51 protein-coding genes and 1 tRNA gene (2 of these 52 running past the window's edge) are annotated in these 55418 nt (G+C 68.9%); 17 read left to right on the top strand and 35 right to left on the bottom strand.

Annotated elements, in window-relative coordinates; translation table 11 throughout:
• Together drmD and AC0N04_RS08100 are read right to left on the bottom strand one after the other, a co-directional pair.
• A protein-coding gene (drmD, locus tag AC0N04_RS08105) for a DISARM system SNF2-like helicase DrmD (protein WP_474280333.1) crosses the window boundary here: on the bottom strand, window positions 1-1830 show its 5' portion. It extends 1347 nt beyond the left edge of the window; 1830 of the gene's 3177 nt are visible here — the first part of the coding sequence; its start codon is at window positions 1828-1830; the stop codon falls past the left edge of the window.
• Window positions 1831-1951: 121 nt separating this feature from the next.
• A complete protein-coding gene (locus AC0N04_RS08100) occupies window positions 1952-3838 on the bottom strand; it encodes a hypothetical protein (RefSeq protein ID WP_474280331.1) in 1887 nt (628 codons plus the stop codon).
• Window positions 3839-4144: 306 nt separating this feature from the next.
• Here AC0N04_RS08100 and AC0N04_RS08095 point away from each other — a divergent pair, with 306 nt between their 5' ends.
• Complete coding sequence (locus tag AC0N04_RS08095; protein WP_474280329.1) at window positions 4145-5371, top strand: hypothetical protein; 1227 nt, start codon at window positions 4145-4147, stop codon at window positions 5369-5371.
• 25 nt (window positions 5372-5396) lie between these two features.
• Here the strand turns inward: AC0N04_RS08095 and AC0N04_RS08090 are convergent, their stop codons facing one another.
• Window positions 5397-6245 (bottom strand): hypothetical protein, encoded by an 849-nt coding sequence (locus tag AC0N04_RS08090; protein ID WP_474280327.1) that lies wholly within the window; start codon window positions 6243-6245, stop codon window positions 5397-5399.
• Between the two features lie 132 nt (window positions 6246-6377).
• Between AC0N04_RS08090 and AC0N04_RS08085 the strand changes: the two genes are divergently transcribed.
• Together AC0N04_RS08085 and AC0N04_RS08080 are read left to right on the top strand one after the other, a co-directional pair.
• A complete protein-coding gene (locus tag AC0N04_RS08085; protein ID WP_474280325.1) occupies window positions 6378-7028 on the top strand; it encodes a hypothetical protein in 651 nt (216 codons plus the stop codon).
• Between the two features lie 254 nt (window positions 7029-7282).
• A complete protein-coding gene (locus tag AC0N04_RS08080; protein ID WP_474280323.1) occupies window positions 7283-7432 on the top strand; it encodes a hypothetical protein in 150 nt (49 codons plus the stop codon).
• 28 nt (window positions 7433-7460) lie between these two features.
• Here the strand turns inward: AC0N04_RS08080 and AC0N04_RS08075 are convergent, their stop codons facing one another.
• The 7 genes from AC0N04_RS08075 to rsmB form a co-directional block, all read right to left on the bottom strand.
• Window positions 7461-8354, bottom strand: coding sequence for a hypothetical protein (locus AC0N04_RS08075; RefSeq protein ID WP_474280321.1), 894 nt, complete (start codon window positions 8352-8354; stop codon window positions 7461-7463).
• Window positions 8355-8465: 111 nt separating this feature from the next.
• Window positions 8466-9830 carry a tyrosine-type recombinase/integrase gene (locus AC0N04_RS08070; RefSeq protein WP_474280319.1) on the bottom strand — a complete coding sequence of 455 codons (1365 nt, stop codon included), beginning with the start codon at window positions 9828-9830 and terminating at the stop codon, window positions 8466-8468.
• A 410-nt stretch (window positions 9831-10240) separates the two neighbouring features.
• Window positions 10241-10316, bottom strand: a tRNA-Phe gene (locus AC0N04_RS08065).
• A 27-nt stretch (window positions 10317-10343) separates the two neighbouring features.
• Window positions 10344-11045 carry a response regulator gene (locus tag AC0N04_RS08060; protein ID WP_474280318.1) on the bottom strand — a complete coding sequence of 234 codons (702 nt, stop codon included), beginning with the start codon at window positions 11043-11045 and terminating at the stop codon, window positions 10344-10346.
• A gap of 20 nt (window positions 11046-11065) precedes the next feature.
• Window positions 11066-13336 carry a sensor histidine kinase gene (locus tag AC0N04_RS08055; protein ID WP_474280316.1) on the bottom strand — a complete coding sequence of 757 codons (2271 nt, stop codon included), beginning with the start codon at window positions 13334-13336 and terminating at the stop codon, window positions 11066-11068.
• A gap of 34 nt (window positions 13337-13370) precedes the next feature.
• Window positions 13371-13934 (bottom strand): DUF4390 domain-containing protein, encoded by a 564-nt coding sequence (locus AC0N04_RS08050; protein ID WP_474280314.1) that lies wholly within the window; start codon window positions 13932-13934, stop codon window positions 13371-13373.
• Between the two features lie 32 nt (window positions 13935-13966).
• Window positions 13967-15292 carry a 16S rRNA (cytosine(967)-C(5))-methyltransferase RsmB gene (gene rsmB / locus AC0N04_RS08045; protein WP_474280312.1) on the bottom strand — a complete coding sequence of 442 codons (1326 nt, stop codon included), beginning with the start codon at window positions 15290-15292 and terminating at the stop codon, window positions 13967-13969.
• Window positions 15293-15386: 94 nt separating this feature from the next.
• Between rsmB and folE the strand changes: the two genes are divergently transcribed.
• On the top strand, window positions 15387-16133 hold the full coding sequence (gene folE, locus AC0N04_RS08040) for a GTP cyclohydrolase I (RefSeq protein ID WP_474280310.1): 747 nt from the start codon (window positions 15387-15389) through the stop codon (window positions 16131-16133).
• A gap of 7 nt (window positions 16134-16140) precedes the next feature.
• On the top strand, window positions 16141-16566 hold the full coding sequence (locus AC0N04_RS08035) for a BLUF domain-containing protein (protein WP_474280308.1): 426 nt from the start codon (window positions 16141-16143) through the stop codon (window positions 16564-16566).
• Between the two features lie 12 nt (window positions 16567-16578).
• On the opposite strand, the gene AC0N04_RS08030 is transcribed toward AC0N04_RS08035, so the two are convergent.
• Genes AC0N04_RS08030 through AC0N04_RS08020 form a run of 3 tightly spaced genes read right to left on the bottom strand, consistent with a single transcriptional unit; the run spans window position 16579 to window position 19177 of the window.
• On the bottom strand, window positions 16579-17151 hold the full coding sequence (locus tag AC0N04_RS08030) for a LemA family protein (RefSeq protein ID WP_474280306.1): 573 nt from the start codon (window positions 17149-17151) through the stop codon (window positions 16579-16581).
• On the bottom strand, window positions 17151-17891 hold the full coding sequence (queC, locus tag AC0N04_RS08025; protein WP_474280526.1) for a 7-cyano-7-deazaguanine synthase QueC: 741 nt from the start codon (window positions 17889-17891) through the stop codon (window positions 17151-17153). The genes AC0N04_RS08030 and queC overlap by 1 nt, the downstream gene beginning before the upstream one ends.
• A 5-nt stretch (window positions 17892-17896) precedes the next feature.
• The gene (locus AC0N04_RS08020; protein WP_474280304.1) at window positions 17897-19177 is read right to left on the bottom strand and encodes a glutamate-5-semialdehyde dehydrogenase; all 1281 of its coding nucleotides are present in this window, start codon (window positions 19175-19177) and stop codon (window positions 17897-17899) included.
• Between the two features lie 90 nt (window positions 19178-19267).
• On the opposite strand from AC0N04_RS08020, the gene AC0N04_RS08015 reads away from it, so the two are divergent.
• Complete coding sequence (locus AC0N04_RS08015; RefSeq protein ID WP_474280302.1) at window positions 19268-19774, top strand: outer membrane protein assembly factor BamE; 507 nt, start codon at window positions 19268-19270, stop codon at window positions 19772-19774.
• A gap of 20 nt (window positions 19775-19794) precedes the next feature.
• Here the strand turns inward: AC0N04_RS08015 and AC0N04_RS08010 are convergent, their stop codons facing one another.
• Both AC0N04_RS08010 and AC0N04_RS08005 read right to left on the bottom strand, forming a co-directional pair.
• Window positions 19795-20367, bottom strand: coding sequence for a YbhB/YbcL family Raf kinase inhibitor-like protein (locus tag AC0N04_RS08010; RefSeq protein ID WP_474280300.1), 573 nt, complete (start codon window positions 20365-20367; stop codon window positions 19795-19797).
• Between the two features lie 59 nt (window positions 20368-20426).
• Entirely contained in the window at window positions 20427-23042 is a 2616-nt protein-coding gene (locus AC0N04_RS08005) for a DNA topoisomerase III (RefSeq protein WP_474280298.1), read from the bottom strand.
• Window positions 23043-23155: 113 nt separating this feature from the next.
• Between AC0N04_RS08005 and AC0N04_RS08000 the strand changes: the two genes are divergently transcribed.
• Genes AC0N04_RS08000 through AC0N04_RS07990 form a run of 3 tightly spaced genes read left to right on the top strand, consistent with a single transcriptional unit; the run spans window position 23156 to window position 25370 of the window.
• On the top strand, window positions 23156-23665 hold the full coding sequence (locus AC0N04_RS08000) for an SET domain-containing protein (protein WP_474280296.1): 510 nt from the start codon (window positions 23156-23158) through the stop codon (window positions 23663-23665).
• 1 nt (window position 23666) lies between these two features.
• The gene (locus AC0N04_RS07995) at window positions 23667-24551 is read left to right on the top strand and encodes a biotin--[acetyl-CoA-carboxylase] ligase (RefSeq protein WP_474280294.1); all 885 of its coding nucleotides are present in this window, start codon (window positions 23667-23669) and stop codon (window positions 24549-24551) included.
• A 9-nt stretch (window positions 24552-24560) separates the two neighbouring features.
• Window positions 24561-25370, top strand: a complete 810-nt coding sequence (locus AC0N04_RS07990; RefSeq protein ID WP_474280293.1) for an SPOR domain-containing protein — start codon at window positions 24561-24563, stop codon at window positions 25368-25370.
• Window positions 25371-25373: 3 nt separating this feature from the next.
• On the opposite strand, the gene AC0N04_RS07985 is transcribed toward AC0N04_RS07990, so the two are convergent.
• The 3 genes from AC0N04_RS07985 to tkt all read right to left on the bottom strand — a co-directional run bounded on the left by AC0N04_RS07985 (window position 25374) and on the right by tkt (window position 30779).
• A complete protein-coding gene (locus AC0N04_RS07985; RefSeq protein ID WP_474280291.1) occupies window positions 25374-27452 on the bottom strand; it encodes a S8 family peptidase in 2079 nt (692 codons plus the stop codon).
• A gap of 188 nt (window positions 27453-27640) precedes the next feature.
• Window positions 27641-28648: a type I glyceraldehyde-3-phosphate dehydrogenase gene (gene gap, locus AC0N04_RS07980; protein ID WP_474280289.1), complete on the bottom strand. Its 1008-nt coding sequence runs from the start codon at window positions 28646-28648 to the stop codon at window positions 27641-27643.
• Window positions 28649-28730: 82 nt separating this feature from the next.
• The gene (gene tkt, locus AC0N04_RS07975) at window positions 28731-30779 is read right to left on the bottom strand and encodes a transketolase (protein ID WP_474280287.1); all 2049 of its coding nucleotides are present in this window, start codon (window positions 30777-30779) and stop codon (window positions 28731-28733) included.
• 225 nt (window positions 30780-31004) lie between these two features.
• On the opposite strand from tkt, the gene AC0N04_RS07970 reads away from it, so the two are divergent.
• On the top strand, window positions 31005-31580 hold the full coding sequence (locus AC0N04_RS07970; RefSeq protein ID WP_474280285.1) for a hemerythrin domain-containing protein: 576 nt from the start codon (window positions 31005-31007) through the stop codon (window positions 31578-31580).
• A 253-nt stretch (window positions 31581-31833) separates the two neighbouring features.
• Window positions 31834-32544, top strand: a complete 711-nt coding sequence (gene murU, locus AC0N04_RS07965) for an N-acetylmuramate alpha-1-phosphate uridylyltransferase MurU (RefSeq protein WP_474280283.1) — start codon at window positions 31834-31836, stop codon at window positions 32542-32544.
• 15 nt (window positions 32545-32559) lie between these two features.
• Here the strand turns inward: murU and AC0N04_RS07960 are convergent, their stop codons facing one another.
• Complete coding sequence (locus AC0N04_RS07960; protein ID WP_474280281.1) at window positions 32560-33540, bottom strand: potassium channel beta subunit family protein; 981 nt, start codon at window positions 33538-33540, stop codon at window positions 32560-32562.
• 68 nt (window positions 33541-33608) lie between these two features.
• Here AC0N04_RS07960 and AC0N04_RS07955 point away from each other — a divergent pair, with 68 nt between their 5' ends.
• Both AC0N04_RS07955 and AC0N04_RS07950 read left to right on the top strand, forming a co-directional pair.
• Window positions 33609-34691 (top strand): CE1 family esterase, encoded by a 1083-nt coding sequence (locus tag AC0N04_RS07955; protein ID WP_474280279.1) that lies wholly within the window; start codon window positions 33609-33611, stop codon window positions 34689-34691.
• Window positions 34692-34736: 45 nt separating this feature from the next.
• Entirely contained in the window at window positions 34737-35954 is a 1218-nt protein-coding gene (locus AC0N04_RS07950) for an FAD-dependent monooxygenase (RefSeq protein WP_474280277.1), read from the top strand.
• A gap of 52 nt (window positions 35955-36006) precedes the next feature.
• Here the strand turns inward: AC0N04_RS07950 and AC0N04_RS07945 are convergent, their stop codons facing one another.
• Window positions 36007-37248, bottom strand: a complete 1242-nt coding sequence (locus AC0N04_RS07945; RefSeq protein ID WP_474280275.1) for an ROK family protein — start codon at window positions 37246-37248, stop codon at window positions 36007-36009.
• A 160-nt stretch (window positions 37249-37408) separates the two neighbouring features.
• On the opposite strand from AC0N04_RS07945, the gene AC0N04_RS07940 reads away from it, so the two are divergent.
• Window positions 37409-38335 (top strand): carbohydrate kinase family protein, encoded by a 927-nt coding sequence (locus AC0N04_RS07940; RefSeq protein WP_474280273.1) that lies wholly within the window; start codon window positions 37409-37411, stop codon window positions 38333-38335.
• Between the two features lie 54 nt (window positions 38336-38389).
• On the opposite strand, the gene priA is transcribed toward AC0N04_RS07940, so the two are convergent.
• Both priA and hemE read right to left on the bottom strand, forming a co-directional pair.
• Window positions 38390-40576 carry a replication restart helicase PriA gene (gene priA / locus AC0N04_RS07935; protein WP_474280271.1) on the bottom strand — a complete coding sequence of 729 codons (2187 nt, stop codon included), beginning with the start codon at window positions 40574-40576 and terminating at the stop codon, window positions 38390-38392.
• A 479-nt stretch (window positions 40577-41055) separates the two neighbouring features.
• The gene (hemE, locus tag AC0N04_RS07930; protein ID WP_474280269.1) at window positions 41056-42141 is read right to left on the bottom strand and encodes a uroporphyrinogen decarboxylase; all 1086 of its coding nucleotides are present in this window, start codon (window positions 42139-42141) and stop codon (window positions 41056-41058) included.
• A gap of 114 nt (window positions 42142-42255) precedes the next feature.
• Here hemE and AC0N04_RS07925 point away from each other — a divergent pair, with 114 nt between their 5' ends.
• Genes AC0N04_RS07925 through AC0N04_RS07915 form a run of 3 tightly spaced genes read left to right on the top strand, consistent with a single transcriptional unit; the run spans window position 42256 to window position 44397 of the window.
• Window positions 42256-42888, top strand: a complete 633-nt coding sequence (locus tag AC0N04_RS07925) for a LemA family protein (RefSeq protein WP_474280267.1) — start codon at window positions 42256-42258, stop codon at window positions 42886-42888.
• A 22-nt stretch (window positions 42889-42910) separates the two neighbouring features.
• Window positions 42911-43882, top strand: coding sequence for a TPM domain-containing protein (locus AC0N04_RS07920; protein WP_474280265.1), 972 nt, complete (start codon window positions 42911-42913; stop codon window positions 43880-43882).
• A gap of 5 nt (window positions 43883-43887) precedes the next feature.
• Window positions 43888-44397 (top strand): TPM domain-containing protein, encoded by a 510-nt coding sequence (locus tag AC0N04_RS07915; RefSeq protein WP_474280263.1) that lies wholly within the window; start codon window positions 43888-43890, stop codon window positions 44395-44397.
• Window positions 44398-44445: 48 nt separating this feature from the next.
• Here AC0N04_RS07915 and ppk2 read toward each other — a convergent pair whose 3' ends face one another.
• From ppk2 to AC0N04_RS07850, 13 genes are all read right to left on the bottom strand, one after another.
• A complete protein-coding gene (gene ppk2 / locus AC0N04_RS07910) occupies window positions 44446-45297 on the bottom strand; it encodes a polyphosphate kinase 2 (protein ID WP_474280261.1) in 852 nt (283 codons plus the stop codon).
• 133 nt (window positions 45298-45430) lie between these two features.
• The gene (locus AC0N04_RS07905; RefSeq protein WP_474280259.1) at window positions 45431-45850 is read right to left on the bottom strand and encodes a F0F1 ATP synthase subunit epsilon; all 420 of its coding nucleotides are present in this window, start codon (window positions 45848-45850) and stop codon (window positions 45431-45433) included.
• Window positions 45851-45975: 125 nt separating this feature from the next.
• Complete coding sequence (gene atpD, locus AC0N04_RS07900; protein WP_474280257.1) at window positions 45976-47382, bottom strand: F0F1 ATP synthase subunit beta; 1407 nt, start codon at window positions 47380-47382, stop codon at window positions 45976-45978.
• A gap of 53 nt (window positions 47383-47435) precedes the next feature.
• Window positions 47436-48320 carry a F0F1 ATP synthase subunit gamma gene (gene atpG, locus AC0N04_RS07895; protein WP_474280254.1) on the bottom strand — a complete coding sequence of 295 codons (885 nt, stop codon included), beginning with the start codon at window positions 48318-48320 and terminating at the stop codon, window positions 47436-47438.
• Window positions 48321-48405: 85 nt separating this feature from the next.
• Window positions 48406-49959 carry a F0F1 ATP synthase subunit alpha gene (gene atpA, locus AC0N04_RS07890; protein ID WP_474280252.1) on the bottom strand — a complete coding sequence of 518 codons (1554 nt, stop codon included), beginning with the start codon at window positions 49957-49959 and terminating at the stop codon, window positions 48406-48408.
• A 95-nt stretch (window positions 49960-50054) separates the two neighbouring features.
• The gene (locus AC0N04_RS07885; protein ID WP_474280250.1) at window positions 50055-50588 is read right to left on the bottom strand and encodes a F0F1 ATP synthase subunit delta; all 534 of its coding nucleotides are present in this window, start codon (window positions 50586-50588) and stop codon (window positions 50055-50057) included.
• Between the two features lie 2 nt (window positions 50589-50590).
• Window positions 50591-51061 (bottom strand): F0F1 ATP synthase subunit B, encoded by a 471-nt coding sequence (locus AC0N04_RS07880; RefSeq protein WP_474280248.1) that lies wholly within the window; start codon window positions 51059-51061, stop codon window positions 50591-50593.
• Between the two features lie 84 nt (window positions 51062-51145).
• Window positions 51146-51409, bottom strand: a complete 264-nt coding sequence (atpE, locus tag AC0N04_RS07875) for a F0F1 ATP synthase subunit C (RefSeq protein WP_474280246.1) — start codon at window positions 51407-51409, stop codon at window positions 51146-51148.
• Window positions 51410-51479: 70 nt separating this feature from the next.
• Window positions 51480-52349, bottom strand: a complete 870-nt coding sequence (atpB, locus tag AC0N04_RS07870) for a F0F1 ATP synthase subunit A (RefSeq protein ID WP_474280244.1) — start codon at window positions 52347-52349, stop codon at window positions 51480-51482.
• A 20-nt stretch (window positions 52350-52369) separates the two neighbouring features.
• On the bottom strand, window positions 52370-52861 hold the full coding sequence (locus AC0N04_RS07865) for an ATP synthase subunit I (RefSeq protein ID WP_474280242.1): 492 nt from the start codon (window positions 52859-52861) through the stop codon (window positions 52370-52372).
• A 260-nt stretch (window positions 52862-53121) separates the two neighbouring features.
• Entirely contained in the window at window positions 53122-54030 is a 909-nt protein-coding gene (locus tag AC0N04_RS07860; protein WP_474280240.1) for an SMP-30/gluconolactonase/LRE family protein, read from the bottom strand.
• 14 nt (window positions 54031-54044) lie between these two features.
• A complete protein-coding gene (locus AC0N04_RS07855; RefSeq protein WP_474280238.1) occupies window positions 54045-54806 on the bottom strand; it encodes an aldose epimerase family protein in 762 nt (253 codons plus the stop codon).
• Between the two features lie 211 nt (window positions 54807-55017).
• Window positions 55018-55418, bottom strand: partial view of a LytR/AlgR family response regulator transcription factor gene (locus tag AC0N04_RS07850; protein ID WP_474280236.1) — the final stretch only. Its footprint extends 439 nt past the window's final position; the window shows 401 of its 840 coding nt (coding positions 440-840); the start codon falls outside the window, past its right edge; its stop codon occupies window positions 55018-55020.

The following is a 55418-nucleotide window of genomic DNA, read 5'->3' as shown; positions in this document are numbered from 1 at the left end:
ATTTGGATTCCAAGGCACCTCGATGTGAACCAGCTGGTTGCAGTGGTTCTGCAGGTCCAGGCCCTCGGAGGCGGAGTCCGTAGCCAGAAGGATGCGAACGTGTGACTTCAACGGCGAGGCCTGGAACGCGTTCTTCACGCTCTCACGCTCGTCGGAAGGCATGCCGCCGTACATCATGAGAATCCGGCCCTGACCGCCGAGGCCGGCAGTGACCAGGCGCTCCAGCAGCCACTTCTGCGTCGCGCGGTACTCCGTGAACAGAATGACGCGCTCGCTGTTCCAGTGACCTTCTGGCATGACGGTCTGCTGGAGCCACGCGATGAGAGCGCGCACCTTGGCATCCCCCTGGGCGGACATCTTGGCCGCGTGCGCGCGCAGGCTGTCGACGAGTGCCCGTTCCTCTGGGTCCAGCGGACGCAGCAAGGGAGCAGTAGCTTCGATTGCGTCGTCGGTCGCTGCATCCCACTGGTCATCGCTTTCGACATCGTCCTCCAGGCCCTCTATCTGGCGCCGAAGCAGCCCGGTGACGGGCGCGGCGGCCGCGGCTCGCCGTCCAGCCACGAGCGACTGGAGGTGCCTGTCAAGCGTGAGGCGGAAGGCCTCAGGCGACGAGAACAGCCGCTTCTTCAGGAGCTTCAGGACGAACTCGGTCGCATAGCGTTCGCCGTCCGTGCGAGCGCCCTCGCTCCGCAGCTCCGTGTAGCGCTTGAGGTCACGGTGCGCCTGGCGCTCCGCTTCACTGTAGTCGACCTCGAGCTCTTCGATGACCCGCTCCGGATAGCGCGGGGTGCCGTCCCATCGCGGGGGCAGCTCGCGCTTCATCCGGCGCACCATGACGGCAGCCAGTTGTTCTGGGTTCGGGCGAACGCTGCGGGCGAACCGCTGGTTGTCCAACAACTCGAGCAGCGCAGAGAAGCTCTCGGGGTAGCCGTTGTGGGGCGTTGCCGAAAGGAACAGCTTGTGCTCGAAGTGGGGTGTCAGCAGCCGGATGGCCTGGGTGCGCTGGGAGTCGGTTGCGTAGCGCCCGCTACCCGACGGCGCGACGTTGTGGGCCTCGTCCACGACGAGCAGGTCGAACCGTCGCGGGTATGTGGGTTGTCCCGGAGCGGGCAGGACTTCGCGCATGAGCCGAAGCGGCCGCTCGCGCTTGATGAAGTCCACCGACGTGATGAGCCGCGGGTAGTGGTTCCACGGGTTCACGTGCAGTCCACGGCGACGCCGGAGGTCCTTCATGGCGTCGCTGTCGATGATGCGGAAGTCCAGGCCGAATTTATCCCGCATCTGCTCGCGCCACTGAATCTGCAGGCCTGAAGGGCAGATGATGAGCGCCGTGCGGATGCGATGGCGCAGGGTCAGCTCTTGGATGACAAGACCCGTCTCGATGGTCTTGCCCAAACCGACGTCATCAGCAATGAGCAGGTTGACGCGCGGCATCTGGATAGCGCGGGCGAGCGGGTCGAGCTGGTAGTCCTCAATCTCGATGCCGCTTCGGAACGGCGCCTGCAGCGAACTGGTATCGGTCTGGGAGATGGCGCCCCAGCGGACTGCGTTCAGGAAGGCATCGAGGCGGGCAGGTTCGTCGAAGCTCCCGAACTCTGGCATCGACGCGCGCTCAAGGACGGCGGTGCCCGGCTCCAGCTCCCAGACAACCCGCAGTTCCTCACCGAGTCCGTCGTCCTCGACCGAGGACATTGAAATCAGGTGTTGCGGACGTGCGCCGCCACCGGCGGCGCTGGCCTGGACCGCCGTGACGACGAATCGACGGTTACGCGCCTGGACGAGTTGACCAGGAGCCGGTAGCTGCTGCGGTAGGTGGATGACTTCGGGCATGTCTGCTTTCTTGTTCTTTCGCAGCCAGCCTCCCGGAACCTCCTGCTTGACCGGCGCTGTTCGGCAGTTTCGCACAGCGCCCCACTTTGCCGCGGCACGTTTCAGCGCCGCCGCACGTGCCTCACATGCGCCTGAAAGTCGGGCCCAGCAACTCAGACATGCGGTTCGCCCCTTCAGACGAGCGCAGGTGCGCGTAGTTCTTCTCGACGGTGCTCATGCGGTCGTTCAAGACGAGAGCCGCCGTCTTGAAATCTGAGAGCTTCGATGCCTTGATGATGGCTGTGGCGACAAGGTGTCTGAACGCATGAGTTCCGATGCCAGGGCAACGCCACAAGTACTTCTTGGTCAGCTGAACAACGCGCTCCGACAAATGCGTCCACGGCTTTGTAGTGTCATGGGGGCACGAGCCGTGTCGCGCAGCAGTGAACACAAAGTCCGTATCCCCTGCCAGCAAGCGCGGACGAAAGACTTTGAGGTACCGCTCAAGGTCTCCCCAAGCCATCTCCTGAATCGGCATGTCGTACTCGCTCTCGCCGGCTGCGCCGCGAACATTCTTGAAATGGTCCCGGTCGATGCGAATCCACCAAGACCCGTCAGGCCGTTGGTAGAGTTGCCCATTGTTGTCGGCCCGCCACGTGAGCGTCGCGATATTGCGAAGGCGCAGCGGGTTTGACACCAGCACTTTGATGAGTGCAAGGTCGCGCGCCCATACTGCCTCGCGCCAAGGAGAGCCGCCCAACGGGCGGTCGGCGCGCATCCGCTGAACCATGTCCGCGACCATGTCCAGCGGATTCTCCAAGTCGAGAATGTGGCGCATCGGTTCCTTTGGGTCGCGGGTCTGCTTGCGAGACTTTCTGTGCCGAGTGGAAAGGCCCTTGAGCAGCGCGAATGTGTCCCGGCACATTTCGTCCCAATCTGCTCCGGCGTACTTCTGCGGCAGCGTCTCCAGAAACTCCGGCTGTTGCTGTAGGTAGCCAGTGCCGACGCGCAGCACTGACATTGCCAACGAAAAAAACTCAAACGTGGACCCGTTGAACCTGTTGCCATTGCGTTTGACCATCCATCGTACATAGGCTTCGACATGCTCCCGAACGGCAAACCACGCCATGGTGTTTAGCTCATCCGCGGGTAACCCGGCCCCACCTTGGTCCTTGGGGAGGTTCAACCAACCAAGGTAGGCCGCAGTCTTTGACCAAGCGAACTTGGCCGATGGAATCTCAACACCGTCTAGGTACTGCGCCCACGCGGTCGGGGTCTCGCGACGAAACTCGAAAGGTGCCGTTCGCCAAACGGCACTGTCGCTGCGGTTCAGTACTGGCTCCCAGTCAGTCTTGTAGCGGGCGAAGTCGTGCCACTGCCTCCGCAGAGCAGACCCAGGCTCTGGCTTGAAGAAGTAGTGCTGCGACGTACGCTCCGCCAGACTGTCTCGGTAGCCGACTGTGACGGATTCACCGGTCGTCTTCGGAATGCGGGTAGTGCCCGAGAACCCTGCCAAGACGGCCAGTTCGCCCTCCGGGACGCCAAAGAACTTCTCGATGCGGAAGATGTGTCGGGCGTTGCTAAGACGAGGCTTCTTCCCTTTTAGCCATCCATAGAGCATGTCTCGAGGGATGGTGAGCTGCCGAGCCAGCCTGTCGACGGGGTAGTCCTTCAGCACCGAGCGAAACGCCTGATTGAACGGCGGCAGGTTGTCGCCGGCGATGGCCCGCTCGGTATCCAGGGCGACAACGAACTCGCGCCATGGGCGTAGGGTCGACAGCGAATTGCTGACGTTGCGAGACTGCTTACCTTGCTCCGCCAGATGTTCGGCGAAGGCTTGGCAGTGGGCGTTGAACGACGCGCGAAACTCGTGTCCAACCGGGTCGTCGAGGTCAAGGTTGTTGAGCTTCAGGAATGCCCGAAGCGTCGACGCGCGGTTGGCCGCGGTTTGCGCCTTCAAGGCGCCCTGTTGGACGAGACGCTCCTGAATGCCGAGGAGGTCTTGGTAGGTGGTGGGCTTGGCCGACATGGCTCTTCTCCGAGCCCGCACCTTGGAATCCGCCGCCTGCGAAGCAGGTATAGGCGACGGACGAAAATACCTGCAAATCTCGTAAGACGTTGATTTGTCTACACTTTTTCTCATCGAATTGCCCCACCCTTTTGGTTCACGGGAGGTGCCGATGCAGGTAGTCAAATCGCAGGGTTCGCAACTACAAGGGACGGGCGAAAAATCACTTCGCCCTGCGTGTAGTCAGCGTCTTTATATTTCTCGGTCGACAGACTTCTTTCGGCGGGAGCAGTAGCGGCGCCGCCAAAGCCATGTGAGGGAGCGACGATGGAAGTGAGCGTGCTGACCGAAGGACAGGCGACCCGAGCGGTCGCCCGCCTTGTTCGGGAGTGCATCCGGTTCGACGTCGCGGTGGCTTGGGCGGGAGCCAACCCGGTGGTTGACGCCATGCTGGCGGCCCATCCAAAGCTCGGGAAGGTGGTCATCGGTACACACATGTATCAAACCGACCCGACGGTCTTGCGGGCCTTCATGCCGTACAAGGGCGCACGCTGCATGCCCCCTGACGGTCGCCTGTTCCATCCGAAGGTCTATCTGTTCGAATCGCCGACGGGCTTGAGCGCAGTCGTCGGGAGCCACAACCTGACCGGCGGCGCGTTTGGCGGCAAGAACATCGAGGTCAGCGTGCTGCTGGAGGGCGAGGCCGGCGACGAGGTGCTCTCTGGCCTGGCAAGCTTCGTCAAGGCAAGCTGGCATTCGGCTGAGGCCATCGACGAAGACAACTTCTTGTTCCCCTATGAGGCCCAGTACCGCCTGAACAAGGCAAGGCGCGGCGCCCTGGACAAGTTCCATCGACTGAAGAAGCCTCGTCCCGGCGCGAAGACATCACCGCTGGCGCTGTCGTGGGCCAAGTTTGTCGAGCACGTGAAGGGCGATGGCCATCACAACCTTGATGGGCGCCTGGCCATCCTCGAACGAGCGGCCGCCCTGTTTTCAGAGCACGCTTCTTTTGCCGCCATGTCACTGTTTGAGCGGAGGGCTGTTGCCGGCACGTACGGCAGTAAGGAGCCGCGATTGGATGGCCTGGAGTGGCCCTGGTTCGGGACGATGTTCGGGCAGGGCGACTTCAAGAATCTGGTCATCGAGTCGCCGGCGCGACTTTCGGAGGCTCTGGACCATATTCCAGCTGAAGGTGACGTTTCCGAGGAACAGTTCAACGCCTTCGCAATGGCCTTTAGCAGGGCCTTCCAAGGCAAATCGCACATGGGTGGCGTGCCAACGGCAACCCGCCTCTTGGCAATGAAGCGTCCTGACTTCTTCGTCGGAGTGACCGATGCAAATCGCAACGGCATCTGCGCCGCCTTCGGGACGGCCCCAACCACGCTGAACCTGGGCAACTACTGGAGCCGTGTCGTCGTGCCGATGCAGAGCAGCCCGTGGTGGTTGGCGGCGAGACCGAGAGGTGCACTGACTGGGCGCATCTGGGACAACCGGGCTGCACTCTTGGACAGCATCTACTACGACCCGTCCACCAAGAAGAAGGGGAAGAGCTGATGCGGCGCGAGCTGTGCAGCCCACATCAGGGGCGAGCAACCGTCGGTGTCACCTTCGCCGGCTTGGCATATGCGAGATGCTTGCGCTCCAAGCGGAAGTACTCGTGGGCCAGCGCCTCCATCTTGGCAACTTGGCTGCCGAACTCACTCAGCGTCATGTAGATGGACTTGTCAGGCTGGTCGGGAGTCATGTCCCAGGTCAGCGGCACGAAAGCCAACATCGGCTGACCTTCGACCAGTTTCCCGGGCACCCCCCATCGGCCATGAACGTAGTCGTTGCGCAAGGCCTTCATTGCATCGGCCGCTTCGAACCACTGCCTGAACTCGTCGAGAGCCGCCTCGCCGGCGTTCTCGAACAGCTCGAATACCAGGTCCTTCAGCATGCCCAGGCGCCTAGCAAACATCACCTTCCTGGCGTCCAGGAGGTGATGAACCTTCACTTGGAGATGAGGCCCGAGCCAGCTCAGCTGCAGGCCGACATTGAAGTCAAGTCTGGCGTGGGCATGTGCCAGCCGCCCAAGCAGATGATGGAACTCCCGGCTGAAGTCGTCTGTCGCCGCGAGCTTGGCCGGCCTTGACTTGGCCGGTGTCGGGCTCGCGCGAGTAGCCCGCTTATCACTCGCAACAGTCGAATTCTGGTCCAGCTCGGCTTCCAGCCGCTGGGCCACGAAAGCGCTCGGCCGCTGGCCCTGGTCCGGCGTGTACGACAAGGCGGTCTGGCGTATCCATGCGTTCAGCGGCTTCGCGCCACCCATTGCCGCTTCTGCGCGCGTGAGCAGCTTCGGGTCGAGAGAGACGGTCGTGACGCGACCATCTCCCAGCTTCACCCGGAAGAGCTTGTACATGTAAGTGGACGGCTTCGCCTTGTCATCCATGTGTCGAGTCTCGTCGTCGGTTCAGCGGCGAATTGCGCGAGTCCGACATTGGCAAGTGTGCCGAGAAATTCAGGCGGTCGTTTTAGCTGCCTATACGAAGTCCCGAGGCCATTTTCAAAGGACTTTATGCAGATGCATTTCGATGCCAACGAGGCAACGCAATTTCTTCGCAATGCCCGTTTGGGCGGCATCCTCACACCCGACCAGCTGCGCTCCGAACTCCGGCGCGCGAAGCAACACCCGCCGGTCGCGAGCTACGCGGTCGAGGCATCGGTGCCGAACTGGTTGGTCGAGAAGCTCGACCCCACCCGGCCGCTGGCGCCCCACTACGCGGTCTATCCCACACTGGACCGTCGGGACACACTGCTGCTCGCCACGATGCAGTGCGCCAATGCGCAGCTGCGATGCGTCATGCAACTGAGTGACCCCTTGGTCAAAGCATTCTTGTCTGACGCCGTCAAACAGGGGCTTTTCACCCTGCTCTTCGCCATCGAGAACACAAAGCAATGCGCGGTGATGAGCGTGCCGCTGGAACTGAGTGAGCCGCAGTCGCTGCTGCGGCACATCGAGGGCGCTACGCGCTCGCAGGAGGGTCTCGCGCCCGCGGTGCAGCTGACGGCCTTGACGTGCAATCCGCGCTTTCGGCCCAGTCTCATCGAGGGGCAATCGGTCGATGACGTGGTGGTCATCCTCGCGGGCGCGCCGTCGGAGCGGGAAGTCGATGCGGCGTTTGGCACCGCCAGCGACAACGGGCAAGGCGAAGGCGGGGCGCCGCTTCACTGACCCAGGACCATAACCACCAGCCTTCTTCAATCACCTGAGGGGCGCGGCGTCAGCCGTGCCCCTCTTTTCTTGTCATGCGGCCGCAGCCAGGGCCGCATCCGGGGGCCGCGACGGCTCGGAGCCGCAGAAGGCTAAACATCGGCGCTTAGACGAATGCATCAGCAACTGCATTTTGAGGTCACCGCATGTCGTCCCCCGCGTCCCCTATCTCTCCCACCCTGTTCAAGAAGTCCGAGGTCTGCGAACGACTGTCCATGTCCCTGCGAACCCTCGAAGGAATGGTCAAGGCCGGGACGTTTCCGCCACCGGTGCGCATGGGCAAGTATGTCTACTGGAGCGACGCGGCCATCACGACGTGGATGACCCGGATGTTCGGCACCCAGGAGGCCTGGCGCCCACGCTGACGCGACACGAGCGGCGGCGGGGCACTAGCTACTGCGCCCAGCCGATGTCGCGCAGCAGGAACCCGAGCGCCTCGAGGGCGAAGATGCCGTCGGCTTCGGTCACGCCCCGGACGCCGAGTCGGACCTGCTCGTTGGACTTTCCGCGGGGGTGCAGCAGCCGGATGATGTCGGCCGCACTGCGCTGGAGCCTGGCTTGCTCGGGCAGCGCCGACACCACGGCGCCTAAATCCTTTTCGAGCAGCGTTCGTGGTTGACCCTCGGCCACCAGGTATTCCGACAGCACCACCGTGGTCGCATCGCGGCACAGGTCCACCAAGGCAATCCCGCTTTGCCGGTGCGCGGCGTCGACGACCTTGCCGACTGCCGCCGTGACGCGCTCGCGCGCGGCCTGCGGAACGGCGTCAGGCCGCAAATCCGGCAGGTACCCAAAATTCAAGCGGGCTCGCAGCGTGACCACGTCTTCGTCGCTGCCGGCGCGCTCGACGGACACGACGCTCCAGACCGTCACGGCCGGCCGCGCGCCGAAGACCACGACGAGTTCCACCGAAGAACCGAGGCGCTGACCCACACTGCGCATCGGCGTGAAGGTCAGCAGCTGCTTGCTGAACAGTCCCGCGTGATTGCGCGCGCCGACGTCTTCCGGCAGCACCGGGTGCTTGTGCACCCACCACATGTCGGGTTGCGACCGGATGCCCGCAATGTCGTAGAAACGTCCACGCCGAACACGCGTTACCGGGTCGAAGTAGTCTTCCCGGAAGATGCAAGCGGCGTCGCGCAGGTCACCACTGCCGGGCACCTGGCCCCAATCGTCCGGCCCGTCCACGAAGGTGGCCCGCATCACGAGCGGTGCCGGCCAGAGCCCGTGGCCATGGTTGCTCAGGCCCTCGTAGGCAAGTCCGGTGTTTGGGTCGAATCCAATCATTTGTTCTTCTGATGTTCTTTTGGTGTTCTTCTGGCGGATGTGCCGACGGGGCCTCGGCCGTCAAGGTGTGGCCCCTGCAGTATCCGCTGCGTTTCCACCAGGCTCGGCGCCTCATGCCACCCGCCGCTTGCCGAAGTTCACGCGGACGAGGTTGCCGACGACATCCACGGCTTGCAGCGCCTGGGGCTGCACGGGTCCTGGCGCACCCTGTCCTGCCGTGGCCTCAACTGAGGCCTGCGCAGCGACCGGCGCGGGTTCGGGCGCATGCATCAGCTTGACGACATCGCTGGCCTTGACGTTAACGTAGCGCTCCAGCTGCGACAGGGTCTTGTGCCCTGTGAGCTTCTGGACGATGAACACATTACCGGACTTCAAGGCCATGCGCGTGGCCGACGTGTGCCGCAGGTCGTGGACATGCAGGTCCGTGATGCCGGCCCGCTTGCACGCCCGAATCCAAGCTGCCTTCAGCGCTTCGTAGCTCATGCTGACGATGCGGTCATCGGGGCCCCCCGGGTTGAGTTGCTCGAGCTCTCGCAAGGCCTCAATGGCCTTGGGCGACAGGGGCACGTCGCGGCTGTCGGTCTTCGAGTCACGCAGCCGGAGCTCCTTGGCGTCCCAATCGACATCCCCCCAGCGCGCGTGCTGCAAAGCCTCGGAGCTGCGCATGGCGGACTCAGTCAGCAGCGTCAGAGTGGGTCCCACCAGCCGGTTGTGGCAGTCCTGGATGGCCGCATCCAGGCGGCGCTCCTCGTCTGCCGACATGACGCGCTCGCGGTTGTTGTTCACCTGAGGAAGCTTCAGGCCCACCGCGGGGTTGCCGTACGGTTCGCTCCAGCACCAGACCTTTCTGGCGTGGTTGAACAGTCCTCGAAGGACTGCCCGCTCGAGCTGAAGCGTCGCGGGCTTGCGCGACGCCTTGCGGGTGGCGTCCAGGAACGCCTGCACGTGGTAGGGCTGGACGTCGGCGAACGTCATGCGGGCCAACTCTTCGCGAAGGGCTTCGGCCTGGGCCGTCTGGACTTCCAACTCGCTGCGGTGCGACGCGAGCCCGCGCGGAATGGCCCGCTTGGCCACCGGCGCCTCGAGCTCGACCACGAAGAACTGACCTTTGCCGTTCTTGTCGACCCCGGCGGGCCCGGCTTGTTCGGCGCCGGCCGGTTCCCAAGGCTTGACCTTGAGCGTGGCGAGACCCGCTGCCCGCAGGTACCGGTTGAACCGGTTGGCTTCCTGCTTCGCCCCCTTCATGAACGGCAGGCGCTCCAGGCCCATGTCCTGCAGGGCCTGCCCGAGGGTCGTACGGCGGGGGCCGAAGCCCTTGGGTTTGCCGCGCGCGGCGAGGTTTTCGACGAGCTTGTCCATGTCCTTCTTGGCGGCTGCGCCGGTGGCGCGGCCCGACACGAACAGGTCCTGGCCGAACACGCGCCGGCGCAGGGACCAGCCCGAGCCCTCTTTATAGGGTTTGGCGGCCTTAGCCATGGGACACCTCCACGGCCGGGATGGCAACGATGGCGGCGGACGGGCGGCGCGGGACGCGGCGAACGGGACGGGAAACAACTGACCTCATGAAACAACTCCGATGACTAGGAGTTGCGTCTAGGAATCAGGGGCGCGATTTTTTAGCCTTTGGGCCACTTCCTCGCACTTCCCCTCGCACCAGCGTGACTTGATTCACGCCCCGGGGTCACCGCGGTCTCGTGCCCGAGCGGCGGTCTCGTTCGTAGCAGGGCGCAGGAACCCGCAGTGCCGCGCAGCCGATGACGCTCGCGCGCAAGCGAATCCTGTCGCGACTGCCAGAACACCGCCAGAAACGGGCGTTTAAAACGCAAAACGGCGACCTCTGTGAGGCCGCCGTCATTGCTAAGCGCTTGTCACACTTAGGGAATTTCTGGTGGCCTGGGGCGGAATCGAACCACCGACACGCGGATTTTCAATCCGCTGCTCTACCAACTGAGCTACCAGGCCAACGAAGCCAGAGACTATAGCACGGTGTCAGGCCATGCCGCCGCGCTTGTTGCGGGAAAGGTCGACACCGAGTTGCTTGAGCTTGCGGTAAAGATGGGTGCGCTCCAGGCCAGTCTTCTCGGCGACGCGGGTCATCGAGCCGTTTTCGCGGGCGAGATGGAACTCGAAGTAGCTCTTCTCGAAGGCGTCGCGCGCTTCGCGCAGCGGGCGGTCCAGGTCGAAGCTCTGTTCGGCCTGCGGCCCCAGGTCGACCTGCATCACCGGCAGGCCCAGGCCGCCGGTCATCGCGGCTTCGACGGTCAGCACCGCGTCGGCGCGAAACCCGTTGGCAGGCACGGAACCGCCGGCGGCCGGGGCGCGGGAAGGCGCACGGGCCAGGCCTTGTTCGACGGCGCGCAACAGCTTCTGCAGCGTGATCGGCTTTTCGAGGAAGGCGATGGCGCCGTATTTGGTGGCTTCGACGGCGGTGTCGATCGTGCCGTGACCGCTCATCATGATGACCGGCATGTTCAGCAGGCCGGTGGCGCCCCACTCCTTGAGCAGCGTGATGCCGTCGACATCGGGCATCCAGATGTCGAGCAGCACCAGATCGGGCCGCAGGCGATCGCGGGCCGCGCGGGCCTGCGCGGCGTTCTCGGCCAGTTCGATCGAGTGCCCTTCATCGGTCAGGATTTCCGACAGCAGGGCCCGAATGCCCATTTCGTCGTCGACTACAAGTATCGTTGCCATGGCGTTCCGTGTTGCAACTGTCAGGCGCCACCGGGGGGCGTGCCGCCAGCGGCGAGGCCGGCACTGCCCTGTTCTGCGAAGCTCGAAAATGATAACGAAACCTGCGCGCCTCCCCGTGCCCCGTCGCCCTCCGGCTCAACGGGGAGGTTGACGATGCGCACGCGTGCGCCGTGTTCGTCGGCTATTTTTTTCACCACCGCCAGTCCCAATCCGGTGCCTTTGCTCTTGGTGGTCACGTAGGGCTCGAACGCCCGCTTGAGCACCTTGTCGGCAAAGCCGGGCCCATTGTCCGTCACTTTCAGGCGCACCACGCGGGGCCGCCCGTCCTCGTGCTGCGCCACCTCGGTCAGCACGAAGACGCGGCCATCCTCGCGGCTCGCCACGGCGTCCAGCGCGTTCTGGACCAGGTTGTGGATCACCTGGCGCAACTGCGTGGCGTCGCCGCGGATCAGCGGCAAGGCCGGCGCGCAATGGGCACCGAGCCGGCCGCGGTCCTGCTCGTTGCCGTAGAGCGCCAGCACCTCGGCCACCAGCGCGTTGAGGTCGATCGCCTGCATCGTCGCAGCGGGCAGGCGGGCGTAATCGCGGAACTCGTTGACGAGCTGCTTCATCGCCTGGACCTGGTTGACGATGGTGGCCACCGAGCGCACCAGCATCGCCTGGTCGCTCGGCTCGGCCAGCTTGGCTTCGAGCTTGTGTTGCAGGCGTTCGGCCGAGAGCTGGATCGGTGTGAGCGGGTTCTTGATCTCATGCGCCAGCCGCCGTGCCACCTCGCTCCAGGCCGCCGAGCGCTGGGCCGAGACCACTTCCGTGATGTCGTCGAACACCATCAGGCGCGCCTGGCCGGGCAGCATGGCGCCGCGCACGAGCAGCGTCAGCGTGTCCTCGCGGTCGCCCACCCGCAGGTCGAACGCGTCCTGCCAGTGGTCGCGCTCGCCGGCTTCGGGGCTGGTCTGGTGCAGGTCGAAGCGCTGCCACACGGCCTGCGCGAAATCGGCGAGCCCCGGCACCTCGGTCAGCTCGCGCCCGACCCAGGCCGACAGCGGCGCGCGCAGGATGCGCGTCGCGCCGGGGTTGACGGTGTCGATGCGGCGCTGGCGGTCGAACATGATCACGCCGGCAGTCAGGTTGTCGAGGATGGTCTGCAGGCGGGTGCGGGCGCTCTCCAGCTGCCGCACGCTGCGCTCGACCTGCGAGCGCGCGGTGCCCAGCTGCTCGGTCATCGCGGCGAAGCTGCGGGTCAGGCCGCCGAGCTCGTCGCGCGACGCGAACACCGGTTTGGCGCCCAGGTCGCCGGCGGCCACCTGGCGCATGCCCTCGGCCAGCAGCAGCAGCGGCCGCGCGAGCTGGTTGCCGAGCACGATGGCCAGCAGCACCGCGCCGAAGACGGCCAGCACCAGCGACAGGGTCAGGGTGCCGATGTACATGCGACGCAGGCCGTCGCGGGCGAGGCTGCGGGCCTGGTATTCGCGGTACGCGGCCTGCACGATCAGCGCGTTGCTGGTGAGCGCCCGCGGCAGGGCCTGCACCACCATCAGGAAACGCTCCTCGCCGCTGGTCAGCGAGAAGCTGGCACTGGGCACGCGCACCATGGCGCGCAGCCGCGCCGGGGCCGCGCCGGGGCTGGCGTCGTCTTCCTCCAACCCCTCGAACTGGCTGGCGCCGGGCAACTGGCGGGCCTGCCGCAGCAGCGAGGCCGGCGGCCGGTCGAGGGCGAGCGAAGCCCCGGTGTTGGCGGCGAGCAGCACCAGGCCGTTGCTGCCGACGATGGCCGTCTCCTGCACCCCGAGCTGCTCGCGCAACCGTTCGAGCGCCAGCGAATCGGGGGCGAGGCGGGTGTCGCTGAGGCGGTCCGCGGCGTTGCGGGTCTTCTGGACCAGGTCGGCCGCCAGCGCGTCGAGCGTGCCCTTGCCCAGCGCCAGGCCGGCGCTGAGCGCGGTGTCGACGCGGGTGTCGAACCAGGCGTCGATGCTGCGCGAGACGAACTGGTAGCTGACGGTGTAGATCAGCGCGCCGGGCAGCACACCGACCAGCGCGAAGATGCCGGCCAGCTTCAGCAACAGCCGGCTGCCGAACTTGCCGCTGCGCAGCCGCAGCGCCAGGCGCACCGCGGCCACCACCAGCACCAGGGCCAGCAGGCTGGCGACGACCACGTTGACCCAGAACAGCCAGACGAACAGCCGCTCGTAGTTCTCGGGCGCCTGCGCCAGCAGCAGCACCACGAACACCAGCACCAGCCCCAGGCCGATGGCGGCCAGCAGCGCGATCGCCCAGCGGGTCGAGGGTCTCATCGGGGCAGGCCGTCCGGGGCGCGGCGCGCGGGCGTCACTCGACCTTCAGCGTGCGCTCGACCGACAGCCGCCAGTCGGACTGGGCGGCGAGGTCGAGCTGCATCGGCCGGGGTAGCTGGTTGCTGTCGAGCCGGTAGCTGAAGTCGACGTAGTAGTGCTCGCCCGGCTCGATGTCGGCGGCGTCGGCGATCTTCCAGTGCAGCGCACGGGTGGCCACCGCCAGGGCTTCCTGCGCGCTCGCGGCCGTCTGGCTCAGCGCGCCCAGGCTGACCCGCCACGACGAGGTCAGCGGCTGGTACGAGATGCGCCAGGTGCGGGTGGCGCTGGCCACCCGGTCGTCGCGCCAATACCAGCGGGGCCGGTAGACATTGGCCTGGGCGACGAAATACAGCGGCACGCCGCGCTGCATCGCGTCCTCCACCGCCCGGCTCAGGATCGGGCGCACCGTGAAGTCGAGCACCAGGCCGCCCTCCTGCCGCGTCACGTCCAGCAACGGCAACTCGATGCCCTGGGCCCGCGCCAGCGCGCCCGTCAGCAGGCCCGCCACCGCGGCCAGGCACAGCAGCGCCCGCCGCACCCGATGCAACGGACGTCCCACGAGCAGGCTTGGAAACGGCAGGGCGAAACGGCTCACGTCCGAGGGTCGGGCTGGTGCAACAAGGCGTAATAGAAGCCGTCGGCCAGCGGGGCCTCGGGCAAGGTCTGGGGATTGTCGGCCACCGGCAGCAGATGACCGGGGGAGTCCGGGTCCAGACGGACCCGATCCGAGCCTTGCCGTTGCAAAAACGCGTCGATCTGCTGCGCCCCCTCGGCCTTGAAGATCGAGCAGGTGGCGTAGAGCAGCCGCCCACCGGGCTTGAGCAGCGGCCACAACGCATCGAGCAGCGCCGCCTGGATCTGGACCAGCGCGCCGATGTCCTCGGGCCGGCGCAGCCAGCGGATGTCCGGGTGGCGGCGCACGATGCCCGACGCGCTGCAGGGCGCGTCGAGCAAGATCGCGTCGAAGGGCTCGCCGTCCCACCAGTCGCGGGTCTGCCGGGCGTCGGCCACCCGGGTGCGCGCGTGCAGCCCCAGTCGCTGCAAGGTGTCGGTCACCCGCTGCAGGCGCTGCGGGTCGGTGTCCAGCGCCAGCAGGTCCAGCTCCGCCAGCTCCAGCAGGTGCGCCGTCTTGCCGCCCGGTGCCGCGCAGGCATCGAGCACCTTGGCGCCAGGCGGCAGGCCTCCCCCCAGCAGCAGCGGCGCGGCACGCTGGGCCGACACGTCCTGCACCGAGACCTCGCCTTGCGCGAAGCCCGGCAAGCGCTCGACCGGGCAAGGCGCGTCCAGCACGATGGCCTGCGCGACCCCCGGCACCGGGTGGCCGGCGAGGCCTGCTGCCTGCAGCTGCGCCAGATAGGCCTCGACCGTGCTGCGGCGGGCGTTGACCCGCAGCGCCATCGGCGGATGGCGCTGGGCCTCGGTCAGCAGCGGCTGCCATTGGCCGGGCCAGTCGCGGCGCACCCGCTCGACCCACCAGGCCGGGTGGTTCCAGGCGCCCAGCGGGGTGCGCCCGGCCTGTTCGACCAGGGCCGCGCGTTCGCGGATGAAGCGCCGCAGCACCGCATTCAGAAAGCCGGACGCCGCCGGTGTCCGGCGCCGTGCCGCGGTCACGGCCTGGTCGACCAACGTGTGGTCGGTGTAGGGCGGCGACTCGTCGGGCCACAGCAGGGCGACCGCCGTCACCAGCAAGGCGTCCACCAGCGGCGGCGGTGGACGCGGCGCCAGCACGTCGCGCACCGCGCTGGCGCTGCCCAGCCGGCGCAGCACCGTGAAGGCCAGCGCCTGGGTGCCGGGGCGCAAGGCGGCCGGCACCTGTGCCAGCACGTCGGTCAGCGAACGGCCGGCGCGCACCGCGGCCACGGCGTCGGCGGTGGATTCGAGCAGCCGCGACAGCGGCGGCGAGGTGGCTGGATTCATCACCCTGCCGAGTCTAACCACCCTGCCCGTGCGGGCATCGCCGCGGTCCACGACAATGCAGCGACCCCAAGACATCGCTGCCAGGAGGCACGGCATGGCCCAGCACACGACCCACCCGCGCGGCACGCCGCCGGCGCTGATCCTCGACGAGGACGACCTGGCGCGGCTGCCGGCGTCCGAGCGCATCCGCTACCGGCTGGTGGGCGCCGACCGCCGGTACCACGCCAACGACAACATCGCCGAATTCCTTCGCGCCGGCGAACTCGACGAGCTCAAGGCCGAGGTGCAGGCCAAGATGGCCGACGTGCTCAAGGCCTTGGTGATCGACACCGACAGCGACCACAACACCCAGGACACGGCCCAGCGGGTGGCCAAGATGTTCATCGAGGAGGTGTTCCGCGGCCGCTACCAGCCGATGCCCGACGTGACCGAGTTCCCGAACATCTCGCGTCTGAACGAGTTGATGATCGTCGGCCCGGTCACGGTGCGCAGCGCCTGCTCGCACCACATGTGCCCGATCATCGGCAAGCTGTGGATCGGCGTGCTGCCCAACGAGCACTCGAACCTGATCGGCCTGTCGAAATACGCCCGCATCGCCGACTGGATCATGACCCGGCCGCAGATCCAGGAAGAGGCCGTGATCATGCTGGCCGACGTGCTGCAGGACCGGGTCAAGCCCGACGGGCTGGCGATCGTGATGGAGGCCGACCACTTCTGCATGCGCTGGCGCGGCGTCAAGGACAACGACTCGGCGATGACCAACAGCGTGATGCGAGGCGCCTTCCTGAAGGATCCCAACCTGCGGCGCGAATTCCTCTCGCTGCTGTCGAAGAAGAACTGAGGTTTCCATGCTGGTTCGCCTGATGTACGCGAGCCGGGCCGCGAGCCCGGTCGACCCCGAGGAGCTGAGCGCGATCCTGCGGCAGTCCAAGGCCCGCAACCCCGAGGCCGGCATCACCGGCGTGCTGTGCTGGTCCGGCGGCCACTTCATCCAGGTGCTGGAAGGCGGCCGCGCGGCGATCAACGCGCTGTACCACCGGATCGCGGCCGACCCGCGCCACACCGACGTGACCTTGCTGACCTACGAAGAGATCGCCGAACGCCGCTTCGCCGGCTGGTCCATGGGCCAGGTCAACCTGACCCGGCTGAACCCGGCGGTGCTGCTGAAGTATTCGGAAACCGCCACGCTCGACCCGTACGCCGTCTCGGGGGCCGCCACGGCGGCGATGTTCGAAGAGCTGGTCGCCACCGCGGCGATCGTCGGCCAGGGCTGATGCGCCCCGCACTCAGACCCGCGCGGTCGCCTTGAAGCCGAACAGCGGCGTCAGCAGCCGGGTCGGAAATTCGTCGATCGCCGTGTTGTAGCCGTCGGCGGCCTGGTTGAAGGCCTGGCGGGCATAGGACAGGCGCGGCGCCAGTTCGGCGAGCTGCGCCAGCAGCGGCGCGACGGCGTCGCTGCCCGCCAGTTCGGCGTGCTGCTCCACCAACGCCGACAGGCGCGCCATCGGCGAGGCCAGTTCGCCCTCGGCCACCACCCAGGCCTGCAGTGCCGCCGCCGCTGACGGCCGCGCCCGCACCGCCGCGGCGGCCTGCTGCTGGCGCTCCAGCGACTGGCCCAGCGTCTGCAGCGTGGTGGCCTCGGCCGCCATCGGCTCGCGCAGCAGGTCGATCAGCGGCTGCAGCGCCGCGGCGCGGCGGATCAGCACCTCGTCGATCTGGCTCCAGGCCGTCGTCAGGCCGGCGCGATGGCGCAGCAGACGCTGGTAGGCCCCGACCATCCAGAACACCGCCAGCGCGACAGCGCCCGCCCGCGCCAGCCAGGGCCACAGCGTGGGCAGCAGCGGCGCGAGCGTGTCCATCAGCCGGCCGTCCGGCCGCGCGCCAGCCAAGCGGCATGGCCGGCTGCGCGCAGCGCGCAGGCCGGGCAGTGGCCGCAGCCGTAGCCCCAGGGGTGGCGCTGGCCGCGTTCGCCGAGATAGCAGGTGTGGGTGTGTTCGGCGATCAGCGCGTTCAACGCGTCGCCCCCCAGCGCGTGCGACAGGGCCCAGGTGTCGGCCTTGTCGAGGAACATCAGCGGCGTCTCCACCGTCATCCGCGTGTCCAGCCCCAGGCTCAGCGCCACCTGCATCGCCTTGAGCGTGTTGTCGCGGCAATCGGGGTAGCCGGAATAGTCGGTCTCGCACATGCCGCCCACCAGCACGCTGGCGCCTCGCCGGTAGGCCAGCGCCGCGGCGGTGTTCAGGAACAGCAGGTTGCGACCGGGCACGAAGGTGTTGGGCAGGCCGTTGGCCTGCATCTCGATCGCGCGCTCGCTGGTGAGCGCGGTGTCCGAGAGCTGGCTCAGCAGGCGCAGGTCCAGCAGATGATCCTCGCCCAGGCGCTCGCGCCACTGCGGGAACTGCCGCCCCAGTTCGCTGCGCACGGTCTGCCGGCAGTCGAGTTCGATGCGGTGGCGCTGGCCGTAGTCGAAGCCCAGCGTCTCGACGCGCGAAAAGCGCTCGAGCGCCCAGGCCAGGCAGACCGTGGAATCCTGGCCGCCCGAGAACAGCACCAGGGCCGTGGCCTGGCGCGTGCAGAGCCCGGCGCACGCCGACGGCAGATCGGTCACGACCGCACCTCGCCCTGGCCCAGCACCAGCCACTTCAGCGAGGTCAGGCCTTCCAGGCCCACCGGGCCGCGGGCGTGGAACTTGTCGGTGCTGATGCCGATTTCGGCGCCCAGGCCGTACTCGAAGCCATCGGCGAAGCGCGTGCTGGCGTTGACCATCACGCTGGCCGAATCGACCTCGCGCAGGAAGCGCATCGCGTTCGGGTGGTTCGTGGTCAGGATCGCATCGGTGTGGTGAGAGCCATAGCGGTTGATGTGCGCGATCGCCTCGTCCAGGTCCTGCACCCGCTTGATGCTGATCACCGGCGCCAGGTATTCCTCGGACCAGTCGGCCTCGGTCGCGTCCACCAGCCGGGCCCCCGGCACGCCCGCCAGCAGCGCCTTGCTCGCCGCGTCGCAGCGCATCTCCACGCCCTTGGCGGCGAAGATCGCGCCGATGCGCGGCAGGAAGGCCGGCGCGCTGGCAGCATGCACCAGCAGCGACTCGGTGGCGTTGCAGGGGCTGTACTTCTGCGTCTTGGCGTTGTCGGTGACGACCAGCGCCTGTTCGAGATCGACCTCGGCATCGACGTAGGTGTGGCAGTTGCCGTCCAGGTGCTTGATCACCGGCACCCGGGCCTCGGCGCTGATGCGCTCGATCAGACCCTTGCCGCCGCGCGGGATGATCACGTCCACGAACTCCGGCATCGCGATCAGCCGGCCCACGGCGGCGCGGTCGGTGGTTTCCACCATCTGCACCGCCTCGGGCGGCAGGCCGGCGACGCCCAGCGCCTGCTGCACCAGCGTCCACAGCGCGAGGTTGGAATGGATCGCCTCCGAACCGCCGCGCAGGATGCAGGCGTTGCCGCTCTTGATCGCCAGCGAGGCGGCTTCGATCGTGACGTTCGGGCGGCTCTCGAAGATCATGCCGAACACCCCCAGCGGCACCCGCATCTGACCCACGCTGATGCCGCTGGGCTGGCGCTTGACGCCGCTGATCTCGCCCACCGGGTCGGGCATGGCGGCCAGTTGCTCGCAGCCCTGCGCCACCGTCTCGATGACCTTGGGCGTCAGGCGCAGGCGATCGACCATCGGCGCGGCCAGACCGGCGGCCTCGGCGGCCGCGATGTCGCGCGCATTGGCCTCGGCCAGGTGGGTGCCGGCCTGGCGCAGCCGGCGTGCCAATTCGGTCAGCGCCGCGTTCTTGTCGCGGGTGCTGGCGCGGGCCATCCAGGTGGCCGCGGCACGGGCCTGGGCGCCCAGGTGGGCCATGTAGGCGGGAATGTCGTGTGGCGTCATGCACGGATTGTCCCAAAAACACCCGGCCGCCGTGCCGGCCCGGTGGACCGCGCCAGACAATTCCGCGGTCATCACGAAGGAGAGACGCCCATGCCCTACCGCCCCCCACCGCTGCTGGCCGCCGCGCTGATGCTGGTCGCGGGCCTGTTCGGCGGCTGCGACGAGCAGCGCGCCGCCAAGCTCGAAGAAGGCTGGTCGACCGAGGCCGACGTGCGCCAGCAGTTCGGCGAGCCGGCCCAGATCGTCGAGCACGCCGACGGCAGCAAGCGGCTGGACTATCCGCGCCAGCCCGAGGGCTGGACGAACTACGCGATCGAGATCGGTGCCGACGGCAAGATGAGCTCGCTGCGCCAGTTGCTCAACCCCGAGAATTTCGCCCGCGTGCAGGCCGGCCTGGGCCAGGAAGAGGTGCGCACGCTGCTGGGCCGGCCGGCCAAGGTCTGGCGCTTCCCGACCCGGCCCGACGAGGAGATCTGGGACTGGCACTTCCAGGACGGCCAGGCGAAGAAGGACTTCAGCGTCACCTTCGGTCCGGCGCGCACGGTCACCCGCACCGCCATCACCGACGACCCCCGCGGCGACAGCAGCGGCCACTGAGCCGTGTCGGCACCGGCCGCTCAGCGCCGGCCGTAGGTCACGACGAAGCTGGCCTCGTCGAGCTGGTTGGAGCGGATCGTCGCGCTGACCCAGGCCGGACCGGCCTGGGCCGGCACGTAGAGCTGCTCCACCTTCATCGCGTGGACGCTGAAGATGTAGCGGTGCGGCTGGTCGCCGCGCGGCGGACACGCGCCGCCGTATCCCGGCACGCCGAAGTTGGTGCTGCTCTGCACGCTGCCGGCCGGCAGGCCACGGCCGTCCGGCGTGCCCGCCCCCTGTGCCAGGCCGGTGGTGCCGCCCGGCAGGTTGAACACCAGCCAGTGCCACCAGCCGGCGCCGCCCGCGGCGTCAGGGTCGAACACGGTGACCGCGAAACTGCGCGTGCCCGCCGGCGCCCCCGACCAGGCCAGCGCCGGCGACAGGTTGCCGCCGGCGCAGCCCAGCCCGCTGTAGACCTGGGCCGTCGGCAGGCTGCCGCCCGCCGCCAGCCCGGGACTGGACAGCTGGAACAGGCCGGTGGCCCAGGCGGCCTGGGTCGCCGCCAGCAGCACGCCGGCGCCCAACGCCCGCCGGACCGGTTCGAATCGCCGCATCGCAGGTCCTTTCGTCGATGATATGGCACCGATCAGCCGCGGACGGACCGCCCGCCGCGTCACTCGGCCGCGGCGGTCTTTTTCGCCGCGGCCTTCTTGGCCGGCACCTTGGCGGCGCGCGGCTCGAATTCGAAGCCGACCTTGCCTTCCTTCTTGTCCCAGGCCAGGAAGGCCTTGAACTTTCGCTTGGTCTTGTTCGAGACGAAGTTCTCCAGCAGGTCGGTCTTGCCGGTGGTCAGCAGCTTGTGCACCTGGGCATGGTCCACCGGCTGGGTCAGGATGATCTTGCCGGTCTTGAAGTCGCAGGTGACGTGCGCGCCCACCGCGTGCTCGCAGACGTAGTTCGTGCCGTGCTCGTAGACGTGGCCCTGGCACTTGGGGCAGGCGCCCAGGCTGTGCTGGCCCGAGAAGTCCACCGGTGCGCCATCCTCGGCCTGCTTGGCGTCTTCGCCGAAGTCGAACTCCAGCTTCCAGTTGGCGATCTCGTCGTCGAACACCAGCCGCAGTTCGGCCGTGAACGGCCAGCCCGCCTTGGAGCGGAAGCCTTCGAGCGGACCGATCTTCTTGTCGGCCAGGAAGCGCTCGACCTCATGCAGTTCGAAGCTGCGCCCGGCCGGGCTCTTGGTGATGCTGAAACCGCAGCCCTCCGACTCCGAGCCCCCAGCGGCCGGCGTACCGGCACCGCCCCCCGTGCAGGTGAAGCGGCGGTAGTTTTCCTTGACCACGCCGCCGCATTTGGGGCACGGCGCCTTCAGCGTCGCGTAGTCGCCGGGAATCGTGTCGCGGTCGTATTCCTTGGCCTTGCGCACGATGCGCTCGGCCATCTTGGCGATCTCGGTCATGAACGCGTCGCGGCTGAGGCGACCGTGCTCCATCTCGGCCAGCTGGTATTCCCAGTTGCCGGTCAGCTCGGGCTTGGTCAGGTCCTCGACGCCCAGGCCGCGCAGCAGCGTCATCAGCTGGAAGGCCTTGGCCGTGGGCATCAGCTCGCGGCCCTCGCGCAGCATGTACTTTTCCAGGATCAGGCCTTCGATCACCTGCGCCCGCGTGGCCGGCGTGCCCAGGCCCTTCTCGGCCATCGCCTCGCGGAACTCCTCGTCGTCGATCAGCTTGCCGGCGCCTTCCATCGCGCTCAGCAAGGTGGCTTCGGTGTAGCGCGCCGGGGGCTTGGTGCGCAGCGCGGCCAGCGAGACCCCCTCGTTGCTCACCGTCTCGCCGGGCTGCACCGGCACCAGGTTGGCGTCCTCGTCCTGCACCTCCTTGCCGTAGACCGCCAGCCAGCCCGGGTTCACCAGCACCTTGCCGTTGGTCTGGAAGTGGTGCGTGGCGCCCTGGGCCGCGACCTTGGTGATGCGCGTGGTGACCATGAACTCGGCCGCCGGATAGAACACCGCGATGAAGCGCTTGACCACCATGTCGTAGAGCTTGGCCTCGGCCTCAGAGAGGCTGCGTGGCGCCTGCAGCGTCGGGATGATGGCGAAGTGGTCCGAAACCTTGGTGTTGTCGAAGACCCGCTTGACCGGCTTGACGTAGCCCTCCTTCAGCCCCTTGGCCGCATGCTGGGCCAGCGCCTTGAGGGGGCCCGGCAATTCCTCCTCGGCAATCATCTGAAAGGTCTGCTTGACCGTCGGCAGGTAGTCCTCCGGCAGCGCGCGCGAATCGGTCCGCGGGTAGGTCAGCACCTTGTGCTTCTCGTACAGCGCCTGGGCCAGGCTCAGCGTGGTCTTGGCGGAGAACCCGAAACGCGAATTGGCCTCGCGCTGCAAGGTGGTCAGGTCGTACAGCAGCGGGCTGCTCTGGTTGCTGGGCTTGGCCTCCTCGGTGACCACGCCCGGCTGTCCCTTGACCGCGTCGGCGATGGCCTTGGCCTCGGCCTCGTTCCACAGCCGGTCGGCGCGACGGTCGGCGTCCTCGTTCTTCTTGAACGCCGGGTCGAACCACTTGCCGTCGTAGTCGCCGGCCGCGGCGCCGAAGCCGGCCTTGATCTCCCAGTAGTCGCGCGGCACGTGTTTACGAATCTTTTCTTCGCGCTCGACGACGATGGACAGCGTCGGCGTCTGCACCCGGCCGACGGTGGTCAGGAAGAAGCCGCCGTCGCGCGAGTTGAAGGCCGTCATCGCCCGCGTGCCGTTGATGCCCACCAGCCAGTCGGCCTCCGAGCGGCTGCGCGCCGCGTCGGCCAGGCCCAGCATCTGCTCGTCGCTGCGCAGTTTGTCGAAGCCGTCGCGGATCGCCTGCGGCGTCATGCTCTGCAGCCACAGGCGGCGTACCGGCTTGGCGATCGGCGCCTTGGCGCCCGCCGCGTACTGCACGATCAGCCGGAAGATCAGTTCGCCCTCGCGGCCCGCGTCGCAGGCGTTGATCAGCTCGGTCACGTCCTTGCGCTTGACCAGCCGCACCACCGCCGTCAGGCGCGACTTGGCCTTGTCGATCGGCGCCAGGTCGAAATGCGGCGGCACCACCGGCAGGTGGGCGAAGCTCCACTTGCCGCGCTTGACGTCGTACTCCTCGGGCGCCTTGATCTCCACCAGATGGCCCACCGCCGAGGTGACGATGTACTTCTCGTTCTCGAAGTGGTCCGCCTCTTTCTCGAACTTGCCCGCCACGGGCGTCAGCGCGCGCACGATGTCCTGTGCGACGCTGGGCTTCTCGGCAATGATCAGTGACTTGCTCATGTGATGCTTGGTTCGTTTTCCGGCGAGCCCTTGCGGACCCGTGCCTACAATCGCCCGTCTCTCGCGCGCTTACGCGTACACGCGCACGCGCGCCCATGTTTTCAATGTACCCAATGAAGTCAGCCCCGCAAGCCACTGTCGCCAAAACCTCGCGCGCCCGCCCGCAAGGCCACGGCCGCCGCCTTCAGGTGCGCCGCAGCGGCGTGCATGGCAAGGGCGTGTTCGCCCTGCAGGCGATCGAGCCCGGCGAACGCCTGATCGAATACACCGGCGAGGTCATCGACTGGGACGAGGCGCTGCGCCGCCACCCGCACGACGTGACCCAACCCGACCACACCTTCTACTTCGCGCTGGAGGACGGCCGCTGCATCGACGCGCTCTACGGCGGCAACGCGTCGCGCTGGATCAACCACTCCTGCGACCCGAACTGCGAGGCCACCGAAGACCAGGGTCGGGTCTTCATCGAAGCGCTGCGGGCGATCGCTCCGGGCGAGGAACTGAACTACCACTATGGCCTGACCATCGATGAGCGCCGGACGCCGGCGCTCAAGAAGCGTTACGCCTGCCGTTGCGGTGCGGCGAGTTGCAGCGGTACCATGCTGGACACTCGCCGCCGTCGCTGACATGCCCCTCGCCGAACTGCATACCGAACGCCGCCTGGTCAGCCGGGGCGAGCGCCCTGGCGCGGGCTGGGGCAGCCAGGCGCTGTGGGAAGCCATGCGGCCCTGGTGGCCCGATCTGGCCATCGAGGTCGTCGAGCGGGTCGGTTCGACCAACGTCGAGCTGGTCGAGCGGCTGCGCCAGGCCGCCCGCAACGCCGGCGTGCGCGGCACGCGCGCCGACGATCTTCGCGCCACCCTGCTGGTGGCCGAGCAGCAGACCCAGGGGCGCGGCCGCCTCGGCCGCAGCTGGCTGGCCAGCCCCGGCGCCTCGCTGACCTTCTCGTTCGCCGTGCCGATGCAGCGCCAGGACTGGTCCGGCCTGTCGCTGGCCGTCGGCGTGGCCGTGGCGCGCGCGCTCGACCCGGCCGGCCAGCACCTGCGCCTGAAGTGGCCCAACGATCTCTGGCTTCCCGGCGGCCCGGCCGGCGGGCGCAAGCTCGGCGGCGTGCTGATCGAAAGCATCACCGTCGGCGAGCAGCGGGTGGCGGTGGTCGGCGTCGGGCTGAACGTGCTGCCCCAGACGCCGCTGCCCGACACCGCCTCGATCAGCGAATTCCTGCCGCAAGCCCTGCCGGCATCGGTGCTGGCCCAGGTCGGCCCCAGCCTGGCCCGGGCATTGGCCGATTTCGAGCACGACGGCTTCGCGGCCTTCGGCGACGAATTTGCGGCGCTCGATCTGCTGGCCGGCCAGCCGGTGACCACCACCGACGCCCGTTGTCCGGCCGGCGTGGCATTGGGTGTCGCCGGCGATGGCGCGCTGCGCGTGCTGTACGCCGGTGTCGAGCACCGCATCGTCAGCGGCGAGGTCAGCGTGCGCCCCGCCGCCCCCGGTTCGGCCGCAGGCTGACCGAGGCCGATGCTGCGCAGTCTGGTCGCGGCCCTGTTGCTGGCCAACCTGGTCTGGTGGGGCTGGCACTGGCCGCCGCTGGCGCAGGCGCTGGGCCTGCCGACCCAGACCGAACGCGAACCGCAGCGCCTGGCGCGCCAGGTGCAGGCCGAGCGGGTGCAATTGCTCGGCCCCACCGCACCGCAGGCCGACCCACCGGCCCCGCAGGCGGGTCCGACCGAGGCTGCCTCGGCTGCCTCGGCTGCCGCGTCCACCGCGAACGCGCCCGCCACCTCGACAGCGGCGCCGGCCGCCGCGCCGGTCGTGGCTGCGGCGGCCGCTTCTGCCGCGTCTTCTGCCGCCTCGCCGAGCTGCCTCGAGATCGGGCCGCTGGACGACCCCGGCGCGGCGCAGGCCCGCCTGCGCCTGCTTCAGGCGGGCGTGGCGCCCGACGCCTGGGTCGACATCCGCCGCGAGAAGCCCGGCCAGTTCGCGATCTACATGGGGCGTTTCACCGACATGGCCCAGCTGCAGCGCAAGGCCGACGAGCTGAGCCACCTGGGCATCGCCTACGAGGTGCTGGGCAGCGGCGCCCCGGCCGGCCAGGCGCCCGGACTGATGCTGGGGCGGTTCAGCGAACAGGATCTGGCCCGCCAGCGTCTGCAGCAATTGCAGGCCCGCGGTGTGCACACCGCGCACCTGCTGACCTTGGTGCCGGCCGGCGCCGAGCACCGCCTGCGGCTGGACCGCGCGAGCGAAGCCCAACAGACCCGGCTGCTCAGCGCGTCGGCTGGCGCCTCGGCCCCCGGTTCGGCCTGGCGGCGCTGCAGCGCGCCCTGAGGCTCAGCGCGCCACCGGCAAGGACCGGCGCCGCCGCGGCAGCGCCCACCCGCAGGCCAGCAGGCCCAGCGCCCACAGCGGCGACCACGCGCCGCCGCCGCCACTGCCGCCGGAACCGCTGCTGCCGCCGCCCGCCGCCTGGCCGGTGCCGGCCGGCGCCGCGATGGTCAGCGTCTGCACCGCGCTGGCCTGGCTGCCCAGGTTGTCGGTCACCGTCAGGCGCACCGTGACCTGGCCGGCCGCCGTGGTGCCGAACGTCGCGGTGGCGCCGTTGGTGGCCGACGTGAATGCGGCCCCGGTCGTGCCGGCCGAGGTGATCTCCCACAACCAGGTCGCCACGGTATGTCCGGCCGCCACCAGACTGGACGAGCCGTCGAGCGTCACGCTGTCGCCGGCCCGCGGGCTGGCCGGTGTGACACTGAAGGTCGGCTGCACCTGGTTGGCCGCGGCCGCGGCGGCGACCGCGGCCGCGGCGTTGAGCATGCCGGCACCGCAGGTCGAGGTCGTGCAATAGCACTCGCTGGTCTGTGCCGTGCCGCTGGGCGGCAGGCAGGCCGAGACCCCGGCACCCGCGCCCGTCGACGGGAACGGGCTGGCGGTCCCGGTCAGGGCCGCGGTGACCTGGGCGCTGCTCATCCCGGGGTTGACGCTCAGCATCAACGCCGCGGTGCCGGCCACCTGCGGCGTCGAGAAGCTGGTGCCCAGCGACGGGTGGCTCAGGCCGTCGGTGTACGAGGCGTCGTTGGCCACCGGCGTGGTGGTGCCGGCATTGAAGGTGGTGACGATCGGGTAGAGGCAGGCCCCCGACCCGTTGACGCAGTTGCCGGCCGGCGCGCTGAGCGTGACCGCCGGACCCAGGTCGGAATAGCCGACCTTGGTGCCGGTGTGGCGCAGGCCGCCCACCGTGACGACGCCGCTGCAGTTGCCCGGCGCCCCCACGGCCAGGCCGTCGTTGCCGGCCGCCACGACGACGACCACGCCCCGCGCGGTGAGCGCGTCGATGGTCGCCTGGTAGGCCGACGTGCAGGCGCCGGAGCCGCCCAGGCTCAGGTTCAGCACCCGCGCCGGATGCGGGTTGGTCGGCACGCCCGCCACGGGCAGGCCGGCCGCCCAATTCATGCCGTCGATGATGTCGGAGTCGTAGCCGCCGCATTTGCCCAGCACGCGCACCGGCAGGATCATCGCGCCCGAGGCGATGCCGGCCATGCCCAGGCTGTTGTCGGTGCTGGCGCCGACGATGCCCGAGACCTGGGTGCCGTGCCAGCTGCTGTCACCGATGCAACTGCTGCTGAACAGCGTGGGGTAGTTGTTGACGTCGGCCTGGGTCACCCAGTCGCCGGGGTCGGACGGGTCGGTCGGGTTGTTCGTGCGGCACGAACCGTTGCCAGTGATGCACTGGCCCGCCGCGTTGCCGTCCTGCGCCGTGTTCAGCGAGACCATGTTGTAGCCGGGCAGGAAGCGGCCCGCCAGATCCGGATGGTCCGGCCGCACGCCGGTGTCGATCACCGCCACCACCACCGAAGCGGCCCCCAGCGTGGTATCCCAGGCACCGACGGCATTGATCGCGGCCAGCGGGTTGTCCGTGGGATCGGCAGCGCTGTAGCCGCGCAGATACCACTGGCCCACGGCCGGATAGGGTGAGGCCTGGCCGGCGGCGAACAGCGGATCGTTGGGCAGCTTCGCGGCGACGCGGCGCTCGTCCGGCGCGGCCCATTCCACGTCGGGATCGGCGGCCAGGCGCGCCGCCAGCGCTTCGGAACCCAGGCCGCTGGCGGTCATGACCTGCATCCGCGCGCTCATCGCATGGCCGTCGTGCAGGCTCAGGCCGAGCCGTGCGCCCAGCGCGGCCGCCTGCTGCGGCCCGCCCTCCGGCCGGACCGCCAGCGCCTGCACCAACGCGCTGCCGCTGCGGAACTTCACGATCACCCGGCCCTGGCCGGCACTCGGCTCGACCCGCGTGCTGCGCGCATGGCTGCGCGGGGCGGCGTTGGCATCCGGCATCGCCAACGCACCCAGCGCCAAGGGCAGGCCCAGCGCCATCGCGCCCAGACCCTTGATCCACGCTCGCCACCGACTTGCCATGCCCTGCTCCCCAAAACGCGCCCTGGCCGCTCCGGCCCGCGCGTGATCCCGCCGGCCCAGTCTAGGCCGGTCGCGGTTTCCCGTGTATTGCTATCTGGCTATCGGCCGCCGCCGCACAAACCAAAGCCCGCCGAAGCGGGCCCGTGTGCAGTCTGCCCGACAGCGGCGAGCCGCTGCCGGGGGGCCCGTCACGCCACCGACTTGGAGATCACCCGCGCCATTTCAAGGCACTTGTTCGAGTAACCCCACTCGTTGTCGTACCAGGCCACGACCTTGACGAAGGTCTTGTCCAGCGCAATGCCCGCCTCGGCATCGAACACGCTGGTCATCGCCTCGCCACGGAAATCGGTCGACACCACCTTGTCCTCCGTGTAGCCCAGCACCCCCTTCATCGCCCCTTCCGAGGCCGCCTTCATCGCCGCGCAGATCTCCGCGTAGCTCGCCTCGCTGTTGAGCTCCACCGTCAGGTCCACCACCGACACGTCGCTGGTCGGCACCCGGAAACTCATCCCCGTCAGCTTCTTGTTCAGCTCCGGAATCACCACCCCCACCGCCTTGGCCGCCCCCGTGCTGCTCGGAATGATGTTCTCCAGAATCCCCCGCCCGCCGCGCCAGTCCTTGTTGCTCGGCCCGTCCACCGTCTTCTGCGTCGCCGTCGCCGCGTGCACCGTGGTCATCAGCCCGCGCTTGATCCCGAAGCTGTCGTTGAGCACCTTGGCCACCGGCGCCAGGCAGTTCGTCGTGCACGAGGCGTTCGAGATGATGGCCTGGCCGGCATAGGTCTTGTCGTTCACGCCGTAGACGAACATCGGCGTGTCGTCCTTGCTCGGCGCCGACATGATGACCTTCTTCGCGCCCGCCTTCAGGTGCGCCTCGGCCGTCTCCTTGGTCAGGAACAGGCCGGTCGACTCGATGACGATGTCGGCCCCGACTTCGCCCCAGGCCAGCTCGGCCGGGTTCTTCACCGCCGTCAGCCGGATCTTCTTGCCATGGACCACCAGCGTGTTGCCCTCGACCGAAACCTCGCCCTTGAACCGCCCGTGCACCGAGTCGTACTTCAGCATGTAGGCCAGGTAGTCCGGCTCCAGCAGGTCGTTGATGCCCACGATCTCCACGTCGCTGAAGTTCTGCACCGCCGCGCGGAACACCATCCGGCCGATCCGGCCGAATCCATTGATACCGATCTTGATCGTCATGATCTGTCTACCTTGCTTGATGAAAAAGGGAACGCTTCAAAGGACCGCGGGGGCAAGACCTGCCAGTCTGCCCCCGCGCGAGTTACTTCGCCAGAACTTTCCGCACCGTCAGCACGAGGTTCTCGACGGTGAAACCGAACAGCTTGAACAGCGCCGGCGCCGGGGCCGATTCGCCGTAGCGGTCGAGCCCGATCACCGCGGCGCAACCGTATTTCCACCAGCCGTCGGTGACCCCGGCCTCGATCGCCACGCGCGGCAACTTGGGCGGCAGCACCGCCGTCTTGTAGGCCATGTCCTGGCGGTCGAACACCGTGGTGCTGGGCATCGAGACCACGCGCACCGCGATCTTCTTCTTCGCCAGCTCGGCCTGCGCGTGCAGCGCCAGCTGGACCTCGGAGCCGGTGGCGATGATCACCGCCTTGGCCGGCTTGTTCAGCCCGACCTCGGACGGCTCGGACAACACGTAGGCGCCGCGGGTGATGACGTCGGCATCTTCCTTGGGCAGGTAGGGCAGGTTCTGGCGGCTCAGCAGCAGCGCGCTGGGGCGGTGCTTGTTGGCCAGCGCCATCGTCCAGGCGACGGTGGTTTCGGTGGTGTCGGCCGGACGCCAGACGTCCAGGTTGGGGATCAGCCGCAGCGAGGCCGCGTGCTCGACGCTCTGGTGCGTCGGGCCGTCCTCGCCCAGGCCGATCGAGTCGTGCGTGAAGACGTGGATCACGCGCTGCTTCATCAGCGCCGCCATGCGGATCGCGTTGCGGCTGTAGTCGCTGAAGGTCAGGAACGTGCCGCCGTAGGGGATGAAACCGCCGTGCAGCGCGACGCCGTTCATGATGGCGGCCATGCCGAACTCGCGCACGCCGTAGTTGATGTGGCGGCCGAGGCGGCCCTCGGCGTCGCGCACGACCTGGCCCTGGGCGTCGAAACGCAGCGCCGGCGTGCTCTTGGTGTTGGTCAGGTTGGAGCCGGTCAGGTCGGCCGAGCCGCCCAGCAGTTCGGGCAACTTGGCGGTGAAGTGCTCCAGCGCGATCTGGCTGGCCTTGCGGCTGGCCACTGTCTCGGCCTTGTCGTGGGCGCTGCCCACCGCCTCGACGGCGATCTCGGCGAAGTCGGCCGGCAGCTCGCCCTTCATGCGGCGCACGAATTCCTTCGCCTCGGCCGGGAAGGCCGCGGCGTACGCGGCGAAGCGCTCGTCCCACTCGGCCTGCTCGGCCGCGCCGCGGGCTGTGGCGTCCCAGGCCGCGCGGATCTCCGCCGGAACGGCGAAAGGCTCGGCCGTCCAGCCCAGCGTCTCGCGGGTCAGCCGGATCTCGTCGCCGCCCAGCGGCTCGCCGTGAGCCTTGGCTGTGCCAGCGCGATTGGGCGAGCCCTTGCCGATGGCGGTCTTGCAGATGATCAGCGTGGGCCGGTCGGCGCTGAGCTTGGCCTGGGCGATCGCGGCATCGATCGCGTCCACGTCATGCCCGTCGACCGGGCCGATCACGGCCCAGCCGTAAGCCTCGAAACGGCCGGCGGTGTGGTCGACGAACCAGGGCTTGACCGGGCCGTCGATGCTGATGCCGTTGTCGTCGTACAGCGCGATCAGCTTGTTCAGCTTCCAAGCACCTGCCAGCGCGCAGGCCTCGTGGCTGATGCCTTCCATCAGGCAGCCGTCACCGAGGAAGGCATAGGTATGGTGGTCGACGAGACGGTGGCCCGGACGGTTGAATTCGGCCGCCAGCAGCGTCTCGGCCAGCGCCATGCCGACCGCGTTGGTGATGCCCTGGCCCAGCGGACCGGTGGTGGTCTCGACGCCCGGCGTCACATCGACCTCGGGGTGGCCGGGGGTCAGGCTGTGCAGCTGGCGGAAGTTCTTCAGCTCGGCGATCGGCAGCGCGTAGCCGGTCAGGTTCAGCAGCGCGTACAGCAGCATCGAGGCGTGGCCGTTGCTGAGCACGAAGCGGTCGCGATCGGCCCAGTGCGGATTCTTCGGGTTGTGCTTCAGGTGCCGGGCCCACAGCGCCTGTGCCATGTCGGCCATGCCCATCGGCGCACCCGGATGGCCCGAATTGGCCTGCTGCACGGCGTCCATCGCCAGGGCTCGGATGGCGTCGGCCATCTGCGGAACTTCGTTGGGGGGGGTGTGGGCTGACATGCGGCGAGGAGGCGTAGAGGATCGGCACGGGCCGTGCCAGGCGGAAGCGAACCCCTCCAATTTTAGCGGCCGATCCGGACGCCACCTCGCCCCGCCAAGCCGGGCCCTCGGGGGCCCCGCCGGTCCGCGCGAAGGCCTTGCACATCGGTTGACTCTTGATCCAACTCAAGGCCCGCAAGACGACCGGCGCGCAGGCTGCGAACCAGCTACTTCGGAGAATGACCCATGCGCCCCTTGTCACTGACCGTGATCCGCGATGAACACAGCGCCCTGGCCGCGATGCTGCGCTCGCTGCCGATGCTGCTGGCCCAGGCCCGCCGCGAGAACCATCTGCCCGACTTCGGCGTGCTGCGCGCGATGCTGTTCTACATCGACGAATTTCCCGAGCGCCTGCACCACACCAAGGAAAGCGAACTGCTGTTTCCCAAGCTGCGCGCCCGCGCGCCGGAACTGGTCGACACGCTGGACCGGCTGGACCGCGACCACGCCAGCGGCGAGCGCGCCGTGCGCGAACTGGAGCACCTGATGCTGGCCTTCGAGGTGATGGGCGAGAGCCGTCGCGAGGCCTTCGAGCAGGCCGTGGACCGCTACATCGCCGCCTACCTGCAACACATGGCCACCGAAGAGACCGAGGTGCTGCCGGCCGCCGAAACCCATTTCAGCGCCGCCGACTGGGCCGAGCTCGACGCCGCCTTCGCCGCCAACCAGGACCCGCTGACCGGCCATGAACCCGAGGACGGCTACCGGCCGCTGTTCCGCCAGATCCTGAACCACGCCCCCGCCCCCATCGGACTGGGCTGAGGCCGGACCGAGCAAGCCCCTGCGGGCTTGCGAGTGCCTGCCGAGGCGCCCGGGCATGCAGGCCCGGGCGTGGGGTGCGAAACGCACAGGCCGGACCGAGCAAGCCCCTGCGGGCTTGCGAGTGCCTGCCGAAGCGCCCGGGCATGCAGGCCCGGGCGTGGGGTGCGAACGCACAGGCCGGACCGAGGCGATCGCCAAGCCACGGCTTTTGCACCCGGCGTGGGTGCCCGCGGCGCCCCCTACACTGCCGCCCATGTCCGCCGACCGACCGCCCCCGCGCGCACTGATCCTCGCCGCCGGCCGCGGCGAGCGCATGCGCCCGCTGACCGATGCCTGCCCCAAGCCCTTGCTGACGGTGCACGGCAAACCGCTGATCGAATACCACCTGGAGGCGCTGGCGCGCGCCGGCGTGCGCGAGGTGGTGATCAACACCGCCTGGCTGGAGGAGCAGTTCCCCGCCGTGCTGGGCGATGGCCGCCGCTGGGGTCTGCAACTGCACTACTCGATGGAAGGGCGCGACCACGGCGGCGCGCTGGAGACCGCCGGCGGCATCGCCAAGGCCCTGCCCTGGCTGGCGCCCACCGACCGCGAGGTGTTCTGGGTGGTGTCGGGGGACGTCTACCTGCCCGGTTTCGGTTTCGACCCGCAGGATGCCGCCTCGCTGCTCGTCAGCGACGACTGGGGCCTGCTGTGGCTGGTGCCCAACGCGCCGCACCACCCCCAAGGCGATTTCGGCATCGACCCGCAAGGACTCGCCGTCCACGATGCGCCTCAGAAGTACACCTGGGCCAGCGTCGGACTGTTCCGGGCGACGCTCTTCAGCGATCTCGCCCCCGGCACCCGGCTCGCGCTGCGGCCCCGGCTGGAGGCCGCGATCGCGGCACGACGCCTGCGCGCCCGGTACTGGCCCGGGAGCTGGACCGACGTGGGCACCGCCGAGCGACTGGCCGCGCTGAATCGTTGACGGCCGCGCCGCGCGTCAGTCGGCGAGCGGCGCGGTGATCGCCTCGATCCGCGCCATCACCTCCGGCGTCATCTTCTCGGCCACGGCCACCGCACCCAGGTTGTCGCGCAGTTGATCCAGCCGCGAGGCGCCGGTGATCACGCTGGACACGCGCAGGTTCTGCATCGCCCAGGCCAGCGCGAGCTGCGCGGTGCTGGCCCCCAGCTCGGCGGCGATCGATGCGAGCTGGGCCACCGCCGCGTTCTTGCCGCCGTCGGTGAGTTGTTCGCGCAGAAAGGCCAGCTTGTCCATCGCGCCGCGCGATCCGGCCGGAATGCCGCCGACGTACTTGCCGCTCAGCAGGCCGGAGGCCAGCGGGCTCCAGGTGGTCAGGCCGAGACCGAGGTCGTCGTAGAGGCTGGCGTACTCCTGCTCGACGCGCTGGCGGTGGAACAGGTGGTACTGCGGCTGCTCCACCACCGGCTTGTGCAGGTGGTGGCGGTCGGCCGTTTCCCAAGCGCTGCGGATGTCGGCCGCGCTCCATTCGCTGGTGCCCCAGTACAGCGCCTTGCCCTGCGTGATCATGTCGCTCATCGCGCGCACCGTCTCCTCGATCGGCGTGTGCGGGTCCGGCCGGTGGCAGTAGACCAGGTCGACATGGTCGAGGCCGAAGCGCTTGAGCGAGCCGTCGATGGCCTGCATCAGGTACTTGCGGTTGAGCGTGTCCTTGCGGTTGATCGCATCGCCCTGGCGGTCCAGGCCCCAGAAGAACTTGGTCGAGACGACGTAGTTCAGCCGCGGCCACCCCAGGCGCTTGAGCGCCTGGCCCATGATCACCTCGCTCTGGCCGCCGGCGTAGGCCTCGGCGTTGTCGAAGAAGTTGACGCCGGCCGCGTAGGCGGCGGCCATCATCTCGACCACGGCGTCGACGTCGATCTGCTCGTGGTAGGTGATCCACGAGCCCAGGGACAGCTCGCTCAGCTGCAGGCCGGCACGGCCCAGTCGGCGGTAACGCATGGCGCACTCCTTTTCGTTCGTACATCTTGTGCAACGGCTGCCAGGGTAAGCTGGCGCAGCCCAGCCCGGTGCATGCAAGGTCTTCGATGATGAACCCGTTCTGCGTCCCCGCGATCCCCGGCGGCCGATCCGGACGGCGGACCGCGCTGGCCCTGGTGACCTCGGCGCTGCTCGGCGGCGCCGCGCACGCCGCCGTGATCGAGTCGATCGCGCTCCCACGCCCGGAGGGGCCGCGCACCGTCTGGCGGGTGCGGCCCGAGGCGCCGCTGCGGCGCGGCCGCCCGCTGGTGATCCTGCTGCACGGTCACGGCGGCTCGGCCGCCCAGTTGCTGGGCCAGGGACGGATCGCCTCGCCGCTGTCCGAGTGGCTCGAGATCGCCGACCGCGACGACCTGCTGCTGGCCGTGCCCGACGGCCTGGCAGGTGCCGACCATCGCCAGGGCTGGAACGATTGCCGCGCCGACGCGCCGGACAACCCGCGCAGCGACGATGTCGGCCTGGTCGCGGCGATCATCGAGCGCGAGGTCCGTGTCGACGGCGCCGACCCGCAGCGCGTCTACCTGATGGGCATGTCCAACGGCGGCATGATGGCCTTGCGCGTGGCCTCGGAGCTGGGCTCGCAGCTGGCGGCGTTCGCCGTGGTCAGTGCGGCGCTGCCGCAGCACAGCCAGTGCCCGGCACCCCGCGTGCCGCTGCCCGCGCTGTTCATCGCCGGCACCGCCGACCCGCTGGTGCACTGGGACGGCGGCGCGCTGGGACGGCGGCTCACCGGACAGCGTGGCACGCTGATGAGCATCGCCGCCACCGTGACCACTTGGCGGCAGCTCGACGGCCTGCCGCAGGCGCCCGACCGCCAGGTGGCGCTGCCCCACCTCGACGCCCGGGACCCGACGCGCGCCACCCGCATCGTCTGGGGTCGCGACCCGCGCGGCCTGCAGGTCGAATGGCTGCGCATCGACGGCGGCGGCCATGTCGAGCCTAGCCGAGCACATCGCATCGGGCGCGGCTACGGCGCCATGGTGGGCCCGCAGAACGGCGACCTGGAAAGCGCCGAGGAGGCCTGGGCCTTCTTCAAGACCCGCCGCGCCGCATCGGCCCGGCCGCGCGCTCCGGACGGCCCGGCCAGCCTCGCAACCGGCCAGGGCGAATAATGCAGGGTGGGGCCGGACGGTCCGCCCCGCCGTTGGAGGATGCTGATGAATTCCACGCTGCCACCGCCCGTCGGCCCGTCGATCGCCGTGATCGGCGCCGGGCCGGTCGGTCTTGCGCTGGCCTTGCTCGCCTCGCGCCAGTGGCCTGCGGCGCGGCTGACTGTGTTCGACGCCCGCCCCGCCGACAAGGACGTGGCGGCCGACCCGCGCACGCTGGCCCTGTCGCTGGGCAGCGTGCAACTGCTGCAGCGGCTGGAGGTCTGGCCTGCGACCGCGGCTCAGCCGATCCTGGAAGTGCATGTCTCGCAGGCGCCGCCCACACTGGGCGGCGACCGCGTGCTGCCCGAAGTGCGCATCCGGGCGCGCGACGAGGCGGTGCCGCTGCTGGGCGCGGTGCTGGGCTACGGCCAGATCGTCGTGCCGCTGCAGCGCGCTTGGGAGGCGGCCTGCCAGGCGCGCCCCGACCATTGCCGCCTGCGCCTGGGCACGCCGGTGGCCGCGGTGAAGAACGTCGCGGCGGGCGTCGAAGTGGATGCCGGCATCGCCGAACCGTTCGATCTGGCGGTGATCGCCGAAGGCGGCGTGTTCGCCGACCAGGCCCGCAAGGCCGTGGTGCGCGACTACCGGCAGACCGCCTGGGTCGGCACCGTCACGATGGACGCCCAGGCAGCCACGGGCAGCGCCTTCGAGCGCTTCACCCGCCACGGCCCGCTGGCGCTGCTGCCGCTGCCGGCCCGTGCCGACGACACCCCGGGCACCCGCCGGGCATCGCTGGTGTGGTGCGTGCCGGCCGACGACGATCCGGTGGCCGTGCTCGGCGACATGCAGCGCCTGGCGGTGCTGCGAACCCTGCTGCCCGACGCCGCCGGCCATCTGTTGGCGATCGGCCCGCTCAAGCACTTCGCCCTCGGCCTGAACGCCGAGCGCACGCTGGTGCAGGGCCGCCAGGTGCGCATCGGCAACGCCGCGCAGACCCTGCACCCGGTCGCCGGCCAGGGGCTGAACCTGGGCCTGCGCGACGCCTTCGCGCTGGTGCAGACGCTGCGCGGCGTCGCCGACCTGGACGCGGCGCTGAGGCGGGTCGAATGGGCCCGCGCGCCGGACCGCTGGAGCATGATCGCCGCGACCGATTTTCTCGCCCGCAGCTTCACCTGGCAATGGCCGGGACTGGCGGCGGTACGCGGCCTGGGACTGGCCGCGTTGCAGGCCTTGCCGCCGGTGAAATCGGCGCTGGCGCGGCAGATGATGTACGGACGGCGCTAGGCCGGGCGGGCCGTCAGGGTCGCCCGGTGCCACCCACGCCGATGCGAACAGCTCAAGTCGTGGCCTCCGACGCCTTCAAGAACAAGTCCCGGTCCGGCGCGAAGTTGGCGTAGAGCGGCAGCAGGGCACCGCCCAGCGCGCGGGCGTCGGAGCCGATGGTGCCGGGCAGCAAAGCGGGGCGCTGCACACCTTCCCAGGCGTAGCGAGCCAGCGCCGCCACGGTCGCGCGCTGCAGCGCGGACAGCAGGTCACGGTCCATCGAGCCGTCGAGGATCGCGCCGTCCAGGTCCAGCAGGCAACCGGCGTTGTGCACGGCCAGCGCGATGGCGCTGGCGGCGTCGGCCAGCCAGACCTCGGTCACGCCAGCCCAGCGGACTTGCAGCGCGCGGGCATCGCCGGCGGCGGCGGGATCGAGCCCGGCAGCCCGGTAGCGCGTCTCGAGCGTGAGCAACGAAGCAACGCTCAGCAACTGCGCGGGCGGCCCGGCGGGCGCCGGCTGCGCGCAGGCCAGGGCCAGCGAGCCGACCGCGCCGGCGTTGCCGTGCAGGCCGGCGTGCAGGTGGCTGTCGATGACCAGGCCGCCGCCAATGAAGGTGTCGACGAAGATGTAGAGGAAGCTCTTGACGCTGCGGCCGCGGCCGGCCACCAGCTCGGCCACGCAGGCGGCGGCGGTGTCCTTGAGCAGGTGCACCGGCAGGCGGGTGAGGCGCGCCACCTCGGCCCGCAGGTCGCAGTGCTGCCAGCGCTCGGCGAGCCCGGCGGGAGAACCCAGCAACTCCTGCCAGCTGCCCATGGCCTGCGGCGCGGCGATGCCGATGCCTTGCAGGCGATCGCGGCGGGCTCGGCCCAGGCTCCGGCGCAAGGCCAGCACCTGCCGGCCGATCTCGGCCAGCACGGCGGCGGGCTCGGGATGCGCGTAGGCCAGCGACGCCCGCTCGCGGACCCGGCCTTCGAAATCGACCAGCAGCACGTCCAGACTGCGCCGGCCCAGCTTGACGCCGATCGCATACGCGCCATCGGGATCCAGGCTCAGCGGCACCGACGGCTGGCCGACCTTGCCGCGCTGCGGCTCCCCTTTGCGCAGCAGGCCTTCGTCGATCAGCCGCTTGCTGATCAGCGAGACGGTTTGCGCGGTGAGATGAGTGAGCCTTGCCAGCTCGACGGCCGGCAAGGCGCCGTGCAGGCGGACCGCTTGCAGCAGCACGCGCTCGTTGTATTGGCGCAGGCCGCCTTGGCTGGAGCCGCGCGGCGGCAGGGGCGCGGCATCGGCGGCAGGGACGGGCTCGGCGGGCATCGGGGTCGGTCGGGCATCGCGAGGCGGGTGTCTCGCCATTGTGGGGGTTCGGATCTAATAAATACAGCGGAGTGATTAATGGAAAACCCCGAGCGGCGCGACCGGCATGACGCGGCATGCTGCGGCCCTCGTGAAACGGCGCGGCCGAGGGGAGATCGACATGTTCGTGGTCTGTGGGGAAGCCTTGTTCGACGTGTTCGCGGCCGGCGACACGGCCAGCGGCCTGGCGCTGGACGCGCGCATCGGCGGCTCGCCGTTCAACGTCGCGCTGGGCCTGGCGCGGCTGGGCCAGCCGGTGGCGTTCATGGGCGGTGTCTCGCGCGGCTTTCTCGGCGAACGCCTGCTGCGCGCGCTGCGCGAGGAAGGCATCGCCGACGGCTGCGTGGCGCTGCTGGACGCGCCGACGACGCTGAGCCTGATCGGCCTGGACGCACAGGGTGTGCCGTCCTACAGCTTCTATGGCACCGGCTGCGCCGACCGCCTGCTGCCGCCGGACGCGCCGGAGCGCCTGCCGGCCTCCACCCAGGCGATCCACGTCGGCTCGTACGCGATGGTGGTGGAACCGGTGGCCGCCACGCAGCGGGCGCTGATCGAGCGCGAACACCGGCGCCGCGTGATCGCCTACGACCCGAACGTGCGGCTCAACGTCGAGCCCGATCTGGAACGCTGGCGCATCACGCTGGACTGGATGGCTGCGCGCACCCATGTGCTCAAGGTCAGCGACGAGGATCTGGCACGGCTCTATCCCGGCGTCGGCCACGCCGAGCTGGCGTCGCGCTGGCGCGCGGCCGGCGTGGCCGCGGTGGTGGTCACGCGGGGCGCCGCCGGCGCGCAGGCCTGGACCGCGGCCGGCCCGCTGCAGGTGGCCCCGGTGCCGGTGGCGATGGTCGACACCGTCGGTGCGGGCGACACCTTCCAGGCGGCGATGCTGACCGCGCTGGCCGAGCGCCAGGCGTTGCGCCCCGAGGCCTTGCGCGCCTTGTCCGCCGACACCTGGCAGGCGGTGCTGGACTTCGCCGCGAGCGCCGCCGCGCTGACCTGCAGCCGCCGCGGCGCCGACCTCCCCCGCCGCCACGAACTGGGCTGAGGACGGACCGGCCTCGGGCTCGCAAGCCGATGCGGTAGCGCAGGCCGGTGCCGGTCAGATGCCCAGCGGGTCGACGTCGATCGCCCAGCGGGCGATGCCTTTGTGCGCCGCGCGGACCTCGGGCAGCCCGGGGACCCAGGCCGCGAGCAGGCGCTGCAATGCGCCGCGCGACGCGGCCTCGACCAGCATCTGGCGGCGCTCGAAGCCCGCCACCTTGGCGACGTAGGGAGGCACCGGTGCGTAAAAGACCACCTCGGGCGCAGCGCTGGGCGCCTGCAGGGCCTGCGCGGCGTCGCGCGCACCGCGCAGGAAGGCTTCGGCGGTGGCGGCTTCGCGCGCTTCGCAGCGCAGCAGCGCCAGGTGCGAGTACGGCGGCAGCCCGGCCATCTCGCGCTCCTCCAGCTGGCTGGCGGCGAACGCGGCGAAATCGTGGCGCTTGAGCGCCTCGAACAGAGGATGTGTCGGGCTCCAGGTCTGGATCCACATCTCGCTGCGGGCCGCGGCCTCGGCGTCGCGGCCGGCTCGTCCGGCGGCCTGCATCAAGGTGGCGAACAGTCGCTCGGGGGCGCGGAAATCGGCGGTGAACAAGGCGCTGTCCGGATTCACCGCCACCACCAGCGTGACGCGGCGGAAGTCGTGCCCCTTGGTGACCATCTGGGTGCCCACCAGCACGTCGACCTCGCCGTCGTGCACCGCGGCGAGCTGCGACTGCAGCGTGCCCTTGAGCCGCGTGGTGTCGGCGTCGATGCGGGCCACGCGGACCGGGCCGCCACCGGGCCGCTCGGCGTCCTGCAGCAGCGCCGCGACCTGCTCTTCCAGCCGCTCGGTGCCGCGCCCGACCGGCTGGATGTCGAGGTTGCCGCACTCCGGGCAGGCCTTGGGCACACGCTCGGTGAAGCCGCAGTGGTGGCAACGCAGCGTCCGGTCGAGCTTGTGGAAGACGCGCCACGCGCTGCAGTGCGGGCAGCCGCTTTTCCAGCCGCAGGCGCCGCAGCTGAGCACCGGTGCGAACCCGCGGCGGTTCAGGAACAGCAGGCTTTGTTCGCCGCGCGCCAGCCGCTCGCGCATCGCCCGCAGCACCGGCGCCGCCAGCGGCGGCATCTCGTGTCCGGCCGGTGGCCTGGCCTCGCGGCCCATGTCCAGCACGCGCACCGCGGGCAGCACGCCGTGGCCGACGCGCTGCGCCATGGTCAGCAGGCGGTAGCGGCCGGTCCGGGCGTGTTGCCAGCTTTCCAGCGAGGGGGTGGCCGAGCCCAGCAGCACGGCCGCGGCTTCGAGCCGGCCGCGGTAGACCGCCAGGTCGCGAGCCGAGTAGCGCGCCCCGTCCTGCTGCTTGTAACTGGGGTCGTGCTCTTCGTCGACCACGATCAGGCCCAGCCGCGGCAGCGGACAGAAGATCGCCAACCGGGTGCCCAGCACCAGATCGGCCTGGCCCAGGTGCACCTGCAGCCAGTTGGCCAGCCGCTGCGCCGGCGTCAGGCCGCTGTGCAGGGACACCATCCGGCGCCCTGGAAAGCGCTCGGCGAAGCGCGCTTCCAGCTGCGGCGTCAGGTTGATCTCGGGCACCAGCACCAGGGCCTGGCGACCGGCGGCCAGCGCGGCCTCGGTGGCGCGCAGGTAGACCTCCGTCTTGCCGCTGCCGGTCACGCCGTGCAGCAATTGACAGGCCGGAGCCTGGCGGCCATCGCACTGCGGCAGCACGGCGTCCAGCACGCCGGCCTGCTCGGCCGTCAGCGCGGGCCGCAGGACCTCGGGCGGCGGCGCCTGCGCCGGAGCCTGGGCGGCCTCCGGCGATGGCCCGGCCGCGGCGGTCGCAGCGTCCTCCTGGTGCTTGCCTCGGCGCCGCGGCGGGGGCGCGGGCGGCGCCAGCCGCCGGGCCAGTTTGCGGATGCGCTTGGCCAGCGCCGCGTCGTCGAGCTTGCGAAGCTCGGGCGGCAACACGGACAGGGCCACCTCGCCCAGCGAGCGCTGGTAATAGCGGGCGGTGAAACGGACCAGCTCGCACCACGCGGGCGGCAGCGGCGGCAGGCTGAGCAAGGCCTGCTGGACCGGCCGCAGCGTCAGGCCCGGATCGGGCACCGGCCCGTCGCCGTCCGGCCAGACGATGCCTGGCACGTCACGCCGCCCCAGGGGCACCCGCACCAAGGTGCCTGGCGGCAGCGTTTGCTCACTTTCATAATCGAGCACCGGCTCCATGGCCGCGTACTGAGGGGTCTCGACAACGACGCGCAGGCGGCCCATCGGCGCGCTCCGGGGGCCATGACCCGCTCCCTCCGGGACCGAACCCGCCCCGTCGGCCGGCCGGGCGGGACTCATGCCACCGCCCGCTCCGGCCGCCCGCACCCGGTGGCCAAGCTGGAATCCAAATGAGCGTTGCTGCCTAAGTTCATGATTGTGAAGCGTTTTCCGAGTTGCCCACCGATTCTGTGGATAACTTTGTGGGAAAGATGATCGCGTCTCGGCTAAACGCTTGATCCGCCGGGCGGAGGCTTGCGTTGCTCAATTCTGAGGCAGAACAAAATTCTTGTTGTGAATCAATGGGTTGGCACGAGATCTCTTCGTTTCGAAGAGATCCTGCGCCGGGCGTCAGAGGCATCGCACCGCAGCAAAATTTGTGGGGATAAGTCAAGCCCTGAGCGCTCACTTACCCTGCAACGACGTTGACACGCTGCAATCCCGCTGCAGATGGCACGGGACAGGCGTCGCGCGGCGCGGCGCGCTCAGCGCAGGCTGCGCGAATGGCGATGCACCGCCTCGACCAGCGCCGTCACGTGCTCGGGCGGCGTGTGCTGGCTGATGCCATGGCCGAGGTTGAAGATATGGCCGTCCCATCCGCCATCGGCGCGCTGCGGGCGGCCGAAGCGGTCCAGCACCTTGATCGCTTCGGCCTCGATGGCAGCCGGCGGCGCAAACAGCACGTTGGGGTCGAGGTTGCCCTGCAAGGCCACGCGCGCTCCGACCTGGGCGCGGGCCTTGGCGAGGTTGACGGTCCAGTCCAGTCCGACGACGTCGCCGCCCGCCGCGGCGATCTCCTCCAGCCACGGGCCGCCGCCCTTGGTGAAGACGATGGCAGGGATGCGCTGGCCGTCCTTCTCGCGCTTGAGTTGCTGCAGCACCCGTGTGGTGTAGGCGAGCGAAAAATCCTGGAAGGCACCGTCGGCGAGCACGCCGCCCCAGCTGTCGAAGATCATCACCGCCTGAGCGCCGGCGTCGATCTGGGTGTTCAGGTACAGCGCCACCGCGTCGGCATTGACGGCCAGGATGCGATGCATCAGGTCGGGCCGGCTGTAGAGCATGGTCTTGACCTTGCGGTAGTCGTCGGAACTGCCGCCTTCGACCATGTAGCAGGCCAGTGTCCAGGGACTGCCCGAGAAGCCGATCAGCGGCACGCGGCCATGCAAGGCCTTGCGGATCGAGGCGACCGCGTCGAACACGTAGGACAGCTTGGCCATGTCGGGCACGGCCAGCGCGTTCACGGCGGCCTCGTCCTGCACCGGCGTGGCGAAGCGCGGTCCCTCGCCGGCGCCGAAGCTCAGGCCCAGGCCCATGGCGTCGGGGACGGTGAGGATGTCGCTGAACAGGATCGCCGCGTCCAGCGCGTAGCGGTCCAGCGGCTGCAGCGTCACCTCGGTGGCGTAGTCGACGTTGGTGGCCAGGCCCATGAAGCTGTTGCCGGCCTTGACGCGCGTGGCGCGGTACTCGGGCAGGTAGCGGCCGGCCTGGCGCATCAGCCAGACGGGGGTGTGGGTGGTGGGCTGGCGCAGGCAGGCGCGCAGGAAGGTGTCGTTGAGCAGCGGTGCGAACATGGGCCGATTATCCGCGCAGCGCGTGGCTTGAAGCCGGGGTGGGCGGCCCCATCTGAGGCGGGCGGGCGTGCCTGAGGGATAACATGGCCCCGCGCCAATGACGGAGGTGAATGCATGCAGGTCAATCAATCCCGGGTTCGCACGGTGCTGTTCGGCACGCTGATGGTGGCGACGCTGTCGCTGTCGGGCTGCGGCTACAACGAATTCCAGGCCAAGGATGAAGCGGTCAAGGCCGACTGGTCGGAGGTGGTCAACCAGTACCAGCGCCGGGCCGACCTGATCCCGAACATCGTCGCCACCGTCAAGGGCGAGGCGAGCTTCGAGCAGGACACGCTGACCAAGGTGATCGAGGCGCGCTCGCGCGCCACGTCGATCCAGGCGACGCCGGAGTTGCTGAACGACCCGGCCGCGTTCCAGCGCTTCCAGGCCGCGCAGGCCCAGCTGACCGGCGCGCTGAGCCGGCTGATGGCGGTGAGCGAGAACTACCCCAGCCTCAAGGCCAACCAGGCCTTCCAGGATCTGCGCGTTCAGCTGGAGGGCACCGAGAACCGCATCACCGTGGCGCGCAACAAATACATCCAGGAAGTACGCGACTACAACGTGCTCGCCCGCAGCTTCCCGACCAACCTGACGGCCAAGATGTTCAGCTACAGCGTCAAGCCGAATTTCACGGTCGACAACGAGGCCGCGATCTCGGCACCACCGACGGTGAGCTTCGACAAGCCTGCCGCGGCCGCGTCGAAATAGGGCCGCCGTGCAGGGCGCACCGATGTTTCCCCGCTGCGGCGCCGCAGTGCAGCGCGGGCCGGCCGAGCGGGCGGCAGGGCGCCCGTGGCTGAGGTGGCTGCTGTTGCTGGCGGTCGGCCTGGCCTTGCTGAGCCGGGTGCCGGCCTGGGCTGATGATGTGCTGCCGGTGCCGCCGCTGACCGCCCGCGTGATGGACAGCACCGGCACCTTGTCGCCCGAGCAGCGCCAGGCACTGGAGAACAAGCTGGCGGCGTTCGAGGCCCAGTCCGGCCCGCAGATCGTGATGCTGATGGTGCCGACCACGCAGCCCGAGGACATCGCCTCGTATGCCTTCCGGGTCGGCGCGGCCTGGAAGATCGGGCGGCGCGAGGTCGGCGACGGCCTGCTGGTGGTGGTGGCCAAGAACGACCACCGCGTCTTCATCGCGACCGCCAAGGCGCTGGAAGGCGCGGTGCCCGACCTGGCCGCCCGGCAGATCATCGACCGGGCGATCAAGCCGGCCTTTCGTGCGGGAGACTACGCGGGCGGCCTGGACCAGGCGGCCGATCAGCTGATGGCCCGGATCAAGGGCGAGAACCTGCCTCTTCCTGACGCGGCTTCGGCACCGGCGCCGCAGCGCGGTTCCGGCATCGCCTGGGACCAGATCGCGATGTTCCTGTTCATCGGCGTGCCGCTGGTGGGCGGGGTGCTGACCAGTGTCCTCGGCCGCAAGCTGGGCTCGCTGGTCACGGGCGGCGCGGTCGGCGCGCTGGCCTGGTGGCTGTCCGCCAGCCTGCTGCTCGCCGGCGTCGCCGGCGGGCTGGCGCTGCTGCTGGTGGGCGTGCTGGGTGTCGGCGCCGGCGGCGGCCGCAGCGGCGTGCCGCCGATCTTCTGGGGCGGCGGGGGCCGGGGCGGCGGCTGGGGCGGCGGTGGAGGGGGAGGCGGCGGTGGCGGCGGCTTTTCCTCCGGCGGAGGGGGCGATTTCGGTGGCGGCGGCGCCTCCGGGAACTGGTGAGCACCATGACCGCCCGATTGCTTCGCGTGATCAAACACCGCTGGCTGGATGAAGGCGCCGTGCGCCGCCAGATCGGTGCCGCGGCCTTGCAGCGCCTGGGCGAGCGGGTGGCCGCCGCCGAGCGCGGCCACGGCGGCCAGATCCGTGTCTGCATCGAAGGCGGCCTGCCGCTGGACGCGCTGTGGCGCCGCACGAGTGCGCGGCAGCGCGCGCTGGGGCTGTTCGGCCAACTCGGCGTGTGGGACACGGAGCACAACAACGGCGTGCTGTTGTACTTGCTGATGGCCGAACGGGCGATCGAGATCGTCGCCGACCGCGGCCTGGCGCTGCAGGTGCCCGCGTCGCACTGGTCCGCTCTGGTGGCCCGCATGCAGCCTGCCTTCAGCGCGGGTCGCTTCGAGGACGGGTTGACCGCGGCGATCGACGCCATCGGCGACGAGCTGCGCGAGCACTTTCCGCTCGCCGACGGCGCGTCGCAGAACAACGAGTTGCCCGACGCGCCGCTGGTGCTCTGAGCCCGGGCCGGCCGAGCGCCCTCCGCGGTGTTCGGCGGCGGCGCGGGCTCAGGACCTGGCGGGCCTCAGATACGGAACCTGGCGCGCCGCCGCGCCGATCCTGTCGGACAGCGGCGCATGCGTCAGCGGTGGCAGGGTCAGGGCCTCGGCCGGCACCTCGGTGTCGGGGACGTGGGCCAGCAGATGTCGGATCAGCGCGAGTCGGCCGCGGCGCTGGTCGTTGAAGTCGACCAGCGTCCACGGCGCGAACTCGGTGTGGGTGGCCTTGAGCATCTTGTCGCGGGCGGCGCCGTAGGCCGCGTATTTTTCGCGCGCCTGAAGATCGATCGGCGAGAGTTTCCAGCGCTTGAGCGGCTCATCCAGCCGATCCTGAAAGCGCTTTTCCTGCTGGGCCTGGTCCACCGTCAGCCAGTACTTGAACAGCAGGATGCCGTCGTCGACCAGCATCTGCTCGAACATCGGCACCTGCTTCAGAAAGGCCTTGGCCTGCGCCTCGGAGCAAAATCCCATGACCCGTTCGACGCCGGCCCGGTTGTACCAGCTGCGATCGAACAACACCATTTCGCCGGCCGCAGGCAGGTGCGCGATGTAGCGCTGGAAGTACCACTGCGTGGCTTCGCGCTCGGTCGGCCTGGGCAGCGCCACCGTGCGCACCTGGCGCGTGTTCAGCGTGGCCGTGATGGCCGAGATCACGCCCCCCTTGCCGGCGGCGTCGCGCCCCTCGAACACCACCACCATGCGCTGGCCGGTGGCCTGCAGCCAGCGGGCGAGGTTGTTCAAGGCCAGCTCCAGCTCGGCCAGTTCCGCGAGGTAGTCGGCACGGGGCAGGCTGCTGTGGCCGGCCTTCTCGTGCAGCTCGCCGCTCGACGCTTGCAGATTCTGGTGCGAGTGCTTGCCCATGTCCGGTGTCTCCGTGGCCGTGCTTCGGCCGCATTGTGTCCCCCCTGGAGGCCACAACGAAAAACCCGCCGGAAGCTCGCGCCTCGGGCGGGTCATCGGGTCGGGGCGACGCGGGTGCCGCCCCGGGGCCACGTCAGCGGCTCTTGCGCAGCTTCTGGATCGCGGCGAGCTGGGCCGCCATCGTGGCGAACTCGCCCTGGGCGGCGGCGAAGTCGATGTCGCTCTTGGCGTTCTTCATCGCTTCCTCGGCCTGCTTCTTGGCCTCGTTGGCCTTGGCCTCGTCGAGGTCATGGCCGCGGATCGCCGTGTCGGCCAGCACCGTCACCGTGTCGGGCTGCACTTCCAGGATGCCGCCGGCGACGAAGATGAACTCCTCCTCGCCGGTATCGGCACGTTCGATGCGAACCGCGCCCGCCTTGATCCGGGTGATCAGCGGCGTGTGGCGCGGCAGGATGCCCAGTTCGCCGCTCTCGCCCGGCAGCGCAACGAATTTCGCCTCGCCGGAGAAGATGTTCTCTTCTGCGGAGACGACGTCGACATGAATGGTTGCCATGCTCGTGTCTTTCGTAAACAAGGAGGTTCAAGAAGCGAGCAGTCGGTGTCTGGGCTAGGCGTGGCGCGGAAGCGGACTGGCGTCCGCTGAGCACGGCAACGACGCCCAGGCGCCGAATGCGAAGCTTATTGAATCTTCTTGGCCTTTTCGAAGGCTTCGTCGATGGTCCCGACCATGTAGAAGGCCTGCTCGGGCAGATGGTCGCACTCGCCGGCGACGATCATCTTGAAGCCGCGGATGGTCTCCTTCAGCGGCACATACTTGCCCGGCGAACCGGTGAACACCTCGGCGACGTGGAAGGGCTGCGACAGGAAGCGCTGGATCTTGCGGGCGCGAGCCACCGCCAGCTTGTCTTCCGGGCTCAACTCGTCCATGCCCAGGATCGCGATGATGTCGCGCAGTTCCTTGTAGCGCTGCAGCGTGGACTGCACCGCACGGGTGGTCTCGTAGTGGTCCAGGCCCACGACGTTCGGGTCGACCTGACGGCTGGTGGAGTCCAGCGGGTCCACGGCGGGGTAGATGCCCAGCGAGGCGATGTCGCGCGACAGCACCACGGTGGCGTCCAGGTGGGCGAAGGTGGTGGCCGGCGACGGGTCGGTCAGGTCGTCCGCAGGCACGTACACGGCCTGGATCGAGGTGATCGAACCGACCTTGGTCGAGGTGATGCGCTCTTGCAGGCGGCCCATTTCCTCGGCCAGCGTCGGCTGGTAGCCCACCGCGGACGGCATGCGGCCCAGCAGCGCGGACACTTCCGTGCCGGCCAGCGTGTAGCGGTAGATGTTGTCGACGAAGAACAGCACGTCCTTGCCTTCGTCGCGGAACGACTCGGCGATCGTCAGACCGGTCAGCGCCACGCGCAGACGGTTGCCCGGGGGTTCGTTCATCTGGCCGTAGACCATCGCAACCTTGGACTCGCCCAGGTTCTCGAGGTTCACGACGCCCGAATCGGCCATCTCGTGATAGAAGTCGTTGCCTTCGCGGGTGCGCTCGCCCACGCCGGCAAACACCGACAGACCCGAGTGGGCCTTGGCGATGTTGTTGATCAACTCCATCATGTTCACGGTCTTGCCGACGCCGGCGCCGCCGAACAGACCCACCTTGCCGCCCTTGGCGAACGGGCAGATCAGGTCGATCACCTTGATGCCGGTTTCCAGCAGCTCGGTCGAGGGCGACAGCTCGTCGTAGGTCGGGGCCTTGCGGTGGATCGACGCGGTCAGCGTCTGGTCGACCGGGCCGCGCTCGTCGATCGGCGCGCCCAGCACGTCCATGATGCGGCCCAGCGTGGCCTTGCCGACCGGCACGGTGATCGCCTTGCCGGTGTTGGTGACCATCACGCCGCGGCGCAGGCCGTCGGACGAGCCCAGCGCGATGGTGCGCACGATGCCGTCGCCCAGCTGCTGCTGGACTTCGAGGGTCAGCGTGGAGCCGTCCATCTTCAGCGCGTCATAGACGCGGGGCATCTGGTCGCGCGGGAATTCCACGTCCACGACGGCGCCGATGCACTGAACGATCTTGCCTTGGGCTTGAGTCATTTTCAGGTCCTTCAATCTTGATTCGATTCTGTTGCGAGCTGCGGCGTGTCGCCTCAACCACTGATGGCGGCCGCGCCGCTGACGATCTCGGAAAGCTCTTTGGTGATCGCTGCCTGGCGGGTCTTGTTGTAGATGAGCTTGAGCTCACCGATCAAGGTGCCGGCGTTGTCGGTGGCGGCTTTCATCGCCACCATGCGCGCCGATTGCTCCGACGCCATGTTCTCGGCCACCGCCTGGTAGATCAGCGCTTCGATGTAGCGGGTCAGCAGTTCCTCGAGCACCGAGGCGGCGTCCGGCTCGTAGAGATAGTCCCAGCCATAGGCCGTCTTGCGCTCTTCGGTCGGCTGCAGCGCAGCGCTGGTCAGCGGCAGCAGCTGTTCGACCACCGGCTCCTGGCGCATCGTGTTGATGAACTTCGTGTAGCAGAGGTAGACCGCATCGACCCTGCCTTCGACGAAGGCGTCGAGCATCACCTTGACCGGGCCGATCAGCTTCTCGATCTGCGGCGCGTCGCCCAGGCCGGTGGCATGGGCCACCACTTTGGCGCCGATGCGGTTCAGAAAGCCATTGCCCTTGGTCCCGATGGCCACCGCCTGCACCTGACTCCCGGCGCCCTGCACGTCCTTCATCTTGGTGGTGACGGCGCGCAGGATGTTGGTGTTCAGACCACCGCACAAGCCCTTGTCGGTCGTGACCACGACGAAGCCCGCCACGCCGGACGTGCCGCCGGTGCGCATGTAGGGCGAGTGGTACTCGGGGTTGGCCTGCGACAGGTGCGCGGTGATGTTGCGGATCTTGTCGCTGTACGGCCGCGCCGAGCGCATGCGCTCCTGCGCCTTGCGCATCTTCGAGGCGGCGACCATTTCCATGGCCTTGGTGATCTTCTTGGTGTTCTCCACCGATTTGATCTTGCCGCGGATTTCCTTTCCGACTGCCATTACTTGCTCCTAGGATTCAACCCGGCAGCCCCCGCCGAGCCGGCATGACCGACGCTGCGGGAGGCGCTACGGGGGGCGTTCATGTTCAGGCGAAGGACTTCTTGAAGGCGGCGATCGCGCCGTTCAACTCTTCCTCGGCCGCCTTGTCCATCGCCTTGTCGGCCTCCAGCTTGGCCAGCAGGGCGGCGTGGCTGGATTTCAGGAACTGGTGCAGCCCGGACTCGAAGCCCAGGACCTTCTTGACCTCGATGTCGTCGAGGTAGCCCTTGTTCACGGCATACAGCGACGCACCCATCAGCGAGATCGGCAGCGGCAGGTACTGCGCCTGCTTCAGCAGTTCGGTGACGCGGGCGCCACGGTCCAGCTGCTTGCGGGTGGCCTCGTCCAGGTCCGACGCGAACTGCGCGAAGGCCGCCAGTTCACGGTACTGGGCCAGGTCGGTACGGATGCCGCCGGACAGCGACTTGATCAGCTTGGTCTGGGCCGCGCCACCGACGCGCGACACCGAGATACCGGCGTTGATGGCTGGACGCACACCGGCGTTGAACAGGTTGGTTTCCAGGAAGATCTGGCCGTCGGTGATCGAGATCACGTTGGTCGGCACGAAGGCCGACACGTCGCCGGCCTGCGTTTCGATGATCGGCAGGGCCGTCAGCGAGCCGGTCTTGCCCTTGACCTCGCCCTTGGTGAAGGCTTCGACGTAGTCGGCGTTGACGCGGGCAGCGCGCTCGAGCAGGCGGCTGTGGAGATAGAACACGTCGCCGGGGAAGGCTTCGCGGCCCGGCGGGCGGCGCAGCAACAGCGAGACCTGGCGGTAGGCCACGGCTTGCTTGGACAGGTCGTCATAGACGATCAGCGCGTCCTGGCCGCGGTCGCGGAAGTACTCGCCCATCGTGCAGCCAGAGTAGGCCGAGACGTACTGCATCGCCGCCGATTCGGAGGCCGAGGCGGCGACGACGATGGTGTATTCCATCGCGCCGGCCTGCTCCAGGGCGCGCACGACGTTCTTGATCGACGAAGCCTTCTGGCCGATCGCGACGTACACGCAGGTCATGTTCTGACCCTTCTGGTTGATGATCGCGTCGATCGCCACCGCGGTCTTGCCGGTCTGGCGGTCGCCGATGATCAGCTCGCGCTGGCCACGGCCGACGGGCACCATCGAGTCGATGCACTTCAGGCCCGACTGCACCGGCTGGTCGACCGACTTACGGGCGATCACGCCCGGGGCGACCTTCTCGATGACGTCGGTCATCTTGGCGTTGATCGGGCCCTTGCCGTCGATCGGCTGACCCAGCGCGTTGACCACGCGGCCGATCAGTTCGGGGCCGACCGGCACTTCCAGGATGCGGCCCGTGCACTTGACGGTGTCGCCTTCGGAGATGTGCTCGTATTCGCCCAGGATCACCGCGCCGACCGAGTCGCGCTCGAGGTTCAGCGCCAGGCCGTACGAAGGCTGGCCGTCGCTGCCGGCGGGGAATTCCAGCATCTCGCCCTGCATCGCATCGGACAGGCCGTGCACGCGGACGATGCCGTCGGTCACCGAGACCACGGTGCCCTGGTTACGGATGTCCGCCGAGGCGCCGAGGCCCTCGATGCGGCTCTTGATCAGTTCCGAAATTTCTGCGGGATTGAGTTGCATTGCTTTCTCCGAAAGCGAGGCAGGCGGCCGGGAGCCGTCTGCCAGGGGATATGCCGAAGGGGTGGGGCCGTTTCGTCGGGTTGGGTGCGCCACGCTCAATGCGTGAGCGCCACCTTCATCTGTTCGAGGCGGGCCTTGATCGAGGTGTCCAGCACTTCGTCGCCCACGACCACGCGGATGCCGCCGATCAAGCCGCTGTCGACTTGCACGCTGGCGTTGAGCCGGCGACCGAAACGCTTTTCGAGGGTGGCGACCGTGTCGGCCAGCTGAGCGGCGTCCATCGGAAAGGCACTGACGATCAAGGCGTCCGAAACACCGCTGCTGGCGTTGACCAGGCTGCGGAACTGGCTTGCGATCTCGGGCAGCGCGACCAGCCGGCCGTTCTCGATCACCGCCCCCATCAGGTTGGCGATCTTGGGCGACAGCGACACCTGGGCCACACCGCTGACCAGATCGAACACCTGGCTCGCGCTCGCCTTGGGGTTGTCGGCGAATTGCCGGACCTGGTCATGGCCGGCGACCTGCGCCAGCGCTTCGAGCTGCTGGGCCAGGGCCGGGGCGTTGTCGCCTCCGACGGCCTTGAACAGCGCTTCGGCGTAGGGGCGGGCGATGGTTGCGAGCTCGGCCATGATCAGAGCTCCGTCTTCAGACGGTTCAGCAGATCGGCGTGAACGCCTGCGTTGACCTCGCGCTTCAGGATCTGCTCGGCGCCCTTGACGGCCAGCACGGCGACCTGGTCACGCAGCGATTCGCGCGCCTTGACCGATTCCTGCTCGGCCTCGGCCTTGGCGGCGGCGACGATCTTCACGCCTTCGTCGCTGGCACGCGACTTGGCGTCCTCGACGATCTGCTGCGCCAGACGCTCGGCATCGGCCAGACGCTTGGCGGCGTCATCGCGGGCCGCGGAGAGCTGCTGCTCGACGCGCTGGTTGGCCACGGCCAGTTCGGACTTGGCCTTGTCGGCAGCCGACAGGCCTTCGGCGATCTTCTTCGCACGCTCGTCGAGCGCGGCGGTGATCGGCGGCCAGACGAAGGTCATCGTGAACCAGACCAGGATCATGAAGACGATGATCTGGACGATGAGGGTACCGGTGATGCTCACTTTTTTGCCTCAAACGGTGACGGGATATTCAGCGCGGGGCGCACACTGGGCGCGCCCCGGCCTCTCAACTCGAACGCTGCCGGATTACTTGGCGAGCTGAGCGATCTGGCTCAGGAACGGGTTGGCGGTGGCGAACCACAGGGCGATACCGGTGCCGATGATGAAGGCCGCGTCGATCAGGCCGGCGAGCAGGAACATCTTGGTCTGCAGCTCGCCCATCAGTTCAGGCTGGCGGGCGGCCGATTCGAGGTACTTGCTGCCCATGATGCCGATACCCAGGCAAGCGCCGATGGCACCCAGACCGATGATCAGGCCGGCGGCGAGAGCGACAAAGCTGATGACTTCCATGATGACTCCTAGTTGAGAGGTTGTGTAGGGAAAGGGAAAAAGAGAACTCGGAAAGGGGCTCGCAGGCCGATCAATGCGCGTCGTGAGCTTGGCCGATGTACACCAGCGTCAGCATCATGAACACGAAGGCCTGCAGCGTGATGATCAGGATGTGGAAGATCGCCCAGGCCGAGCCGGCGATGATCTGGCCGATCGCCAGCCCGATGCCGGTGCCCAGGCCGACCGAGGCGAACGCCCCACCCATCAGCGCGATCAGCAGGAAGATCAATTCGCCAGCGTACATGTTGCCGAACAACCGCATGCCGTGCGAGACGGTCTTGGCGATGAATTCGATCATCTGCATCAGGAAGTTGAACGGGTACAGCGCCCAGTGGTCGCCGAACGGCGCGGTGAACAACTCGTGCACCCAGCCGCCCGCGCCCTTGATCTTGACGTTGTAGACCAGGCAGGTCAGCAGCACACCGATCGACAGGCCCATCGTGATCGACAGGTCGGCCGTGGGCACGACGCGCAGATGGGCTTCGGGGTCGCCGGAGATCTTCTGCCAGATCAGCGGCAGCAGATCGACCGGCAGCAGGTCCATCGCGTTGAGCAGGAAGATCCAGACGAACACGGTCAGCGCCAGCGGCGACACCAGCTTGCGGCTCTTGGCGTTGTGGACGATGCCCTTGGCCTGCGACTCCACCATCTCGGCCATGATTTCGACGGCTGCCTGGAAACGGCCCGGCACGCCCGAGGTGGCCTTGCGTGCGGCGCGCCACAACAGGAAGCAGCCCACCACGCCGATCAGGATCGTGAAGAACATCGAGTCCCAGTGGATCACCGAGAAGTCGACCGGGTTGCCCGGCGCCATCTCGTGGTTGCCCCAATGGGTCAGGTGGTGAACGATGTACTGGCCCGACGTGAGCCCGGATTCAGTGGCTTGACCTTCAGCTGCCATGATGTGTTGTCTCGTCCAGTTCAACTCTTCTTCCGGCCGCGCCACGACAGCGCCAGCCAGTACACCTTGAGGCACACGACCAGAGCCACCAGCAACGCTGGCCAACTCAGACCGGGCACCCATTTCGGCGCCATCATCAGCATGGCCACCGAAACGCCGATTTTCCCGAACTCCCACAACATGAAGCTGACGGCGGAAACGCCGGGCGCCACGCTGCTGAGCCGACTGGTCATGCCGCGCGCCATCAAGGCCCCCGGCACCACCACCGTGGCCGAGCCGTACAGCATCGACCACGCATACCCCTGCCTGCCCGTGACCAGCCACGCCAGCGCGGCCATCACGCCCCCGACCGCGGCTTGCACCGCGACCACCCGCCACGGAGATACCGACGGGTTACGCGCCACCAGGGCCTGCACCTCTTCGCGGGTCAGGGCCTTGAAGGCCGGCTTCGCGTCCTCATCTTCTTCGCGATCCGCCCACGGGTCGGGGCGTTCTGTACGCCGGTCTGACATCGGGCAAATCCTTGGATCTGGGCAGCAAAGCCTTGGAATTATAGGGGAAAAGCCGGAGACGTCGACCCATGTCGCTGTCCGGCGCCCGTCTGTCCGTGCGCGATCCGTGTCTGGCAGGGCCTGCCGTACCTGTGAAGAAACTGTGTCCCGACGTGTCTCAGTGTTCGCGGCGGGCGTCGCGTCCGAACGACAAATACCCGGGACGGTACAGGTCGTCGCGCCTCGATCGATCGCTTTGTGCTAGACCGGTCGCCCGACGGTCAAGCCGCCGCGAAGTTGACCGGCAGGCCCGGCACGTCGACGCGCATCTGCAGCACGCACCCGGCCGAAGGCTGGGCCGCCAACTCGTCGGCGGGACGGTTTGCGCGAGCGGTCGTGACGTACAAGGTCCGCAGGTCCGGCCCACCGAAGCAAGGCATGGTCGCGCAGCGGACCGGCAGCGGCACCTCGCGCAGCAGCGTGCCGTCGGGAGCCAGGCGCAGCAGGCGCTGGCCTTCGAACATCGCGCACCAATAGGCACCTTCGCTGTCCACCGCCGCACCGTCCGGCCGCCCGCCATAGCCCACCAGGCCCTGGCCCGCCACCTTGGGCGCGAACTGGGCGAACAAGCGCTGGCGCGACAACGAGCCGTCCGCCGGGTCGACGTCGAAGGCGCTGACCCGGTGGGCCTGGGTGTCGCTCCAGTACATCGTGCGTCCGTCGGGGCTCCAGGCCAGGCCGTTGCTGGTGGTGATGCCGCCCGCCATGCGCTCCAGTCGCCCGTCGGCCCAACGATACAGCGCGGCCAGCGGCGGGTCGCGCGGCTCGTAGATCGTTCCCACCCAGAAGCGCCCCTGCGGATCGGCCTTGCCGTCGTTGAAGCGCTCGACGCGCGGGTCGTAAGGCGGCGGCGCCAGGCGGCTGCGCTCGCCGCTGGACGGATCGAAGCGCCACAGGCCGTCGCGCATCGCCAGCAGCAGGCTGCCGTCGGGCCGCGGCGCGCAGCTGGCCGGCTCGGTGTCGAAGTCCCAGTGCCGGCTCTCGCCATCGGTCGGCCTGAAACGGTTCAGGCGCTTGCCCGGGATGTCGCACCAGTACAGCGCCTGGGCTTGCGGATGCCAGAACGGCGACTCGCCCAGCAGCGAAGGCGCCACGGGCAACGCCCGGGCTTCGAACAGCGTCTCGCTCATCGTCCCGCCCGCCCTCAGACCGGCGCCACGTGCAGGGTCATCCACGCCTCGAAGGCCTCGCCGGGTGCCAGCTTGCGCAAGCCATGGGCCGCCGGGTCGGCCATGTGGATCGCGTTGCCCACCTGGCTGACCGGGGCGACGCAGAAGGTCGGTTCGGCCGGCGCGGCCTCGACCCTCAGGTAAGGCAGCGACGACGTCAGCGCCAGCCGCAGCTTCTCGTCGCGGACCGCCGCCGGGCCACGCCAACCCTCGACGTCGTGGTGGTAGTCCAGCCAGGCCACCTCGGCGTCGATGCCGGGCTGGGCCTGGCGGCGCGTGGGCAGGCCGGTGGCATCGGTCTCCCAGCGATCGCTGATCTCGATGTGCAGCCGGCTGTGGCTGCGGCGGGCAAACCGCGGATGAAAGCCCAGGCCGACGGGCTGATGCGACACCTCGTCGGTGTTGATCAGCGTCAGCCGCAAGGTCAGGGCCTCGGGGGTCAGCGCGATCTGCTGGCTCAGCTCGAACGCGAAGGGCCAGTGGGCATCGGCGCGATGGGCCAGGCGCAACTCGGCGCTGGCAGCGTCCGCGCCGACCAATTGCCAGGGCAGGTGACGAACCAGGCCATCGCGCGCATGCGGGCCCGCCTCGCCCGGCTGCGGCGCGAGCACATGTTCTTGCGCCAGCCAGCGGAAGCGCCGCAGCGCCATCGGCCCGACGTACGGGGCGAGAACGCAGCAGGCGGCCTGCCACGCGTCGGCCGGCCGGCTCGACCCCGGCTCGGCGTTGCCCAGCACCGGGATGTCGTTCAGCCACAGGCCGCCCAGGCAGGCGCCCAGGCCAGGCCAGAGCTGCAGGCGAAGGTCGCCCGCGCGCAGGTCTAGAGTTTCAGGGGTGGCGGTGATGATCAGGGCCCTCCGAGGCAGGCTGGATGGTGATGGTGGCGTCGAGCCGCCCCATGCTACGCCCGATCGCCGCAGGCACGGCCCGCGGCCGACCCGGGTCGAATCACATGCCCTTGAACAGATGCGTGTAGCTGCGGCTGACTTCCAGCTTTTCCGGGTGGCCCTTGACGGACACGATCTGCCGGCCCCGGAAATCGCGCGTGACGGCGGCGATCGCGTGGACCGCCACCAGCGTCGAGCGGTGGATCTGCCAGAAACGGTCCGGGTCGAGTTCGTCGACCAACTCCTTGATCGGCTTGCGAATCAGCGCCTCGACCGTCGGCGTCTGGACCCGGGTGTACTTCTCGTCGCTGATGAAGAACAGCACCTCGTCGACCGGGATCATCTGGATCGCCTGCCCGACCGTGGCCTGGATCCAGGTCAGCATCGGCCGCGGCGCGGCGCCCCCCGCGCCGTGGGCACTCAGGCGGTGCAGCAGCTGTTGCAGCGAGGCGCCGGGCACCG

This window comes from Ideonella sp. sgz306126, assembly GCF_056032705.1.
Note: the sequence above shows the minus strand (reverse complement) of the source record. Positions and strands in the feature narration are given on the sequence as shown.

What these genes read in the sequence shown, in the direction of transcription:
- AC0N04_RS08100 (WP_474280331.1), bottom strand. Translation starts at nt 3,838, where the DNA reads ATGTCGGCCAAGCCCACCACCTACCAAGACCTCCTCGGCATTCAGGAG.
- AC0N04_RS08095 (WP_474280329.1), top strand. Translation starts at nt 4,145, where the DNA reads ATGGAAGTGAGCGTGCTGACCGAAGGACAGGCGACCCGAGCGGTCGCC.
- AC0N04_RS08090 (WP_474280327.1), bottom strand. Translation starts at nt 6,245, where the DNA reads ATGGATGACAAGGCGAAGCCGTCCACTTACATGTACAAGCTCTTCCGG.
- AC0N04_RS08085 (WP_474280325.1), top strand. Translation starts at nt 6,378, where the DNA reads ATGCATTTCGATGCCAACGAGGCAACGCAATTTCTTCGCAATGCCCGT.
- AC0N04_RS08080 (WP_474280323.1), top strand. Translation starts at nt 7,283, where the DNA reads ATGTCCCTGCGAACCCTCGAAGGAATGGTCAAGGCCGGGACGTTTCCG.
- AC0N04_RS08075 (WP_474280321.1), bottom strand. Translation starts at nt 8,354, where the DNA reads ATGATTGGATTCGACCCAAACACCGGACTTGCCTACGAGGGCCTGAGC.
- AC0N04_RS08070 (WP_474280319.1), bottom strand. Translation starts at nt 9,830, where the DNA reads ATGGCTAAGGCCGCCAAACCCTATAAAGAGGGCTCGGGCTGGTCCCTG.
- AC0N04_RS08060 (WP_474280318.1), bottom strand. Translation starts at nt 11,045, where the DNA reads ATGGCAACGATACTTGTAGTCGACGACGAAATGGGCATTCGGGCCCTG.
- AC0N04_RS08055 (WP_474280316.1), bottom strand. Translation starts at nt 13,336, where the DNA reads ATGAGACCCTCGACCCGCTGGGCGATCGCGCTGCTGGCCGCCATCGGC.
- rsmB (WP_474280312.1), bottom strand. Translation starts at nt 15,292, where the DNA reads ATGAATCCAGCCACCTCGCCGCCGCTGTCGCGGCTGCTCGAATCCACC.
- folE (WP_474280310.1), top strand. Translation starts at nt 15,387, where the DNA reads ATGGCCCAGCACACGACCCACCCGCGCGGCACGCCGCCGGCGCTGATC.
- AC0N04_RS08035 (WP_474280308.1), top strand. Translation starts at nt 16,141, where the DNA reads ATGCTGGTTCGCCTGATGTACGCGAGCCGGGCCGCGAGCCCGGTCGAC.
- AC0N04_RS08030 (WP_474280306.1), bottom strand. Translation starts at nt 17,151, where the DNA reads ATGGACACGCTCGCGCCGCTGCTGCCCACGCTGTGGCCCTGGCTGGCG.
- AC0N04_RS08020 (WP_474280304.1), bottom strand. Translation starts at nt 19,177, where the DNA reads ATGACGCCACACGACATTCCCGCCTACATGGCCCACCTGGGCGCCCAG.
- AC0N04_RS08015 (WP_474280302.1), top strand. Translation starts at nt 19,268, where the DNA reads ATGCCCTACCGCCCCCCACCGCTGCTGGCCGCCGCGCTGATGCTGGTC.
- AC0N04_RS08010 (WP_474280300.1), bottom strand. Translation starts at nt 20,367, where the DNA reads ATGCGGCGATTCGAACCGGTCCGGCGGGCGTTGGGCGCCGGCGTGCTG.
- AC0N04_RS08005 (WP_474280298.1), bottom strand. Translation starts at nt 23,042, where the DNA reads ATGAGCAAGTCACTGATCATTGCCGAGAAGCCCAGCGTCGCACAGGAC.
- AC0N04_RS08000 (WP_474280296.1), top strand. Translation starts at nt 23,156, where the DNA reads ATGAAGTCAGCCCCGCAAGCCACTGTCGCCAAAACCTCGCGCGCCCGC.
- AC0N04_RS07995 (WP_474280294.1), top strand. Translation starts at nt 23,667, where the DNA reads ATGCCCCTCGCCGAACTGCATACCGAACGCCGCCTGGTCAGCCGGGGC.
- AC0N04_RS07990 (WP_474280293.1), top strand. Translation starts at nt 24,561, where the DNA reads ATGCTGCGCAGTCTGGTCGCGGCCCTGTTGCTGGCCAACCTGGTCTGG.
- AC0N04_RS07985 (WP_474280291.1), bottom strand. Translation starts at nt 27,452, where the DNA reads ATGGCAAGTCGGTGGCGAGCGTGGATCAAGGGTCTGGGCGCGATGGCG.
- gap (WP_474280289.1), bottom strand. Translation starts at nt 28,648, where the DNA reads ATGACGATCAAGATCGGTATCAATGGATTCGGCCGGATCGGCCGGATG.
- tkt (WP_474280287.1), bottom strand. Translation starts at nt 30,779, where the DNA reads ATGTCAGCCCACACCCCCCCCAACGAAGTTCCGCAGATGGCCGACGCC.
- AC0N04_RS07970 (WP_474280285.1), top strand. Translation starts at nt 31,005, where the DNA reads ATGCGCCCCTTGTCACTGACCGTGATCCGCGATGAACACAGCGCCCTG.
- murU (WP_474280283.1), top strand. Translation starts at nt 31,834, where the DNA reads ATGTCCGCCGACCGACCGCCCCCGCGCGCACTGATCCTCGCCGCCGGC.
- AC0N04_RS07960 (WP_474280281.1), bottom strand. Translation starts at nt 33,540, where the DNA reads ATGCGTTACCGCCGACTGGGCCGTGCCGGCCTGCAGCTGAGCGAGCTG.
- AC0N04_RS07950 (WP_474280277.1), top strand. Translation starts at nt 34,737, where the DNA reads ATGAATTCCACGCTGCCACCGCCCGTCGGCCCGTCGATCGCCGTGATC.
- AC0N04_RS07945 (WP_474280275.1), bottom strand. Translation starts at nt 37,248, where the DNA reads ATGCCCGCCGAGCCCGTCCCTGCCGCCGATGCCGCGCCCCTGCCGCCG.
- AC0N04_RS07940 (WP_474280273.1), top strand. Translation starts at nt 37,409, where the DNA reads ATGTTCGTGGTCTGTGGGGAAGCCTTGTTCGACGTGTTCGCGGCCGGC.
- priA (WP_474280271.1), bottom strand. Translation starts at nt 40,576, where the DNA reads ATGGGCCGCCTGCGCGTCGTTGTCGAGACCCCTCAGTACGCGGCCATG.
- hemE (WP_474280269.1), bottom strand. Translation starts at nt 42,141, where the DNA reads ATGTTCGCACCGCTGCTCAACGACACCTTCCTGCGCGCCTGCCTGCGC.
- AC0N04_RS07925 (WP_474280267.1), top strand. Translation starts at nt 42,256, where the DNA reads ATGCAGGTCAATCAATCCCGGGTTCGCACGGTGCTGTTCGGCACGCTG.
- AC0N04_RS07920 (WP_474280265.1), top strand. Translation starts at nt 42,911, where the DNA reads ATGTTTCCCCGCTGCGGCGCCGCAGTGCAGCGCGGGCCGGCCGAGCGG.
- AC0N04_RS07915 (WP_474280263.1), top strand. Translation starts at nt 43,888, where the DNA reads ATGACCGCCCGATTGCTTCGCGTGATCAAACACCGCTGGCTGGATGAA.
- ppk2 (WP_474280261.1), bottom strand. Translation starts at nt 45,297, where the DNA reads ATGGGCAAGCACTCGCACCAGAATCTGCAAGCGTCGAGCGGCGAGCTG.
- AC0N04_RS07905 (WP_474280259.1), bottom strand. Translation starts at nt 45,850, where the DNA reads ATGGCAACCATTCATGTCGACGTCGTCTCCGCAGAAGAGAACATCTTC.
- atpD (WP_474280257.1), bottom strand. Translation starts at nt 47,382, where the DNA reads ATGACTCAAGCCCAAGGCAAGATCGTTCAGTGCATCGGCGCCGTCGTG.
- atpG (WP_474280254.1), bottom strand. Translation starts at nt 48,320, where the DNA reads ATGGCAGTCGGAAAGGAAATCCGCGGCAAGATCAAATCGGTGGAGAAC.
- atpA (WP_474280252.1), bottom strand. Translation starts at nt 49,959, where the DNA reads ATGCAACTCAATCCCGCAGAAATTTCGGAACTGATCAAGAGCCGCATC.
- AC0N04_RS07885 (WP_474280250.1), bottom strand. Translation starts at nt 50,588, where the DNA reads ATGGCCGAGCTCGCAACCATCGCCCGCCCCTACGCCGAAGCGCTGTTC.
- atpE (WP_474280246.1), bottom strand. Translation starts at nt 51,409, where the DNA reads ATGGAAGTCATCAGCTTTGTCGCTCTCGCCGCCGGCCTGATCATCGGT.
- atpB (WP_474280244.1), bottom strand. Translation starts at nt 52,349, where the DNA reads ATGGCAGCTGAAGGTCAAGCCACTGAATCCGGGCTCACGTCGGGCCAG.
- AC0N04_RS07865 (WP_474280242.1), bottom strand. Translation starts at nt 52,861, where the DNA reads ATGTCAGACCGGCGTACAGAACGCCCCGACCCGTGGGCGGATCGCGAA.
- AC0N04_RS07860 (WP_474280240.1), bottom strand. Translation starts at nt 54,030, where the DNA reads ATGAGCGAGACGCTGTTCGAAGCCCGGGCGTTGCCCGTGGCGCCTTCG.